This is a genomic window from Bradyrhizobium algeriense (assembly GCF_036924595.1).
GTDB lineage: Bacteria > Pseudomonadota > Alphaproteobacteria > Rhizobiales > Xanthobacteraceae > Bradyrhizobium > Bradyrhizobium algeriense.
In genome coordinates this window covers 2392708-2447092 of record NZ_JAZHRV010000001.1, presented here as the reverse complement: position 1 = coordinate 2447092, position 54385 = coordinate 2392708, and the positions used below count along the sequence as shown (strand labels likewise).

At 62.9% G+C, this 54385-nt stretch carries 59 protein-coding genes, 1 tRNA gene and 1 pseudogene (2 of these 61 running past the window's edge); 21 read left to right on the top strand and 40 right to left on the bottom strand.

Annotated elements, in window-relative coordinates; genetic code table 11:
* Positions 1–589, top strand: partial view of a GNAT family N-acetyltransferase gene (locus tag V1286_RS11935; protein ID WP_334479754.1) — the 3' end only. It extends 650 nt beyond the left edge of the window; the window shows 589 of its 1239 coding nt (coding positions 651–1239); its start codon lies off the left edge, out of view; the stop codon is at positions 587–589.
* Between the two features lie 49 nt (positions 590–638).
* The gene (locus tag V1286_RS11930; protein ID WP_334479753.1) at positions 639–1061 is read left to right on the top strand and encodes an HIT domain-containing protein; all 423 of its coding nucleotides are present in this window, start codon (positions 639–641) and stop codon (positions 1059–1061) included.
* 177 nt (positions 1062–1238) lie between these two features.
* Here the strand turns inward: V1286_RS11930 and tsaA are convergent, their stop codons facing one another.
* The 5 genes and pseudogenes from tsaA to V1286_RS11905 form a co-directional block, all read right to left on the bottom strand.
* Complete coding sequence (gene tsaA / locus V1286_RS11925; RefSeq protein ID WP_334479752.1) at positions 1239–1730, bottom strand: tRNA (N6-threonylcarbamoyladenosine(37)-N6)-methyltransferase TrmO; 492 nt, start codon at positions 1728–1730, stop codon at positions 1239–1241.
* A gap of 17 nt (positions 1731–1747) precedes the next feature.
* Positions 1748–2719 (bottom strand): Bug family tripartite tricarboxylate transporter substrate binding protein, encoded by a 972-nt coding sequence (locus V1286_RS11920; RefSeq protein WP_334479751.1) that lies wholly within the window; start codon positions 2717–2719, stop codon positions 1748–1750.
* A gap of 58 nt (positions 2720–2777) precedes the next feature.
* Positions 2778–3046 (bottom strand): annotated as a pseudogene (locus tag V1286_RS11915) (AzlD domain-containing protein).
* 169 nt (positions 3047–3215) lie between these two features.
* Positions 3216–3713 carry a protein-tyrosine phosphatase family protein gene (locus V1286_RS11910; protein WP_334479749.1) on the bottom strand — a complete coding sequence of 166 codons (498 nt, stop codon included), beginning with the start codon at positions 3711–3713 and terminating at the stop codon, positions 3216–3218.
* Between the two features lie 128 nt (positions 3714–3841).
* On the bottom strand, positions 3842–4807 hold the full coding sequence (locus tag V1286_RS11905; RefSeq protein ID WP_334479747.1) for a lytic transglycosylase domain-containing protein: 966 nt from the start codon (positions 4805–4807) through the stop codon (positions 3842–3844).
* 237 nt (positions 4808–5044) lie between these two features.
* Here V1286_RS11905 and V1286_RS11900 point away from each other — a divergent pair, with 237 nt between their 5' ends.
* Together V1286_RS11900 and V1286_RS11895 are read left to right on the top strand one after the other, a co-directional pair.
* A complete protein-coding gene (locus tag V1286_RS11900) occupies positions 5045–5401 on the top strand; it encodes a PilZ domain-containing protein (RefSeq protein ID WP_334479745.1) in 357 nt (118 codons plus the stop codon).
* A gap of 5 nt (positions 5402–5406) precedes the next feature.
* Positions 5407–5592: a DUF1737 domain-containing protein gene (locus tag V1286_RS11895; protein WP_417021131.1), complete on the top strand. Its 186-nt coding sequence runs from the start codon at positions 5407–5409 to the stop codon at positions 5590–5592.
* Between the two features lie 58 nt (positions 5593–5650).
* On the opposite strand, the gene clpA is transcribed toward V1286_RS11895, so the two are convergent.
* From clpA to V1286_RS11875, 4 genes are all read right to left on the bottom strand, one after another.
* Entirely contained in the window at positions 5651–8062 is a 2412-nt protein-coding gene (gene clpA / locus V1286_RS11890; RefSeq protein ID WP_334479744.1) for an ATP-dependent Clp protease ATP-binding subunit ClpA, read from the bottom strand.
* 265 nt (positions 8063–8327) lie between these two features.
* Complete coding sequence (clpS, locus tag V1286_RS11885; protein WP_108517882.1) at positions 8328–8660, bottom strand: ATP-dependent Clp protease adapter ClpS; 333 nt, start codon at positions 8658–8660, stop codon at positions 8328–8330.
* 697 nt (positions 8661–9357) lie between these two features.
* A complete protein-coding gene (locus V1286_RS38885) occupies positions 9358–9465 on the bottom strand; it encodes a DUF1194 domain-containing protein (protein WP_417021130.1) in 108 nt (35 codons plus the stop codon).
* Between the two features lie 733 nt (positions 9466–10198).
* On the bottom strand, positions 10199–10537 hold the full coding sequence (locus V1286_RS11875) for a phasin family protein (protein ID WP_108517955.1): 339 nt from the start codon (positions 10535–10537) through the stop codon (positions 10199–10201).
* A 400-nt stretch (positions 10538–10937) separates the two neighbouring features.
* On the opposite strand from V1286_RS11875, the gene V1286_RS11870 reads away from it, so the two are divergent.
* Positions 10938–12782, top strand: a complete 1845-nt coding sequence (locus V1286_RS11870) for a serine hydrolase (protein WP_334479743.1) — start codon at positions 10938–10940, stop codon at positions 12780–12782.
* Positions 12783–13038: 256 nt separating this feature from the next.
* Here V1286_RS11870 and V1286_RS11865 read toward each other — a convergent pair whose 3' ends face one another.
* The 4 genes from V1286_RS11865 to V1286_RS11850 form a co-directional block, all read right to left on the bottom strand.
* Complete coding sequence (locus V1286_RS11865; RefSeq protein ID WP_334479741.1) at positions 13039–13764, bottom strand: DnaJ domain-containing protein; 726 nt, start codon at positions 13762–13764, stop codon at positions 13039–13041.
* A gap of 67 nt (positions 13765–13831) precedes the next feature.
* Positions 13832–14596, bottom strand: a complete 765-nt coding sequence (locus tag V1286_RS11860; RefSeq protein ID WP_334479740.1) for a vWA domain-containing protein — start codon at positions 14594–14596, stop codon at positions 13832–13834.
* A 127-nt stretch (positions 14597–14723) separates the two neighbouring features.
* A complete protein-coding gene (locus V1286_RS11855; RefSeq protein WP_334479738.1) occupies positions 14724–15623 on the bottom strand; it encodes an alpha/beta fold hydrolase in 900 nt (299 codons plus the stop codon).
* A 319-nt stretch (positions 15624–15942) separates the two neighbouring features.
* Complete coding sequence (locus V1286_RS11850) at positions 15943–16728, bottom strand: helix-turn-helix transcriptional regulator (protein ID WP_334479737.1); 786 nt, start codon at positions 16726–16728, stop codon at positions 15943–15945.
* Between the two features lie 106 nt (positions 16729–16834).
* Here V1286_RS11850 and V1286_RS11845 point away from each other — a divergent pair, with 106 nt between their 5' ends.
* On the top strand, positions 16835–17917 hold the full coding sequence (locus V1286_RS11845; protein WP_334479735.1) for a zinc-binding alcohol dehydrogenase family protein: 1083 nt from the start codon (positions 16835–16837) through the stop codon (positions 17915–17917).
* A 35-nt stretch (positions 17918–17952) separates the two neighbouring features.
* Here V1286_RS11845 and V1286_RS11840 read toward each other — a convergent pair whose 3' ends face one another.
* Positions 17953–18888, bottom strand: coding sequence for a division plane positioning ATPase MipZ (locus V1286_RS11840; protein WP_334479733.1), 936 nt, complete (start codon positions 18886–18888; stop codon positions 17953–17955).
* A gap of 272 nt (positions 18889–19160) precedes the next feature.
* Here V1286_RS11840 and panC point away from each other — a divergent pair, with 272 nt between their 5' ends.
* Positions 19161–20012: a pantoate--beta-alanine ligase gene (panC, locus tag V1286_RS11835; RefSeq protein WP_334479732.1), complete on the top strand. Its 852-nt coding sequence runs from the start codon at positions 19161–19163 to the stop codon at positions 20010–20012.
* Positions 20013–20026: 14 nt separating this feature from the next.
* Here panC and V1286_RS11830 read toward each other — a convergent pair whose 3' ends face one another.
* The 4 genes from V1286_RS11830 to V1286_RS11815 all read right to left on the bottom strand — a co-directional run bounded on the left by V1286_RS11830 (position 20027) and on the right by V1286_RS11815 (position 22764).
* The gene (locus V1286_RS11830) at positions 20027–20467 is read right to left on the bottom strand and encodes a DUF1489 family protein (protein ID WP_334438834.1); all 441 of its coding nucleotides are present in this window, start codon (positions 20465–20467) and stop codon (positions 20027–20029) included.
* A 40-nt stretch (positions 20468–20507) separates the two neighbouring features.
* The gene (locus V1286_RS11825; protein ID WP_334479731.1) at positions 20508–21473 is read right to left on the bottom strand and encodes a hypothetical protein; all 966 of its coding nucleotides are present in this window, start codon (positions 21471–21473) and stop codon (positions 20508–20510) included.
* A gap of 152 nt (positions 21474–21625) precedes the next feature.
* Positions 21626–21829 (bottom strand): hypothetical protein, encoded by a 204-nt coding sequence (locus V1286_RS11820; RefSeq protein ID WP_108517906.1) that lies wholly within the window; start codon positions 21827–21829, stop codon positions 21626–21628.
* A 278-nt stretch (positions 21830–22107) separates the two neighbouring features.
* Entirely contained in the window at positions 22108–22764 is a 657-nt protein-coding gene (locus V1286_RS11815) for a glutathione S-transferase family protein (protein WP_334479729.1), read from the bottom strand.
* Between the two features lie 100 nt (positions 22765–22864).
* Here V1286_RS11815 and V1286_RS11810 point away from each other — a divergent pair, with 100 nt between their 5' ends.
* The gene (locus tag V1286_RS11810; RefSeq protein ID WP_334479728.1) at positions 22865–23542 is read left to right on the top strand and encodes a DUF599 domain-containing protein; all 678 of its coding nucleotides are present in this window, start codon (positions 22865–22867) and stop codon (positions 23540–23542) included.
* A 25-nt stretch (positions 23543–23567) separates the two neighbouring features.
* Here the strand turns inward: V1286_RS11810 and V1286_RS11805 are convergent, their stop codons facing one another.
* The 4 genes from V1286_RS11805 to mgtE form a co-directional block, all read right to left on the bottom strand.
* Positions 23568–24458: a hypothetical protein gene (locus tag V1286_RS11805; protein WP_334479727.1), complete on the bottom strand. Its 891-nt coding sequence runs from the start codon at positions 24456–24458 to the stop codon at positions 23568–23570.
* Positions 24455–25273 carry an aldo/keto reductase gene (locus tag V1286_RS11800; protein ID WP_108517914.1) on the bottom strand — a complete coding sequence of 273 codons (819 nt, stop codon included), beginning with the start codon at positions 25271–25273 and terminating at the stop codon, positions 24455–24457. Before V1286_RS11800 ends, V1286_RS11805 begins: the two co-directional genes overlap by 4 nt.
* 126 nt (positions 25274–25399) lie before the next feature.
* Entirely contained in the window at positions 25400–25747 is a 348-nt protein-coding gene (locus V1286_RS11795; protein WP_334479725.1) for a helix-turn-helix domain-containing protein, read from the bottom strand.
* Between the two features lie 65 nt (positions 25748–25812).
* A complete protein-coding gene (mgtE, locus tag V1286_RS11790) occupies positions 25813–27246 on the bottom strand; it encodes a magnesium transporter (RefSeq protein ID WP_334479724.1) in 1434 nt (477 codons plus the stop codon).
* Positions 27247–27351: 105 nt separating this feature from the next.
* Between mgtE and V1286_RS11785 the strand changes: the two genes are divergently transcribed.
* Both V1286_RS11785 and V1286_RS11780 read left to right on the top strand, forming a co-directional pair.
* A complete protein-coding gene (locus V1286_RS11785) occupies positions 27352–28146 on the top strand; it encodes a polysaccharide deacetylase family protein (RefSeq protein WP_417021129.1) in 795 nt (264 codons plus the stop codon).
* A 211-nt stretch (positions 28147–28357) separates the two neighbouring features.
* Positions 28358–29641 (top strand): polysaccharide deacetylase family protein, encoded by a 1284-nt coding sequence (locus V1286_RS11780; RefSeq protein WP_417021128.1) that lies wholly within the window; start codon positions 28358–28360, stop codon positions 29639–29641.
* Between the two features lie 87 nt (positions 29642–29728).
* Here the strand turns inward: V1286_RS11780 and V1286_RS11775 are convergent, their stop codons facing one another.
* A complete protein-coding gene (locus V1286_RS11775) occupies positions 29729–30103 on the bottom strand; it encodes a hypothetical protein (RefSeq protein ID WP_108517959.1) in 375 nt (124 codons plus the stop codon).
* A 489-nt stretch (positions 30104–30592) separates the two neighbouring features.
* The gene (locus V1286_RS11770; RefSeq protein ID WP_145963661.1) at positions 30593–31018 is read right to left on the bottom strand and encodes a hypothetical protein; all 426 of its coding nucleotides are present in this window, start codon (positions 31016–31018) and stop codon (positions 30593–30595) included.
* 259 nt (positions 31019–31277) lie between these two features.
* Between V1286_RS11770 and V1286_RS11765 the strand changes: the two genes are divergently transcribed.
* Positions 31278–32108 carry a hypothetical protein gene (locus V1286_RS11765; RefSeq protein WP_334479721.1) on the top strand — a complete coding sequence of 277 codons (831 nt, stop codon included), beginning with the start codon at positions 31278–31280 and terminating at the stop codon, positions 32106–32108.
* A 292-nt stretch (positions 32109–32400) separates the two neighbouring features.
* Complete coding sequence (locus tag V1286_RS11760; RefSeq protein ID WP_334479720.1) at positions 32401–33030, top strand: DUF1326 domain-containing protein; 630 nt, start codon at positions 32401–32403, stop codon at positions 33028–33030.
* A gap of 90 nt (positions 33031–33120) precedes the next feature.
* Here the strand turns inward: V1286_RS11760 and V1286_RS11755 are convergent.
* Positions 33121–33205: transfer RNA gene (locus tag V1286_RS11755), tRNA-Leu, on the bottom strand.
* Between the two features lie 97 nt (positions 33206–33302).
* Positions 33303–33545 (bottom strand): FliM/FliN family flagellar motor switch protein, encoded by a 243-nt coding sequence (locus V1286_RS11750; RefSeq protein WP_066505938.1) that lies wholly within the window; start codon positions 33543–33545, stop codon positions 33303–33305.
* A gap of 64 nt (positions 33546–33609) precedes the next feature.
* On the opposite strand from V1286_RS11750, the gene lipB reads away from it, so the two are divergent.
* Together lipB and V1286_RS11740 are read left to right on the top strand one after the other, a co-directional pair.
* Complete coding sequence (gene lipB, locus V1286_RS11745; protein WP_334479718.1) at positions 33610–34338, top strand: lipoyl(octanoyl) transferase LipB; 729 nt, start codon at positions 33610–33612, stop codon at positions 34336–34338.
* Between the two features lie 83 nt (positions 34339–34421).
* Positions 34422–34721: a hypothetical protein gene (locus V1286_RS11740; RefSeq protein ID WP_334479717.1), complete on the top strand. Its 300-nt coding sequence runs from the start codon at positions 34422–34424 to the stop codon at positions 34719–34721.
* Between the two features lie 17 nt (positions 34722–34738).
* Here V1286_RS11740 and V1286_RS11735 read toward each other — a convergent pair whose 3' ends face one another.
* The gene (locus V1286_RS11735) at positions 34739–35611 is read right to left on the bottom strand and encodes a LysR family transcriptional regulator (protein WP_334479716.1); all 873 of its coding nucleotides are present in this window, start codon (positions 35609–35611) and stop codon (positions 34739–34741) included.
* A gap of 113 nt (positions 35612–35724) precedes the next feature.
* On the opposite strand from V1286_RS11735, the gene V1286_RS11730 reads away from it, so the two are divergent.
* The gene (locus V1286_RS11730) at positions 35725–36126 is read left to right on the top strand and encodes a tautomerase family protein (RefSeq protein ID WP_334479714.1); all 402 of its coding nucleotides are present in this window, start codon (positions 35725–35727) and stop codon (positions 36124–36126) included.
* Positions 36127–36177: 51 nt separating this feature from the next.
* Here V1286_RS11730 and V1286_RS11725 read toward each other — a convergent pair whose 3' ends face one another.
* Positions 36178–36606, bottom strand: coding sequence for a tautomerase family protein (locus V1286_RS11725; RefSeq protein WP_334479712.1), 429 nt, complete (start codon positions 36604–36606; stop codon positions 36178–36180).
* 118 nt (positions 36607–36724) lie between these two features.
* Between V1286_RS11725 and V1286_RS11720 the strand changes: the two genes are divergently transcribed.
* Together V1286_RS11720 and V1286_RS11715 are read left to right on the top strand one after the other, a co-directional pair.
* Complete coding sequence (locus V1286_RS11720; RefSeq protein WP_334479710.1) at positions 36725–37579, top strand: LysR family transcriptional regulator; 855 nt, start codon at positions 36725–36727, stop codon at positions 37577–37579.
* A 100-nt stretch (positions 37580–37679) separates the two neighbouring features.
* On the top strand, positions 37680–39200 hold the full coding sequence (locus V1286_RS11715) for a PAS domain-containing sensor histidine kinase (protein WP_334479709.1): 1521 nt from the start codon (positions 37680–37682) through the stop codon (positions 39198–39200).
* A 5-nt stretch (positions 39201–39205) separates the two neighbouring features.
* On the opposite strand, the gene V1286_RS11710 is transcribed toward V1286_RS11715, so the two are convergent.
* The 4 genes from V1286_RS11710 to V1286_RS11695 are packed head-to-tail and all read right to left on the bottom strand — an operon-like array spanning position 39206 to position 42319.
* Complete coding sequence (locus V1286_RS11710; protein WP_334479707.1) at positions 39206–39625, bottom strand: hypothetical protein; 420 nt, start codon at positions 39623–39625, stop codon at positions 39206–39208.
* A 10-nt stretch (positions 39626–39635) separates the two neighbouring features.
* Positions 39636–41072, bottom strand: a complete 1437-nt coding sequence (locus V1286_RS11705) for a TIGR01777 family oxidoreductase (RefSeq protein WP_334479706.1) — start codon at positions 41070–41072, stop codon at positions 39636–39638.
* Positions 41069–41734 (bottom strand): DUF4166 domain-containing protein, encoded by a 666-nt coding sequence (locus V1286_RS11700; protein WP_334479704.1) that lies wholly within the window; start codon positions 41732–41734, stop codon positions 41069–41071. The genes V1286_RS11705 and V1286_RS11700 overlap by 4 nt, the downstream gene beginning before the upstream one ends.
* 27 nt (positions 41735–41761) lie before the next feature.
* Positions 41762–42319, bottom strand: coding sequence for a GbsR/MarR family transcriptional regulator (locus V1286_RS11695; RefSeq protein WP_334479702.1), 558 nt, complete (start codon positions 42317–42319; stop codon positions 41762–41764).
* Between the two features lie 336 nt (positions 42320–42655).
* Between V1286_RS11695 and V1286_RS11690 the strand changes: the two genes are divergently transcribed.
* The gene (locus V1286_RS11690; protein ID WP_334479700.1) at positions 42656–44518 is read left to right on the top strand and encodes a diguanylate cyclase domain-containing protein; all 1863 of its coding nucleotides are present in this window, start codon (positions 42656–42658) and stop codon (positions 44516–44518) included.
* 147 nt (positions 44519–44665) lie between these two features.
* Here V1286_RS11690 and V1286_RS11685 read toward each other — a convergent pair whose 3' ends face one another.
* Positions 44666–44884: a hypothetical protein gene (locus tag V1286_RS11685; RefSeq protein WP_334479699.1), complete on the bottom strand. Its 219-nt coding sequence runs from the start codon at positions 44882–44884 to the stop codon at positions 44666–44668.
* Between the two features lie 35 nt (positions 44885–44919).
* Positions 44920–46296, bottom strand: coding sequence for an OpgC domain-containing protein (locus V1286_RS11680; RefSeq protein WP_334479698.1), 1377 nt, complete (start codon positions 46294–46296; stop codon positions 44920–44922).
* Between the two features lie 604 nt (positions 46297–46900).
* Here V1286_RS11680 and V1286_RS11675 point away from each other — a divergent pair.
* Positions 46901–47563: a response regulator transcription factor gene (locus V1286_RS11675; protein WP_334479697.1), complete on the top strand. Its 663-nt coding sequence runs from the start codon at positions 46901–46903 to the stop codon at positions 47561–47563.
* Here V1286_RS11675 and V1286_RS11670 read toward each other — a convergent pair.
* Positions 47558–49678, bottom strand: a complete 2121-nt coding sequence (locus V1286_RS11670) for an MASE1 domain-containing protein (RefSeq protein ID WP_334479696.1) — start codon at positions 49676–49678, stop codon at positions 47558–47560. The two genes, V1286_RS11675 and V1286_RS11670, sit on opposite strands and share 6 nt — an antisense overlap.
* Positions 49679–50114: 436 nt before the next feature.
* Here V1286_RS11670 and V1286_RS11665 point away from each other — a divergent pair, with 436 nt between their 5' ends.
* Complete coding sequence (locus V1286_RS11665) at positions 50115–50243, top strand: hypothetical protein (RefSeq protein WP_334479695.1); 129 nt, start codon at positions 50115–50117, stop codon at positions 50241–50243.
* A 30-nt stretch (positions 50244–50273) separates the two neighbouring features.
* Here the strand turns inward: V1286_RS11665 and V1286_RS11660 are convergent, their stop codons facing one another.
* The 5 genes from V1286_RS11660 to V1286_RS11640 form a co-directional block, all read right to left on the bottom strand.
* Positions 50274–50417, bottom strand: coding sequence for a hypothetical protein (locus V1286_RS11660; protein ID WP_334479694.1), 144 nt, complete (start codon positions 50415–50417; stop codon positions 50274–50276).
* Positions 50418–50457: 40 nt separating this feature from the next.
* Positions 50458–50757 carry an acylphosphatase gene (locus tag V1286_RS11655; RefSeq protein WP_334479693.1) on the bottom strand — a complete coding sequence of 100 codons (300 nt, stop codon included), beginning with the start codon at positions 50755–50757 and terminating at the stop codon, positions 50458–50460.
* The gene (locus V1286_RS11650) at positions 50754–51623 is read right to left on the bottom strand and encodes an isocitrate lyase/PEP mutase family protein (RefSeq protein WP_334479691.1); all 870 of its coding nucleotides are present in this window, start codon (positions 51621–51623) and stop codon (positions 50754–50756) included. Before V1286_RS11650 ends, V1286_RS11655 begins: the two co-directional genes overlap by 4 nt.
* A 138-nt stretch (positions 51624–51761) precedes the next feature.
* Entirely contained in the window at positions 51762–53777 is a 2016-nt protein-coding gene (locus tag V1286_RS11645) for an acetyl/propionyl/methylcrotonyl-CoA carboxylase subunit alpha (RefSeq protein ID WP_334479690.1), read from the bottom strand.
* A 136-nt stretch (positions 53778–53913) separates the two neighbouring features.
* A complete protein-coding gene (locus V1286_RS11640) occupies positions 53914–54123 on the bottom strand; it encodes a hypothetical protein (RefSeq protein ID WP_334479689.1) in 210 nt (69 codons plus the stop codon).
* Positions 54124–54235: 112 nt separating this feature from the next.
* Here V1286_RS11640 and V1286_RS11635 point away from each other — a divergent pair, with 112 nt between their 5' ends.
* Positions 54236–54385, top strand: the 5' portion of a protein-coding gene (locus tag V1286_RS11635; protein WP_334479688.1) for an RNA polymerase sigma factor region1.1 domain-containing protein. 27 nt of this gene lie beyond the right edge of the window; the window shows 150 of its 177 coding nt (coding positions 1–150); it begins with the start codon at positions 54236–54238; its stop codon lies off the right edge, out of view.

The window sequence follows — 54385 nt, the reverse complement described above, 5'->3', positions numbered from 1 at the left end:
GAACTCGCGTCACCGCAAGGCGATCAAGCGCGAACGGCGCGAGGCCACCGCCGCCGGGATCACGATCCACCATCTGACCGGCAGCGACATCACCGAGGACGCCTGGGACGCGTTCTTCGCGTTCTACATGGAGACCGGCTCGCGCAAATGGGGCCGGCCGTATCTGACCCGAAAATTCTTCTCGCTGATCGGCGAGACCATGAGCCGCGACGTGCTGCTGGTGATGGCCAAGCGCAACGGCCGCTGGATCGCCGGCGCGATCAACTTCATCGGCTCCGACACGCTGTTCGGCCGCAACTGGGGCGCCGTCGAGCATCACCCGTTCCTGCATTTCGAGGTCTGCTACTATCAGGCGATCGATTTTGCGATCCAGCGCGGCCTCAGGATCGTGGAGGCTGGCGCGCAGGGCGAACACAAGCTGGCGCGCGGCTACCTGCCGCAAACCACCTATTCCGCGCACTTCATCGCCGACCCCGACTTGCGCCGGGCGATTGCCGACTATCTGAAGCGCGAGCGCGCCTACGTGGCGGCGGCCGGACGCGAACTGACCGAGGCCGGCCCGTTCCGCAAGGCCGCCGACGACGCTTGACCTGTTCGGCGACCGACACGAAATTGAACCAAACCCTGAGGGAACAACCATGCCCGCCTATGACACCAACAACCCCTTCGCAAAAATCCTGCGCGGCGAGTTTCCCTGCCACAAGGTCTATGAAGACGACCACGTGCTGGCGTTCCTCGACATCATGCCGCGTTCGCCGGGCCATACGCTGGTGATACCGAAGGTCGCCGCCCGCAACATCCTCGACATCACGCCCGACGATTACGCCCACGTCGCGCGCGCCGTCCACAAGATCGCCGCCGCCGCCATGAAGGCCTTCAAGGCCGACGGCATCACCGTGCAGCAATTCAACGAGCCCGCCGGCGGGCAAGTCGTGTTCCACCTGCACATGCACGTCATGCCGCGCCACGACGGCGTCGCGCTATTGCCGCCCGCGAGCCGCAAGGAAGATGTGAAAGTGCTGGAGGACAATGCGACCAAGCTGATGGCGGCGCTGGGGTGATCTCATCCTCCCCTGGAGGGGTCCGAGACGAGCGGAGCTCGCTCGTGGATCGACGCGCGTGCAACGCGTGGCGAGGTGGGGTGACGGTCTCTCCACATGCACACTGTCGGACGTGGATGGACCGTCACCCCACCCCGCCGCTTCGCGGCGACCCGCCCCCTCGAGGGGCGGGTGAAGCTACTCCGTCTCGAAATCGCCTGCCTGCGGTTGCGCGAGCGGCGTGAATTCGCAGCGGTCGGGCTTGACGTCCAAGAGCGGCGTTTCGTCGAGGCAGTCGAGGCCGCGCACCAGGATGACGTTGCCCTCAATCTTGACGAACTTCACGATGGATGTGCCGATCGGATTCGGCCGCACCGGTGAGCGCAGCGAGAAGGTGCCGCGGGTTTTCTGGTTGTTCTTCGGGCTCTGCAGCACCAGATCGCGGCGCGACTGATGCAGCCAGTAGATCACTTCGAGATTTTCATAGAAGTCGACGCCCTTGATCGCGGGCACCCATGGCTCGAAAATTTCGAGCCGGCAGACCGGGCCGTCATGGCGGCCCTGCCGCGGCGTCTCCAGCCGCGATTTCCAGGGCGTGCGGATGCGGCCGACAAACACCAGCCCGGCGTCGCGGGCCGGCGGCATGTCGACGGTGATTTCGCCCTCGCGAACTTCGCTTTCTCGAACCATGTCCTGATCCAGATGTCCTAATCCAGTGAGATGTTGAGGGCTTTTATCACACCCGCCCACCGCGCGCGGTCGGTCGCGACGAATTTATCGATCTCGGCCTGGCTTTTGGGCTGCAGCGGCGGGAAGCCGACCTTGTCGAGCGAAGCGCGGAACGTGTCATCGCTCAGCGCCTTGTTCAAACTGGCAGTGAGTTTCTGCGCGATGTCATCAGACAATTTGGCCGGCGCGGAGACGCCATACCAGACGCTGACGCCGTAGTCCGGATAGCCGCTCTCGGCCATGGTCGGCACATCGGGCAGATCAGGGATACGCTTCGCGGAAGAGACCGCCAGCGCGCGCAGCAATCCGCCCTTCACCGGCGGCAGCGCGGTGCCGAGCGTGTCGAACATCAACTGGATATTGCCAGATATCAGATCGGTCAGCGCAGGTCCTGCGCCCTTGTAGGCGACGTGGACCATGTCGACGCCGGCCATCTGCTTGAACATCTCGCCGGCGAGATGAATGGTGCCGCCGGTGCCGGCCGATCCGAAATTGAGTTTTCCCGGGTTCTGCTTGGCATAGGCCACGAACTCCGCGACCGTCTTGGCCGGCACGGACGGATGGACCTCCATCACGACAGGCAGATCGGTGACCAGCGCCAGCAGGCGGAAATCCCTGACGGGATCATAGGGCAGCTTCTTGTAGAGCATCGGATTGAGCACGAAGATCGACGCCGCGGTGAAGAACAGCGTGTAGCCGTCGGGCTCGGAACGCGCCGCGGCTTCGGCGCCGATCGCGCCCTGCGCGCCGGCCTTGTTCTCGACCACGACAGGCTGTTTCAGGTCGCGGCCGAGATATTCGCCGACCATGCGGCCGAGCACGTCGGTCGGGCCGCCCGCGGCATAGGGCACGATCAGCTTGATCGGACGTACCGGATATTCCGCAGCATGGGCTAGTGGCGCGGCGCAGACGAGAGCGCTCACTAGCGCCGACAATTTCAGCCAGTTCATTTCGTTTCCTCGGCGTTTCTTATGCGGCGGACAGTAGCGGATTATCCGCCGCCTGCAATCAACCGAGCCACCATTTCCCGGCCAGCAACACGATCTCGCCGCAGACCACGCCGGCAAAGATCGAGCGTCGCGTTAGCATGAAGATCGCAAAGCCCCCGCCGCAACCGCGCTGTAGCGCAGCCAGTCCGGCACGCCGGCCAGCGCGCCCGGCGGCTGCACCAGGATCTGGGCGATGACGCCGGCGAGGATCGCGGTCGCCACCGCCCTCACCCACACCAGAACTTCCGACCCCTCGTCGACGCCGGCGCCGAACTACAGCCCGGCCATCCGCCAGACCTCGTTGGGCAGGAAGCCTGCGAGCACCAGAACCAGCAGCGCGTGCGGGCTGCCAAAAAACTCGCTCGCGCGCCCGCAAGCCGAGGGATGGATTGCTCCGTCGCTGGCGCTCCCTTGCGCAAACGCTTTGCATTTGTCGCAGTCAAAGGCGAGATCGAGTCTACTGTCTCTCGTACGTTTTGCCAAAGGCCATAATCCAGTCGCGCTGCTCATCGGTATCCGGCACCGTCAGGCCGCGCGCGGCTTTGATCCGCGCGAGCGCATCATTGGCCTCGATTCCTGAGCAGATCAGCGCACATGCCGCGATCATGGATGACCTGCCGATCCCTGCACGACAATGAATCGCTACGGAGCGGCCGTTAGCAATGCCGCTGGCTATAGAACTCGCGATCTGCAACACGTCGGCCCCGTTTTCAGCCACGCCGCGGTCTGGAATCGGAAAGGACAGAAATTCGATCCCGCTCGATCGGCAAAGCTCGGCTTCGCGTAGCAATCCAAGCTCGGACACCTCATCACGTTCGAGAAGGCTTACGACCATATTCAGGCCGGAAGCCTTCCACTCGCCGATCTCCGTCTCCAGCCAATCATCGGCGCGGGGGCGAGCGGAAATCGCTATCCGCCCGGCCGCAGATAACTCAATCCAATGTAATCGGGACATCCTGAAAGCTTCGAACAGCGCAAATGACTTTGCAAGTCCCTGGTCCGGATGAGCACAGCGATATCCGGAATAACTCTAACGCTACCCCGGATATCGCTACGCTCATCCGGCTACGATCCTACGATCCCTCACCCCGGCACGCCCCTGTTGCGCAGCACGAAGCACGCGCCGCCCGCTTTGCGGATGCGGTTGCAGAGATCGTCGGCGGCGGGCCGCGTGTCGGCGCCGATCCGGACCTGGTAGAAGGCACGCGTGCCGCGGCTGCGCATCACCGATGAGAGCAGGCTCGGATCCTGGTCGCCGATCACGGCGCTGAGCCGCTTGATGGCACGGGCGTACATCGCGAGCGCCTTGTCGCGGCTGAAGCCGGCGGCTAGCTGCACGCCCCACACTTTGGCGGCACCGAGCGTGATGCGGTTCTCGAGTTCGGTGATGAAGGGACTGGGCGCCTGCTTCAACAGCGCCATCAAGTCGCGACAGCTCGACGTCGGTATCCGCTCCGGCGTCCTGCCGCCCTTCTGCGCACTTGCCCAATCCTCGACGGTGGAGCCCGTGATGGCGATAACGTAGCTGCGCGTCTCCTGCGGCATCCCGCCGGTACCTGCGAGCCACTCCTGAACTCGGCGCGGGCCGGCGTTATACGCCGCGGCCGCCAATCCGAGATTGCCGAACTGGTCGCGCAGCTCGGCCAGGAACTCCGCCGATTTGGGCAGCGCCTGCACGGGACTGAACGGATCGAGCAGGCCGCGCTCGCTCGCGGTGCCCGGCATGAACTGCGCAATCCCCTGCGCGCGCTGGCCGCTGCGCGTCACCGGCCCGATCGCGTCGGAGCGGAAGCGGCTCTCCTGCCAGATCACGCGGGCGAAAAACTCCAGCGGCAGGCTCGAGGCTTTCGCGGCCGACTCGATCATCAGGCACATCGCCTCGCGCGTGTCGCTCTCCCGCGTTCCGTCAGCCGGCTTCGGGGCCGGTATCGCGCGTGGCTCGACGCTTGACTGGTTAGCCTCATCCGCGTCCTCGGCGCAGGCAGGCGCAACCGAGGACAAAAGCGACACCGTGCAGCACAGGGCGCGAAGAAATCGGGCTCTTTGCATGGCAGTTGCAATCCGAGAGCGCGCAGGGCGGTGAAAAACGTTAATCAAAACGATCACGGCTGGCAGGTGGATCCGCGGTTCCAGCGCAGCACGCGGCCTTTTTTGCGCTGCAATTGTCCCGAAATCGGCGCCATCGGAACCGCCGTTAATTTACGTTAATGCCGCATTTTGCGTCAGCCGGTCTTTTACGCGGCACAAAGCCGGGTAAAAGTCTCCCTCTTTGTTGGGAGACATTCAATGCGGGACCGGCGCGAGAGCGTGCGCGACAAGGTGATGTATGGCGGCGTCGCCGAGATCGGTGAACACGGCGCGACGCGCGAATGCATCGTCCGCAACATCTCCGACAACGGCGCGACCATCGAATTCAGCAATGACCTCCAATTGCCGAAAGAGCAGCTCTCGCTGCGCATCGCACGCAAGGGCCGCTCCTTCCTTGCCAAGGTGGTCTGGTGGCGCGACAATTTCGTCGGCGTCGCCTTCAAGGCGGAAAGCCCGGCCGAGCCGGTCTCCGATCTCGGGGAGCGGCTGCGCAGAAGCGAGATCAAGAAGCTGCAGCTGCAGCGCCAGATCGACGAATTGCTCGGCGAGCGCTGAGCGCCATGTCTTCAAAACCGCCAGATGGCCTGCCCGTCTATCGGCTCCTGACCGGCAAGGACGATGCTTCGTTCTGCCGACGCGTTTCGGAGGCAATTGAGCTCGGCTACGTGCTGTATGGCTCGCCTTCCCTGACATTCAACGGTGAATACGTCGTGGCCGGCCAAGCGCTGGTCTGGCCGGGCAGTTAGGCATCAAAAAGCCGGCGGTCTTGCGACACGCCGGCTCTTCGTTTTGGATTGCGGCCGCTTACACCTTGACCAGCGGGCCCTTTGAGGCCGGTCCCTTGGACCCGCCGCCGCCGTTGGGGCCGCCCGGTTTCGGCTTGCGCCTGCGGGCGCCGGGCAACTTTTCCGGCTTCGGCGTGACCGGTCCCTCGACGAACTCGAAGCCGATCTTGTCCTTGGCTTCCGCGCTCGCCTCATCCTTGACCAGCACGACGCGGACGTGGCCGCCGCCCTTGAGGTGACCGAACAGCACCTCGTCCGCCAACGGCTTCTTGATGTGCTCCTGGATCACGCGCGCCATCGGACGCGCACCCATCTGCTCGTCGTAACCATGTTCGATCAGCCAGGCTTTGGCGGTCTCCGACAACTCGATGGTGACGTCGCGGTCGGCAAGCTGCGCCTCGAGCTGGAGGACGAACTTCTCCACCACCATGCCGATGACATCGGCATTGAGATGGGCGAACGAAACGATCGCATCCAGCCGGTTGCGGAATTCCGGTGCGAACTGGCGGTTGATCGCTTCGTGGTCGTCGCCTTCCCGCTTGTTGCGCGTGAAGCCGAAAGCCTGGCGCGCGAGGTCGGCGGCGCCCGCGTTCGTGGTCATGATCAGGATCACGTTGCGGAAATTGACCTGCTTGCCGTTATGGTCGGTGAGCCGGCCGTGATCCATGATCTGCAGCAGCACGTTGTAGAGATCCGGATGCGCCTTCTCGATTTCGTCGAGCAGCACCACGCAATGCGGGTGCTGGTCCACGCCGTCGGTCAGCAGGCCGCCCTGGTCGAAGCCGACATAACCGGGAGGCGCGCCGATCAGGCGCGACACCGTGTGCCGCTCCATGTATTCGGACATGTCGAAGCGAAGCAGCTCGACGCCGAGCGAGGCCGCAAGCTGTTTGGCGACTTCGGTCTTGCCGACGCCGGTCGGACCGGAGAACAGATAGGAGCCGATCGGCTTCTCCGGCTCGCGCAGGCCGGCGCGCGCCAGTTTGATCGACGCCGACAGCGACTCGATCGCCTTGTCCTGACCGAACACCACGCGCTTGAGCGTCTGCTCGAGATGCTTCAGCACCTCGGCATCGTTCTTTGACACGCTCTTGGGCGGAATCCGCGCCATGGTCGCGATCGTGGTCTCGATCTCCTTGATGCCGATGGTCTTCTTGCGCTTGTTCTCGGCCACCAGCATCTGCGCCGCGCCGGACTCATCGATCACGTCGATCGCCTTGTCCGGCAGCTTGCGGTCGTGGATGTAGCGCGAGGAGAGCTGCACGGCCGCCTCGATCGCCTCATTGGTGTATCTCAGCCGGTGGTAATCCTCGAAATAGGGCTTCAGACCCTTCAGGATCGCGATCGCGTCTTCCACCGTCGGCTCGTTGATGTCGATCTTCTGGAACCGGCGCACCAGCGCGCGGTCCTTCTCGAAATGCTGGCGGTATTCCTTGTACGTCGTGGAACCCATGCAGCGGATCGTGCCGGAGGCGAGCGCCGGCTTGAGCAAATTGGATGCGTCCATCGCGCCGCCGGAGGTGGCGCCGGCGCCGATCACGGTGTGGATTTCATCGATGAACAGGATGGCGTTCGGATGCGCCTCCAGCTCCTTCAGCACCTGCTTCAACCGCTCCTCGAAATCGCCGCGGTAGCGGGTGCCTGCGAGCAGCGTGCCCATGTCGAGCGAGAACACGGTGGCCGCCGCCAGCACTTCCGGTACTTCGGAATCGACGATGCGCTTGGCGAGCCCTTCCGCGATCGCGGTCTTGCCGACGCCGGCCTCGCCCACGAACAGCGGGTTGTTCTTCTGCCGGCGGCACAGCACCTGGATCGCGCGGTTGATCTCGGAATTGCGCCCGATCACCGGATCGATCTTGCCGTCACGCGCCTTCTTGTTGAGGTTGACGCAATAGGTCTCGAGCGCCTCGCCCTTCTTCTTGGCGTCCTCGGTGCCCTTGGTCTCGGTTTCCTCGTCGACGCCGCGCACGGGGCGCGCTTCGGAGACGCCCGGCCGCTTGGCGATGCCGTGGCTGATATAGTTGACCGCGTCGTACCGCGTCATGTCCTGCTCCTGCAGGAAGTAGGCGGCGTGACTTTCGCGCTCCGCGAAAATCGCGATCAGCACGTTGGCGCCCGTCACCTCTTCGCGTCCTGAGGACTGGACATGAATCACCGCGCGCTGGATCACGCGCTGGAAGCCCGCGGTCGGCTTGGCGTCGTCGGCGCCGTCGGTCACCAGATTTTCGAATTCGGTTTCGAGATAGTTGACGAGACTCGTGCGCAGCTTGTCGAGATCGACGCTGCAGGCGCGCATCACCGCCGCCGCATCCGAGTCATCGATCAGCGACAGCAGAAGGTGTTCGAGCGTCGCGTATTGATGATGCCGCTCGTTTGCAATCGCCAGCGCACGATGCAGGGATTGTTCAAGGCTTTGGGAAAAAGTTGGCATTCTCGTCCTCTGTGGCCCCAGGTCATCATGATCGCCATTACCCGGTCAGGCAACAACAACCTTCGTCTTCCCCTGTCATATAGTTACCTACGATCGTGGCGAAAGACCGGTTCCGCAAACGTGGTTTTCCTCTAAATTCGCGCCACCACGCCTCACGGCACGCAACCCTCCCCCGAAAATCTACCGGGAATACGATCGGCTTTCGTCAACGCCGATGATGCAAGACCCGTTCCTTCTCTCCGGCCGGATCGAGAGCCGTGCGCGGCTATTTCTTTTCCATCACGCATTGCAGGGGATGCTGGTGCTTGCGCGCAAAATCCATCACCTGCGTGACCTTGGTCTCGGCAATCTCGTAGGTGAACACGCCGCACTCGCCGATCCCGTGATGATGCACATGGAGCATGATCTTGGTGGCCGCTTCGGCGTCCTTCTGGAAGAATTTCTCCAGCACATGAACGACGAACTCCATCGGCGTGTAGTCGTCGTTCAGAATCAGGACACGATACAGGTTCGGACGCTTGGTCTTCGGCTTGACCTTGGTGATGACCGACGTCGACGGCCCACTGGTTCCGGGATTGCGGTTCTCGTCATTGCTCATTCGGGGAGCAGAAGCAGCTGACTTTGCCGGCACGGACGGACAAGCTTTGAAGGTTGATTGCAACATGGCCCAGGCGTTCGAAATAAAAAGGGGTGACCGGAGAGCGCATCCTGACCTGCCCCGCGATCGGCTCCGGCGTGAGCCATCGCAAAGCACCCAGCAATGCATTTTTTTCCAGATCGCCGCTCCCGGTCCGACCCATTGGCCGGATCGGCACCTGGAATATGGGTCTGCCGCCGGACCGCCGCAAGCGCACTCATGCTGCCCTGACGCGACCCGCGACCGACCCGATTCCCGGCTCGGCTATCCGGACCAAGGTTAACCGTTTCTGCCGGATTTGACAAAGGACGGCGGCGGCCCGTTTAGCCGCCGTTGAGGATGGCGCTTTTGGCGGCCGGCTTGGCAATGCAGCGGCTTTGACCCGTCGTTGGCGGAACCGGTCTGATGCCCTCGCCTGTGATTTTTGATTTTGCCGCTCTGAAGGCCAAGGCTAACTGAAGACCAAGGCTAACTCGCATGCCCCGAACGGCTGCGCCCCAGCCGATCGGGATCGCCCGATGGTGGCAATCGCTTACCGCAGGCGTGCCGCTCAATGCACGGGCGGAGGACTCATTGGCGACGGCATCCGCGGACTCCGGCCCCACCCGCCACGGAATGATGATCCTCTGGTCGCTCGATGCCGATCATTCGAAATACGTTATGGCCACCCTGCGTTCGGGCCGGTTTTCAGCGCCTGCAAAAACTCCTTGGAAACGATGGCCTGCGCATAGCCCTCGCGCTGAACGGCAAGTTCATCCATGTCCATTGAATAGGAGACATCTATCACGAGTTCGACGTCAACGGACCGGGCGACGTCTTTGGCGTCGGCACATGACGCAGAGCGCCGAGCCGAAATCGCCAACGGTCGAAGGTCCATCGCATACGAGCGCCAGCAGCGCGCTTTCGCAATGAACTTGAGGATTACACGTCACGATACGTGGAGTGCGGGTTGCGGTGGACGCGATGGCGCCCGCGCGCGCGAGGCGTTGCAGGGCGGCCTCAAGCTTGGTCTTGGGGCTGTGAGCGATCGATCCGCGCAGGACGAGCGGCGTTGTTGCGTACGGCAAAAGCGTGTGGTTCTGGCACCCGTGGCTGGTGTCAAGCTGGCGGAGGCTAATCGAATCCAACCGGGTTCGTCGGGTCGTCAATCCGGCAGCGACGGAGGCAAAAGGAATTCGTCTCCGGGAAGAGCGCGCCATAAGCCGTCAAACCATTGCGCAGGGAAGGCCGGATGCTCTCCGCTGGACCTGTATGCTCGTGTGCGCACTTCTTTGTGCATATTGCACACGAGACCGCGGGTGCAGCGCGCACCCGGTCTTCCCTGCGCCCTCTCACGATGGAGAGGGGTATGAAATCACCCACAGCTCGGGCGCTTCGCGCCGCGAGAGCGAGGATTCATGTGCCCTGCTCTTCCAAGGATCGCGATGCAATGCCGCACGAAAAAACCCGGCCGTCGCGGCCGGGCTCATTCATTGTCGAAGTATCAGGTCGCGAACGAATTAGTGCGCGGCCGGGGTGAACTTCGCGACCAGGCCTTCGTAGGGCTTGAAGGTCTGCTTGGCGAGATCGGTATAGAGCCCCGCGATCTTCTGCGACTCCGCAACGAAGGTCTCGTAGGAAGAGCGCGCGAATTCGGTCTGCGCTTCGAGCGCCTTGTCCAGCGACTTCACGCCGGAAAGCTTTTCAACGTACGACTTGGTGTCTTCGAACGACTTTTTGGCGTAGTCGCCATAGGCAGTCGCGATCGCCTGAACGCCGCTCTGCAGATTGCTCGCGGAAGCGGCAACCGATTCGAGATGCTCTTTGCCGTAGTTCTGAATGTCTTCAACTTTGACCATCATGGAGTCCTTTCCCAGACTGCAGGTATAAACCGGTTGCCGGGAGGTCCCGGCCCCCTGACGTCATCCCTGTATGTGCACCGCACAATAAAGTCAAGAAATATTGTGCGACGCACAATTGCGGCGAATTAGCGCAAAAACCCGGGGTCTTAAGCAACGGTTAATTAATCTTTTGGAAACCCGCTCCGCCTAACCTGATTCCTGGACTTGTTCGTCTTCCGACAGGCCGCATGAAAGCTGTTTGTGAACAGCATCTTAGCTAGAACAGCGACCTGATCGGCCAAGCCGACCGCGCTTGATGGCCGGATCGGTACTTCGAACGGGGGAATATCAGTGGCTGTTGGGCACAATTTTGCCTCACGCGCCGGTGATCAAGACAGAAATTGGGACGGGGAAGTAAATGCTTCGTACAACCTTGGCTTCCTCGCGCGCTTTGCGCGTGTGCGCCCTCGGGCTCATTACCTTCACGACCGCGATCTTGATCTCGAGCGAGAGCGCCGAGGCCCGCCGCTACAAGCATCGCCGACACCACCACGTCGTGCGCGAAAGCTACAGCCCGCAGTTCTCCTCCATCATCGTCGACGGCAATTCCGGCGCGGTGCTCAGTTCCAACAATCCCGATGGTATCCGGCGCCCGGCGTCGCTGACCAAGATCATGACGCTTTATCTGCTGTTCGAGCGCCTCGACGCCGGCAAGATGAAGCTGGACACCGAGATGGAAGTCTCCGAGCACGCCTCCGAACAGGCGCCGACCAAGCTCGGTCTAAAGCCCGGCCAGACGCTCAAGGTCGAGGACGCCATCAAGGGCCTGGTGACGCGCTCCGCCAACGACGCCGCCGTCGTGATCGCGGAAGCCATTGCCGGTGATGAAACCGAATTCGCCAGGCTGATGACGCGCAAGGCGCGGGCGCTCGGCATGAGCAAGACCACCTATCGCAACGCTTCCGGCCTGCCCAACGACGAACAGCTGACCACGGCGCGCGATCAGGCCACGCTCGGCCGCGCCATCCAGGACCGCTTCCCGCGCTACTACCGTTATTTCGCGACCACCGTGTTTGCCTATCGCGGCCAGTCGATCCGCAACCACAATCGCCTGCTCGGCAATGTCGAAGGCGTCGATGGCATCAAGACCGGTTACACCCGCGCCTCCGGCTTCAACCTCGTCAGCTCGATGCGCCGTGGCAACCGCCACCTCATCGGCGTGGTGCTGGGCGGCCGCAGCGGCGGTTCGCGTGACGCCACCATGCGCAACCTGCTGGCCGAGAACCTGGAGAAAGGCGCGACCAAGCGTACTGTTGCCGCCATCACCGAGCGCAATCCCGCCGACGGCACCGTCGATGTGGCTGAAGCCGAGACCGCTTCGCGTCCAGCCGAAACGGCTCAGTCCGGCAGTGCCCTCGCCGCCGAACCGGGGCTCGCAGCCATGCCCCTGACCCGCTCGATCGCGCCGGCGAAGCCGTCGCTGATGGCGGCAGCCGCCGCTGCCCTGCCCGCCAAGGTCGAGCAGAACAAATTCGAGCCGCAAGCCAAGCCCGAACCCGCACCATTGACCAGCGGTGTCATTCAGTCCCAGTCGATATCGGCGATCCCGGGCTCGGCTGAGCCGATGAAGCCGGTCAAGGTCAAGACGGTTCAGGTCAAGGCCGGGCCCATGAAACTGGCAGCCGCCGGCCCCTCGCAGCCGGCAGCCCCGCCGATCACCAGCGCTATCCTTGCCCGCCCCGAAGTCGCCGAGACCTCCAGCGCTGTCGTAGCAAACGCCGCCGAGGCCAGGGCCGAAGCCGCCAGGGAAGCCCTCAGGGCTGCCATGCCGCCGCAGCCAGCCAACCACGGCACCGGAAACGGCGTGCTCGGGGTGCTGCCCGCTTCCGCCTTGGCGCACACGCCCTCGCAGGCTTCACACGCGCAGACGCTCGCCTATGCCGATCCGGCGCCCCGCGCCCAGCCGCAGACCGCACAACAGAACGACGCCGTCAAGCCGGCCGCGCCGGCGGTGGTTCGCACCGGCTGGATCGTCCAGGTCGGCGCACTCGAAAGCGAAAGCGAAGCCAAGCAGCGGATCGACCTCGCCCGCACCAAGGCCAGCGCCCTGCTCAGCAAAGCCGATCCCTTCACCGAACCGGTCGTTTCCAAGGACCGCACGCTGTTCCGCGCCCGCTTCGCCGGTCTCGATCGCGATTCTGCCGAAGCGGTATGCCGCACGCTCAAGCGCGCCGACATTTCCTGCATGACCGTTCGCAACTGATCCGAAACTTCCCGTTGAAGCTCGCAAAGCCGGCGCCGCAAGCGCCGGCTTTGTTGTTTTCCAAACACAATCGCTGCGGCCCTCACGCGATTACGCCTGATGCGGCCGACGAAAACTTCTCGTCAAGAATTTGCGGTTAGGTTTCCCTGCAAGGGACGATCGACCACGCCGGACAACGGCGGGCGATATGGGGCGTCAGTCAGAGACACGGAAGCAATTCTCGGTTTGTAGCGTCGGTGGCGTGAGCCGGAGTTAGCTAGAGATGCGTGCGAAGAAGAATATCCTTGGCTTCGTTTACCCGGGCAGCGAGGTACGTCGAGCCCCCCTGGTCGGGATGCAGTTTCTTCATCAGGGCGCGGTGCGCCCGGCTGATGTCGTCACGCCCCGCCCCCGGCTGCAGGCCAAGGATCTGATAGGCCTCCTCATCCGTCATTTTTCCAGTCGCCGCCGCGCGGCGCTGCCCCCCTGCCGTATCGCCTTGCGCGTTCTGACGCCAGGCGGGAAACCGGCGGTCAAGATAGCTTTCAAGTAAGGCGACGCTCTCGGCGTCGAAGGCCGGGATCATCGCAATCAACTGCGGCAGGTCGAATTCGCCGAGCGAGCGCCCGGTATTCGGTCCGTCCACGATCCGGCCCGACAATTCGCCGCTGTCGTGATCGAGGCTCATATCGAGAAACTGCGAGCGGACGCGCGAGGCCTGCCCCGAAGAGCGTTGCGCGCCGCCGCCGAAGATCCCGCCGATATTGCTGAAACTGCCCGGCCCGAATGGCGACCAGCCGAGCAGGCCCGCGCCGAAGATGCCGAGCGGGATGGCAACCGCGAGTTCGCCGCGCAGCCCGGTGAAGGCCGCGACAGCCAGCGCCACCACGCCGCCCACAATCTTGATCCCGCGCGCGAGCACGACCGGGTTGGCTGCACGAAACATCTGCAGCAGCAGGTATAGAAGGACAACGGCGACGACGCCGGCAATCAGGGTTGGCATGGCTCTAATATAGCGGCATCGGCGCCGAAAAGCATGGCGTTCGGCCCGGCGGCAACCAAAGTCGTAATCACTTGATCTGGCCGATCAGCGCGGCCGCCCCACTTGCGGTTTTCGACAGCGCCAGCAGCGCTTCGCGCCCGCCGGCGGCATAGGCTGCGACGGCGCGCAGGAGCTCGCGCAACTGCGCCGCGGCGCCGGGATCGAACCTGCACCATGCGCCGCCGGTGAGCCGCGCAATCTCGCGGAACGCCTGCTCGGCTGTGGCGTCGTGGCCTTCCTGGAACATGAAAACGGGGACCTTGAGCAGGCCGAGCTCGCCGGCCTTGGCGCAGAGATCATCGACCTCTTCCTCCATGGCGTCGCCGACGAACACCACGGCGCGCACGCCGGACGCCACCGCCTCGCGGCGCGCCTCCGACAGCACCTTGCCGATCTGGGTGTTGCCGCCCTGGCAATCGATCTTGCCCATCAACCTTGCCAGTCGCGCGGAATCGGAGATCCAGCCGGTGGCGCGGCATTCGTTGAAGCCGCGGTAATAGACCAGCCTGATATCGAGGCTGCCGAGCGAAGCCGCCTCGCGGAACATGTCGGCCTGCAGCGCGCAGGCCATGTCCCAGGTCGGCTGCCGGCTCATGGTGGCGTCGAGCGCAAACACCAGCCTGCCCCTGGCGCCCGGTCGGTGCGGCGACATCGCGCGCGCTTTCGCCACGAAGGCTGCGATGTCTTCCGATGCCGACGGCTTGCTCTCCGGCAGCGAGCCGCCTTTACGTGCCTCGGCCTTTGCCGAAGCAACGTCGCCTGCCGATTTCGGCTTGATGGGTTCGCCGGCCATGAGCGCTCGCAGGGTAAGCAGCAAGCTCTATGTGGGACCGCGCCCGGCGGCGGTCAATGCGGCGGACGTCAATGTGCCGGACGATGCCGCAACGGCACGACGACCGTCGGTTGCCTGGTTTATGCGCCTAGTTCGTGACCGACTTGTTCTTTGGCGCCGGATTGCTGGCCAGCGGGACGGACAGCGGCACCGGTCCGGGGCTGCTGGTCAGGATGTCGGGCACCTTGGTCGGCACGGGCTTCAACGCGCCGCTCTTGTCGGATTCTTCGAGGAACTTGTCGAGCATCGACTCGATCGAAGATTTGGCGGCGTCAGGTCCGGTGTCCCGCATGTCGTTATGCTGGAAGCCGGTGTTCACGACCGTGATGCCGGCCTGCTCGCACTGCTCGTCATCAGGCACGACGCCGGGGTCCGGCTTGAAATGCGTGTCCTGGGAACGGAACGAGAGGATCTTGAACTTGCCTTCGGTCAGGAACGGCACGCGCAGATTATCCAGCGTCACGACCTTCTTGATCTCGTCGGGATACTGCTTGGCGAAATACATCGTGATGTCGCCGCCCATCGAATGGCCGACCATCGTCACCTTCTCATAGTCGGCGTTGGGCTGAGCCTTCTTCATTTCGTGGATGGCGAAATGGATGTTGGCGACGCCGCGCTGAATCTGCGGCAGACGGCCGACATAGAGCTCGCCGACCTTGGTCACCATCGGCGGGTCGGTCGGCAGATCGTGCTGCGGGCTGATCGCGAGGTAGCCGCGCCAGGCAAAGACGTTTGCAAGGAACGAATATTCGGTGTGCTTGACCGTATTGCCGTGGTTAAGGATCGCAACCGGCAGCTTGATCAAGCCGGCGTTGGCCTGCATTTCCTTGTCGCGGCGGACGGCGACATTGACGGCGACAAGACGATTGTCGCGATCGGGATCGTGGAATGCGATGGTCTCATGCCGGATCGCCCACTTGCTCGCGGTAAAATACGCGACAGCGACCAGCACGGAGAGTGAAAGCAGAACGAGAATTCCACGTTTCATATTCGTCTTCGTCCTCGCGCCCCGTTAAGGGCCATCCCTGTTTTGAGACTCTCTCGGTCCCTTGTTGATGATATATGTCACGATGGCGTGACATAAAGGCCAAATGTTGTGTGTTGACCGCCTGATCATTGTGCGATGCACCTATCCATTGTGCAAGCGGCTCAATCCCGACAAATTTGACCCGTTCTTCCTTACGACGTCTCCCATCAAGCTTTGGTTCGAGGGCTAGATAAAAGTCTAGTGAAAACGAGCTAATGCAGAACTGGTTCCCGGGAACAATCGCCCGCAGGTGCGACAATACCGGCAGCGTCTCAAAGATTTAGACCGTGGTGTAGATAACGAGCTTCAAGGCCGGGTCGTCATTGGCCTGGAAGCTCGCATACTCCAGTTTGAGCCGGCCCTTCTTGGGATGGGTCAAGGATTTCCGTCCTGCCGCGACGCCGCTGACGTCGTGGGCCTCCCACCAGCCTGCGAATTCGGGACAGCCTTCGCGCAGCCGCGCCAACAGGTCGCGGAAGGCGGGATCGCCGGCCCACAGGTCATGCGTCGCGCGAAACTGGGCGACGATGCGTCGGGCCTCATCCGTCCATGACGCGCCGAACAACCGCCGCGTCGCGGGGTTTGTCAGCACCGACAGCAGGCTGTTGCGATCGGCTTCCGCCAGCCGGCTGAACGCAAAGATTTCCTCCGCAGCCGCATTCCAGGCGAGAATGTCCCAGCGTCGTCCGGTGACATAGGCCGGCAAATTGAGCTGTTCGACCGTGCGCCGGATCGCCGGCGGAACAGTCTCGCGGACGAAGGGGCGCCGGTCGGCATTTTGCGTCAGCTCCGTCAGATGCCGGTGTTCGGCCTTGGTCAATCGCAATGCGCGCGCCAATGCGTCGATGGTCGCGGACGAAGGGCTGACGGATCGCCCCTGCTCGAGGCGGACGTACCAGTCGACGCCGATGCCGGCGAGTTCGGCCACCTCCTCCCGGCGCAGGCCGGGCGTGCGCCGCCGCCGGCCCACCGGCAGGCCGACCGCCTTCGGCATCAGCTTCTGCCGCCGCGACCGCAGGAAGTCGCCAAGTTCGCTTTGCCTCGAATTCGTGCCTGATGCCGCCATGCGCGCCGTGCCTCAAAAGGGGTCTAATAATCCTAGGATAATACCAGGTCTTGTTGGGTCCATGAAGGCTCGCGAGAATGCGGCTTCATCGAAATGAGGAGGCCCCATGAAAGCTGCCGTGCTGAATGCGTTCGGATCGCCGCTTGCGATCGAGAACGTCCCCGACCCGCTTCTTGGCACCGGCGAGGTCATTGTCGACGTCGTGGCGAGCCGCGTGTTGGCCTACGCCAACGAGGTTCTCAGCGGGGAGCGAAAATACCTCCTGGAACTGCCTGTGGTGCCCGGCCCCGGCGCGATCGGCCGCATCCGCGCCACCGGCCCCGATGCGACCCGGCTTCGTCCCGGCGATTGGGTCTATTGCGATCCGACGGTGCGCTCCCGTGACAATGCGCTATCGCCCGACATCGCCCTGCAGGGCCTCACCGCCGGCAGCGAGGGAGGCCTGCGCCTGCAACGGTATTTCCACGACGGCGCCTGGGCCGAACAAATGCGGCTGCCAACGGAAAACGCGGTTCCGATCGGCGACATCGACGAGAAGGATGCAGGCCGCTGGTGCGCGCTCGGCACGCTGCTCGTGCCCTATGGCGGGTTCCTCGCCGTGCAACTGCAAGCCGGAGAGATCGCGCTGGTCAACGGCGCCACCGGCAGTTTCGGCAGCGCCGCGGTCGCCGTCGCACTTGCCATGGGCGCGCAATGCGTGATTGCGACCGGGCGGAACGAGCAGGCGCTGACCGAACTGACGCGGCGGTTCGGCGCCCGCGTCCGAACCGTGCCGATGCACGGCGATGAGGCCGACGATCGCGCCCGCATCCTGCAGGCGGCGCCCGGTCCGATCGACTGCGTGCTCGACATCCTCCCGCCCGTAGCCAGCGCCATGCAGGTGCGGACCGCCGTCCTGGCGGTGCGGCCGCACGGACGGGTGGTGCTGATGGGCGGTGTCGGCATGCAAGGCGGCGCAGGCCTTGACCTGCCCTACCCGTGGATGATGCGAAACGGCATCACGCTCCGCGGGCAATGGATGTACCCGCCGCATGCGGCCACCCTGATGGCCGGCCTGATCCGCGCGGGCCTGGTCGACCTCGATCATTTCGAGATTGCGGCCTTCGGTCTCGACCGCGCCAACGAGGCGGTCGCGCATGCTGCCGCCCACAGCGGTCCGTTCAGGATGACGGTGATCCAGCCGCGATAGGGCCGGCAAGTGACAAGTAGACAGCTTGTTGGAGGTCAGGCGCTGATGATGTCGCCGATGATGTCATGGACTTCGAGCGGCTTGTCGACCTGGGTGAACCATTCGGCGCGGTTGGCGGCGCGGCGGCGGCCGCGCTCGTCGAGCGGCAGCTTCAACTGGCGCAACAGGCTGGTCACTTCTTCGCGCGCCGTGACATGGCCCATGCTGGGGCGCGTGCCGAGGGTGGCCTCGTCGATGTCGTCCAGCGCCGTCAGTCCGCGCGGGAAGAATTCGCGGTAGACCACCCGCTCGGCAAACCCGTCGATCGAACGGAAGCCGAGCCGCAGCGAAAGGTCCTTCAGGCTGTCGGCGACCAGCTGCTTGTTCCGCGAGCCGATCATCGACAGGCGGTTGCGCACCACGATCCAGTCGGTGGTGGCGCCGTCGATCTGGCGGCGCTTGCGCCTGACGTCGCGCACCATCTCCGCATAATGGCTCTCGCCGGTCACCGAATAGGTTGCGGGATCGACGGTACCGAGCACGTCGAAATCGAGAAAGCTGTCGTTGATGGGCGTCACCAGCGTGTCGGCCATCGAATGCGCCAGACGCATCAGATAGGAGTCGGAACCCGGCGTATCGATGACGATGAAATCGAAGGCACGCTCGATGGCGCTCACCGCCTCCATGAACTGCTGGAACTCGGAATTTTCATTGTCAGCGATCTGCATCGTCTCGCCGAGCTTGACGCAGTAGTGCACGGGAATTTCGAGATCGAGGCCGGTGCGGCGCGCCCACGCGCTCCGGTTGGCGATGTAGCGGGTAAAACTCCGCTGGCGGCAGTCGAGATCGATGGTGGCGACACGCTGTCCGGCCTTCAACAGGGCAACGGCGATATGCAGGGCAGAGGTGGATTTTCCCGACCCGCCCTTCTCGTTGCCGAGCACGACGACATGCGCCGAACCGAATTGACCCTGACTCGCCTGAACCAACATGATTCAACCCCCCGTCGATATCTTCAAGTCACGCGCGGCTGCGCGTCAAGTGAAATGCGCGACGACGCATTCAATTCACTCGCGGCGTGTCTTTAATGATGAATCCCGACGGTTGCGATGTCGCTTCCGGACTCGCGTTAGCTGCCGCAGGCGCGCCATACCCAAGCAAACTTGGCGGCAATGCTCTGGCCTTATAAGGTCGACGCGCCCGCCGAAAGGCTCAGGGCCTTCGGCCCCTCACCCCATCAGAAGCTGCAAGAGATCGAGGCCAGATGTCGCGAAGTCCCATGGTCGTCCGTACCGTTCCCGCATTGCGCCGCGCCGTCGAGGCCTTGCGCACCCGAAAGGCCGCCGTCGCGCTGGTGCCGACCATGGGAGCGCTCCATGACGGGCATGTGTCGCTGGTGCGGCTCGCCAAGCGCCGCGCACAGAAAGTGGTCGTATCGATCTTCGTCAACCCGACGCAGTTCGCGCCGACGGAGGATTTCGGTTCGTACCCGCGCACCTGGAAGGCCGACCTCGCCAAGCTCACCGCCGAGAAGGTCGACCTGATCTGGAATCCCGACGTCAAGGCGATGTACCCGGACGGCTTCGCCACCCGTATCGTGCCGGAGGGTCCGGCCACCGCCGGCCTTGAGGATCGTTTCCGGCCGCATTTCTTCGGCGGCGTCGCCACCGTGGTCGGCAAGCTGTTCACGCAAGTCCGGCCGGACGTGGCGATCTTCGGCGAGAAGGATTTTCAGCAATTGCGGGTGGTGACGCGGATGGCCGCCGATCTCGACCTCGGCGTCAAGGTGATCGGCTCGCGCACCGTGCGGGAACGCGACGGGCTGGCGATGTCCTCGCGCAACGTCTACCTCTCGCCGGAGGAACGGCGGACGGCGCCGACGCTCTATCGCGCCATGAAGGAAAGCGCCAAGCGGCTGAAGGCCGGCGAGGATCTAGCGGCCGCGATGGAAGCCGGCCGCGAGCTGATCAGCGCCGCCGGCTTCGCGCTGGACTATTTCGAGGCCCGGCATGCCGAGACGCTGGCGCCGATCACCTCGGTGAAGGACGGGCCGGTGCGAATCCTCGTCGCCGCAAAACTCGGCACGACGCGCCTGATCGACAATATCGGGATCTAAGGGTGGGAGTTCGGTCAGAGCAGGCCCAGATCGCGCAATTCGCGCCGCATCGGTTCCGGCATCGCCGCCACGCTGGCGGCTGAGGATTTGGTGAGGTCCGGTGGCGCGGCATCCTCGGCGAGGTAGCGCCAGCCCTGGAACGGGCGCATCGGTCGCGGCGAAACCGCAAACACCTTGGGCTGCATCACAAGGCGGCACCGCCCGATACCGTCCTTGTCGCGGAACGGCTCGATCGCAATGATCTTTTCGCGCGCGGCGATTTCGCCCTTGATCACCCAATAGAGCGAGCCGCCGGCGAGGATTTCCGCGTCGCGTTTCGGCGTCATCCGTGTGATGTGGACGTGACGAAGCGGCAGGCCCTTTTTCTTGGCGGTCGCCATGCGTTCGGCAACCCAGCCCTTGAGTTCCTTGACTGACTCGCAGCCGACGGCAAGCTTGATGAGATGAAGCGGCATGATCCCGCCGATGTAGCGGCCTGCGCGCGCTTTGGAAAGATCACTCGTTGTTATCAGCTGCGGGCGCCGAACCCGACGGCGCGAGCTGGACCGGCGCCGCCGAGGACGGCCGCTTCGGCGCCGGCGGCGGCTTCTTGGCGGCGGTCTGCGCCGGCGGCGATGGCGCCGCGGCCGAACGCGGCGCGGCAGGTGACGCCGGCGCAGCCGCGGCTGACGACGGCTTCGGCGCGGCCCCCAGCGGCGGCTCGGGCGTCATGATGTTGACCGGCGGGGTGGACGCCGAGGTCGGGAATTCCGCGTTGGTGGGCTTGCCCGTGGGGACCGACGGCGGCAGCGCCGCGATCATGCCCGTCGCGGCCTGCGGCGTGTTCCACGTCGCCGCATGGCGCATGACCAGGCTTTCATAGACGCGGTCTTCCATGTTGGCCGCAATCTGGCGCGTCTCGGTCAGCGAGCGGAAGGCGCGGCAGGACGATGGCATACAGCGGTCCCGCACCGTCAGCACATAGGCCATCAACCCGTAACGGTCGCGCTCGACGGCGCGGCGCAGCGCCAGCAGATCGGAGCCGGCGCCCTTGTTCGCTGTGGCGACATCTCCGAGCGAGGTCAGCAGCGTAATCTGCGAGGCGGCGTAGGTCACGGCCGCAGCCACCGACTCGGCCGAACCGAACAGCGCCTTCTCGCACGCGGCGAGGACGGCATCGCCGGCCAGTTCATCAATGCAGGAAAGCTGCGGCAATGGCGCGGTCGCCGTCTGAACCGGACGCGTCTCCGTCGACTGAACCACGTTTGGCGTGCCGAAGCCGCGGAAGGTCACGGCCCCGGCGGTCCCGACCGCGAGCAGCGTGATGAGCGCCAGCACGCCGTTGGCCACGGATCTCTCCGAGCGCAGCAGCGTGATCAGAACGATGATCCCGACAAAGCAGGCCGTGACCAGCGTCAGGTACAACGGAAGGTTCGGCGAGTGCCAGATGTAATCCAGCGAAGCAGCCCAGGCCCAGTCCATGCGCGGTGTCCCTCAACGCAGCATCAAACGCAATCGAAAGACGAATGCGGCATTGCTGCATTCGCTTTTCGGCAGAATGTTTCCGCGAACGAGGCCTTTTGACGGCAACCAAAGGTGGAACTTCGTCAGCCGACTACTTGCACACAACTGTTTCAGGAAATTGCGAGCTGGCTTTCCTTGGCGACCCGTTCGAAAGCTTCGGTCGAGCTTTTGATGCGATACTGACAATCGTCGCCGTCGGTCGGCAACAGCCGGATCACCTCATAGGTGCCACTGGCGGCCGGACGGGCAACATTGCTGGCAGTAAAATAGACAGTCTCTCCAACGGAGTACTTATGCTTCAACGCCCTCTCCATCACGCAAGAACGCCGGCCGCGCTCACGGTCCCGCTAGCTTTCGGCCGACTTGAGAACCCTATGGCAACCTAGCACAGCCGGTCGCCCAAAAGCCAGCAACATCGAGGCATGGCAAATGCGCAAATTCTGCATGTTTTTCAGGACGATAAGCGGTAATTTTGGCGGTTCCCGGGAATCCGCCTGCCTAATATTCAGGCCGTCTTTCCCAATACAGGACAGAATGCCGCGAGCTGCGGCGAGTCCTGGCACCCCGCCCGGCCACGTGCCCGCACCCGAAATCAGACCGTTTCGAACCGTTCGATGACAAGCGTTTCAGCAAGGCCGGCGCGGGTCCATTCCTGGAATGCCGGCAAGGACATCATCGCATCGAAATAGTGCCGCGCCTCGCCCCTCACCTCGATCGCATAGGTGCGGAAGCGATGCACCACCGGCGCGAACATCGCATCCGCGCCGCCAAATGCGCCGAACAGGAACGGTCCTTCCTTGCCGTAACGGCTGTGGCAATCGGCCCAGATCTCCTGAACGCGCGCCACATTGGCACGTGCGTCATCCGACAGATCGACCGCGCCGACCGGACGGTGCAGGTTCATGCCGCATTCATTGCGCAGCGGCATGAATCCCGAATGCATTTCCGCCGAAATCGAGCGCGCATGCGCCCGGCGCGCGCGGTCTTCCGGCCACAGCGTCGCTTGCGGGAATTTCTCGGCGAGATATTCGATGATCGAAAGCGAGTCCCACACCGTGACGTCGCCATCGATCAGCGTCGGCACCTTGCCCGCGCGGGAAAAGCTCAGGATCCGGTCCTTGTCCGCCTTGTCGTCGGTGTAGAGCGGGATGAACACTTCCTCGAACGGGATGTCATTGGCGCGCAGCGCCAGCCATGGCCGCATCGACCATGACGAATAATTCTTGTTGCCGATGACCAGTTTCAACATTTGCGGGGAAATCCTGTTGCGACCGGCATCTTGCCATAGTGCGCCGCACGCATTCAACCTGTACATCACGATTGCCTGCCACCATCGGGGATCTCGCCACATGGGCGCCTATTGGGTCGATATCGCCGCCGTCGCGTTCTTCGTCGTGGAATGGCTGGCCTACGGCTTCACGCTCGAGCACACGGCTTACGGCCGCGACAGCCTGTCGGCGCGCATGAACCGCTTTCGCGAGGTCTGGGTGCGGAACATGCTCGACCGCGAGGCGCGCATGGTCGACATGCAGATCATGGCCTCGCTGCAGAACGGCACCGCCTTCTTCGCCTCCACCAGCCTGATCGCGATCGGCGGCGGGCTCGCATTGTTGCGGGCGACCAACGATGCGCTGGCCGTGCTGCGTGAACTGCCGGTCGACCTCACCCCCTCGCCTGCGCTGTGGGAAATCAAATGCGTCGGCCTGATCCTGATCTTCATCTACGCCTTCTTCAAATTCGCCTGGTCGTACCGCCTGTTCAACTATGTCGCGATCCTGCTCGGCGCGATGCCGCCGTCGTCACAGCGCGACACGGCGGAAGCCGAAGCCCATGTGATGCGCACGACGCGCCTGTTCGAGGCGGCGGGGCGGCATTTCAACCGCGGCCAGCGCGCGTTCTTCTTCGCGCTCGGCTATCTCGGCTGGTTCGTCAGCCCCTGGATATTGCTGGCGACAACCGCGCTGGTCGTCATCGTGACCTGGCGGCGGCAATTTGCATCGAACGCGTGGCGGGCGATGGGGAATTAGCGCGCTCCAGGGCGCGTCAAACAAATCAGGATGCAGAAAAATCCTGCGGCGTGAAGCTGAGGTCGAGCACTTTCCATTCGCCGTAGCGGTCGGCCGGCAGCATCGCGTAAGGCTGGCAGGCCTGCAGCGCGCGGATCGCGCCCTGCATCAGCAACGGTCCCTTCATCGAGGCACTGGCTTCGATCAGGATCGGTTCGGCGGCGAGCCTGCCGTCCGGTGTCATCAACACGCGCAGCTTGACCTTGACGTCGTCGGCGCCCGACAGCGAGGCCGGCAGTTTCGAGCAGGTCTTGAGGTGCCGCCGGAATGCCGCGATCAGCGTGCTCGAGATATCGGCAGCCTCGGTCGCCGGCGCATCAAAATTGTCGTCGCCCTTGTTGCGCCCTTGCGCGGGAGCCGGCGGCGCCGGTGAGAGGTCGGGCGGCAGGCCGAGCAGCACCTGATACTTGATCGAGATATCCGGCTCGGGCGGCTTGTAGGCCGGCGCCGCCGGTTGTGATGGCGACGGCGTCGCGGGCGGCGTGTCGAGCGCGGCCTGCTTCTGCGGCCGCGCGGCAGGCGCAGACGGTGCGGCCGGCGGGGGTGCCGTGGCAGCGGCAGGCTTGTCGAGCAAGGAGAAATCAGGCTGTGGCGACGGCGCCGGTTCCGGCTTGTTTTCGGCAGGCGGCTCGTCGGGAGGCGCTTGCTTCTCGGCAAGCTCTTGCGGGGTCACGATCTCGACCGGGATCTGCTCGGCGGTCACTGCGCCGAACGGATGCACCTCGGAAAACAGCAACACCAGCGTCAGCAGCGACACATGCGCGATCGCCGACGCCGTGAGGTCAGTAGATATGAACCGCCGCAGCTCCATCGCATCAAAACGATGTTCGATATTCCCCTGGCCGCCAGCATAGCGTCGGGCGGCGCAGCTCCTCAATCCCATTTCGGCGCGAAACCGAAATCCGTGAGCCTGCCGCCGGCGCTGCCCATGGCGGAAATCTGCTGCATGTCCTCTTCCGACAGCTCGAAATCGAAGATCTCGATGTTCTCCGAGAGCCGCTCGAGTTTCGACGTTCGCGGGATGGCCGCTACGCCCTGCTGCACCAGCCAGCGCAGGCAGATTTGCGCCGCCGTCTTGCGATAGCGGTCGCCGATCCGCTGCAAGGCGCGGTCACTCTTGATGCGGCCCCTGGCGACCGGACTATACGCCACCAGCGCCATGCCGTGGCGCGCGCAGGCCTCCCTCACCTTGGTTTGGTCAAGATAGGGATGGTACTCGACCTGGTCGCACAGCAGCGGTTGCGGACATAAAGCCACCGCCTCCTCGATCAGGGCCACGGTGAAATTGGAGACGCCGATATGCCGCGCGAGCCCCTGCTGCCTGACCCGCGCCAGCGCGCCGAGCGTCTCCACCAGCGGCACCTGCGGGTTCGGCCAGTGCAGCAGCAGCAGGTCGACCTCGGTCAGGCGCAGCCGCACCAGGCTTTCCTTGGCCGAACGCTCCAGATCGTGGGGCGCGAAATGCGAGGGCCAGATCTTGGTGGTGAGGAAGACCTGATCGCGCTTGACGCCGGCAAGGCGCAGGCCCTCGCCGACCTCGCGTTCGTTGTCGTACATCTGCGCGGTGTCGATGTGGCGATAGCCGAGCCGCAATGCCTGCTCGACGAGACGCGCGCAGGCGCGTCCACGCAATTCCCAGGTGCCCAGCCCGATCGCCGGGATTTTTGCGCCATTGGCTTCGACAAACAGCATCGGTTGTATCCGCGGACCGGCCCCATTATGGGCTGTGGAAACGGCCATGCCAACAGATAGGGTTTTCGAGCGAGGTCCTGCGCGGGATGGATGCGGTTGCGGGAAGAAAACGCGTCAAACCGCGAACTAGACGGGCTCCGGTTCCGTGGCAAGCGCTGCGAAAACGGTTTCCGGCGAATGGGCGATCACGGCGAGCAACGCCCGCGCCGGCCCTCGGGGCACACGCTTGCCCTGCTCCCAATTCCGGATGGTTTCGACGGGCACGCCGAGCCGTGCCGCGAATTCGATCTGCGTCAGCTGCGCGCGACGGCGAAGATCCCGCACGGCTGGCAGCGTGCCCGTTTCGCCCGGCGTTGCGTCAGGCATGACGGGCATTGCAAGCGCGGGCTCGGGCATCTCCGGCGCAAGCGGGAACTCCTGCCCGTCCCGCAGTTCGACGATCCGTCCATCCGCTTTCAGCCGCAAGCGCTGCATGTCGACCTCGTGAGCCAACATCATCGGGCAAGCGCGTTAAGGCCCGATTAACGATAAATGAGGCGCTACCTGAGCCCGAACCACAGCGTGGCAATACCGAGAAACGAGAAGAAGCCGACCACGTCGGTAATCGTCGTGACGAAGGTTCCCGACGCCACCGCGGGGTCGGCGCGCACCCGTTCCAGCACCATCGGGATCAGGATGCCGCCAAGCGCGCCGGCCACCAGGTTGCAGATGATCGCAAGCCCGATCACGATGCCGAGCCCCGGGATCTTGAACCACGCCACCGCGGCGACGCCCGTGATCACGGCAAAGGCGAGCCCGTTGACGAGGCCGACCATGGCTTCGCGCATAACCACGCGCAACGCGTTCTTGGAACCGAGTTCGCGGGTGGCCAGCGCCCGCACCGCCACGGTCATGGTCTGGGTCGCGGCGTTACCGCCCTGGCTCGCCACGATCGGCGCCAGCACAGCGAGCGCCACCATCTTTTCGAGCTGGCCTTCGAACAGGCCGAGCACGGAGGACGCCAGAAACGCGGTCGCCAGATTGACCAGCAGCCAGTTGAAGCGGGCGCGCGCGATGGTCCAGACGCTGTCGGACAGTTCTTCGTCGCTGGTGACGCCGCCGAGCGCCTTCAGGTCTTCGTCGGCCTCTTCCTCGATGACGTCAACGACGTCGTCGATAGTGATGACGCCGACCAGGCGGTTGGTGGTATCGACCACGGGGGCCGCGACCAGATTGTACTTGCCGAACATCCGCGCGACTTCTTCCTGGTCGTCCAGCACGGAGACGCGGCGGCGGTCTTCATCGATCAGGTCGGCGATCTGCACCGGTCGCCGCGCCCGCAGCAGCGTGTCGAGCGAGACCGCACCCTGCCAGTGCTTTTCGGAATCCACCGCGTAGATCTCGTAAAACCGGTCCGGCAGATCGGGCGTGTCGCGCATGTAGTCGATCGCCTGGCCAACGGTCCAGTCCGGCGGCACCGCGATGAACTCCGACTGCATCCGCCGGCCTGCGGAATTCTCCGGATAAAGCAGGCTCCGCTCCAGCGCGACGCGCTCGGACGGCGGCAGCTTTTCGAGGATCTCCGCCTTGTCCTCCTGGTCGAGCCCTTCGAGCAGTTGGACGGCGTCGTCGGATTCCAGTTCGCGAACGCCCTCCGCGACCGTCTCCGGCTCGAGTTCCTCGAGGATTTCCTCGCGGACGGAATCATCGACCTCGTTCAGCGCCGAGAAGTCGAAATCGGTGCCGGTCAGTTCGACCAGCGTGACGCGGTCCTCGGCTTCAAGGGCCCCGATCAAATCACCGAGATCGGCCTCGTGAAGTTCCGCCACCACCTCGCACAATAGCGGCCGGTCGGCGGCGTGGATGGCGCGCGTGATTTCTTCGACAAACTCATGGCGGAGCTGCCCCTCCTCGTCTCGCATCGGCAGATGGTCGAGCACGGAGCCTTGCGCAGATCGCGCCTCGGCTTGGGCAACGTCGATATTCTCGGCCATGCCACGCCTCGCCGGTTTGACAGATTGAGGGAACTTGTCTGAGTTACGCCGCACGCTTACCTAATCGGCAACACCCAGCGCAATGCCAAATATGCCCGACCGCAAATGACCCGAAATTTAAGCGCCGCGCTGTGCTCGGCGGTCGCTGCATTGATGACCTTCGTTACGGCGGCAGAGGCCGCCGATTGCAGCCGCAAAGATGCGCTCGGCACCTCGCGCGTTCTCGCGGTGGACGCCGCTACCTACCCGCGCGTGGGCCTCAAGAGCTTTCCACAGACCCTTCCATTGGAAGATCACGAGGTCGTGCTGACCTTCGACGACGGACCGTGGCCCGGCACGACGCCGAAAGTGCTGGCGGCGCTGGCGCATGAATGCGTGCACGCCACCTTCTTCCTGATTGGGAAACCAGCCTCCGAACATCCCAACCTGGTGCGAAGATTGGCGGCCGAGGGTCATACGATCGCGCACCACACCTGGACCCACCACAATCTGAAATACATGAAGCCGGAGGCGGCCATCGGCGAGATCGACAAGGGCATCGCGGCGGTCGAGACGGCGCTGCACGGAATGGCCACCACGACCTCGAGCACGCCGTTCTTTCGCTTTCCTTTTTTTGATATGACGCCCGCGACGCTGGACGTCCTGCAAAAGCGCGGCATCGCCGTGTTCGGCGCCGACCTCTGGGCCAGCGACTGGATGCCGATGACGCCGGCACAGCAGTTGAAGCTGCTCACCGAGCGGCTGCAAGTCGCCCGCAAGGGCATCATCCTGCTGCACGATCCCAAGGCGCAGACCGCTGCCATGCTGCCGGCCTTCCTGCGCTACCTCCGCGACAACCATTACCGCGTGGTCCATCTGGTCCCGGCAGGTGCTAAAACCGTGTCCGGCAAAGCACATTAGATCACGATCTATTCGGCTGACGCGGTTCTGCGGTCCGGATCACGCCCCCGAAGCCAAATTAGGTGTAGAACTCAGGTGATTAAGGCGGCATTCATGGCGCCAGATGTAAGCCGTTGCGTGCTCTTGGTGCGTGTTCTTGGAATGAAGCCGGGGTTCTATGATCACTAGCGTATTTGGGGAGCTTCTGCGGCGTCCTTGGACCGCCATGTGCGTGGGCCTGTTGACCTCTGTCACTGCGCAAACTGCGTCGGCCGCCGGTTGCCCAGGTCATCCCGACGCCATCGGCACGTCACGCACCATCGTGGTCGATCCGCGCGCCCATCCCATCATCGGCACCATGCAATATGGCAAGACGCTGCCGCTCGAAGACCATGAGGTGGTGCTGACCTTCGATGATGGTCCGCTGCCGAAATACTCTAACCAGATCCTCGACATTCTCGCCGCCCATTGCGCCAAGGCGACCTTCTTCCTGGTCGGAAGCCAGGCGCACGCCAATCCCGAAGGCGTGCGCAGGGTGCGTGACGCCGGCCACACGGTGGCCACCCACACCCAGAACCATCCGGGCGGCATGGATCGCCTGCCACTCGACCGCTCCAAACAAGAGATCGAACAGGGCATCGCATCGGTGACCGCGGCGCTGGCCGACGGCACCGCGCCCGCGCCGTTCCTGCGCATTCCCGGCCTGCGCACCAACGACGGGATCGAGCAATTTGCACGCTCCAAAGGACTTCAGGTCTGGAGCGCCGATTTTCCCGCCGACGACTGGCGCGACGTGTCCGCCGCGCGCGTCTATGAGCTCGCGATCAAGCGACTGGAGGCCAAAGGGAAAGGCATCCTGCTGCTGCACGACATTCAGGCGCGCACGGTCACGGCGCTGCCGAGAATTCTGCACGAATTGAAAGTGCGCGGCTATCGCATCGTGCACGTGGTGCCGGCGACGCCTGATCGGCCAGCAACGCCGACCGAGCCGCAGCAATGGCAGTTGCATCCGCCGTCGGAGATGGTGGCGATATCGCGCTGGCCGAAGGTTCCGAAATTCGCTCTTGCCGGCCCGGCAGCACTCCCCGTCCCGGCGTTGTCCGATCTCGATTGGCACACGACCGATCTCGGCGGACGCGCAGCGCGGCGCGGACGCGGCGTCCCCTTGCCTCCCGCAGCCTTGTGGCCGCGGCAAACGACGCTGCCGACGGCCGGCACGCTGGCTGCGCTGCCGGTTCCGGCGGCGAGCCTTTTCAAAATCCCGGAATCAGCGCGCATGACCCTGCTGGCCTCGTCCGCGCGCCGGGCGGCGACTGCGCAAGCCCGCTCAACGGAAGTCTCCTCCGCAAAGCTCGCCGGCAAATCTCGCCGCCACGCCCGCGCGGCCACGGCCCCGCCACCGGCGTCCACCGGAGAGGCCGCTCCGCGAAGCGCCGGCGCGACCGCCTCCAAGCCGGCGGCGCAAGCCAAACGGAATGGACGATCGGTTCGGGTCGCCGGCTTGAAGAAGCGCTGATCGGCCGGTTCTGATCGAATGGATCAGGACCGCCGCTTGATCATTTGTTTCGATGCGTTTTCCTGAGCCCGCAATCAGCACAAAGGCTCAATTCGTCACGATCTTGGCGATGCAGAGCAGGATGACGATGGCGAGGAACAGCAGGTCGATATAGGCCTTGATCTCGCCGGCATGGCGCAGTGCGGCGACGTCGGTGATCACCTGCTTGCGCGTCGACGTCGAATTCGGCCCCTCGCCCAGCGCCGCCACCAGGCGGCGAGCTTCCAGCTCCAGCCGCTCGATGCGCTGGAAGAAGTGAAACGACCGCAGCGCCGACGCCGCATGCATGCCGGCATAGACCAGCACGAGAACCGCGACGACCACGCGGTGCTGGTACTTTTCGAGGAAATTCAGAGCGAAATACACCAGCGCCAGAAACACGAAGTTGGAGAGGAATCGATAGGCATAGCTCATAAACAGCATGAAGATGCTCCGGGTGGTCTTGGTAGGTGTCGAACTTCCTGGAAGCGCCGAACGGCCGCGGAGCCGGCAGCAATCGGCAGCCGGCGGGCCCGCTCAGTTTACGCGAACGGTGCGACTGTAGGGGCAACAACCCGCACCCCGCCGCAAAGGATTCGTGCGGCCGTGGCATTGCGGACACGCAAACAGCTCGCACAACCGATGGTATCAGGCCAAAACTGCAACGTTGTGGTGCGCCCGGAGGCGCACCGGATCACCCAAGTATACCAAGCTGCAACCAACGGGTGCCTGATCAGCCGCTGTTGCCACCACCGCGTGGCTGCATGGCTATTCCGACTGTCGGATGCTGCAAAAGAGGACCCGCCATTTGCGGCGGGCGAGTCTAGGGAGGAGGCTACAAACTAAGCTGATTCGCGGCACCAGCCTGTACCGCAATTCACACACGCTATTCGAAAAACAGACCGGATCGATGTTTCGGATATCTTGCGGCGACTATACTTTGCCTTCGATCATCTTGAGTTTGACGGTTTCACAGGTCTTCCGAACTTGCTCGGTAAAGATCGCGCATTCTTCGATGCGCTTGAAGATCTTTTTGGCTTCCTCACGATACGAGGCTGCGGTATCGCGCATGAAGGCAATGGCATTGTGCACTTCGGAGGTCATAGCCTCGCATTTCTTCGCCGCGCTGATCAGCTCCGCACCCATGGCTTCGATTTCCCTGGCGGCGGCTTCATAATCGCGGACCACGGCCTCGGCAGTGAGCGCGCCGACGCGCGTAACGCCCTCTTCATGTTCGACGTAGTCTGGCATCGGCCCCGACGGGGCCGCCCTGATCGCAGGAAGACTCCCTACGACATCTTCTTCAAGCTTGGCTAAATCCAGCGGCGCAGTTCTGTGAAGTCGTTCGATACTCGCCATAGGCCGTTCTCCATCACTCGATGAACAACCCCCAGCCTGCAACCATAGCGACCGATTCGTGGCGAAATCCTGCATCAAAGAAAGCAATGAGAAGGCGGGCGTGTGAAATGCAGGCACCATGGCAGGCACCATGGAATGGCGCCAAGGCGCGTCAATTAATGCGCGCTTAACAGTTTTGCATCATTGATTGACGATCCAGCGCAACACCCTTCAAGCCGCAAGAATTGCGGGCCGCACTCAACCTCTTTAGGAGGATCGATTGAGGACGCTTCTTATTTGCGCGCTGGCTACCACCCTGGTCGGTTGCAGTAGCCAACAATCAACACAGCCATCATGCGTTGGCCTGAACCCGTTCGCCTGCCTGACCGCGGTTCAGGTGCCGATTGAACCTGAACCATATGACAGCGGTTCTGCTGCAGCGAAACCAGCGACCGCCGTCGCCTGGCGCGGCGACGGGCCGCCCCGATCTGACGCCGAGCACGCCGTCCGTCGAACACCCAGGCCAATCAAGGTCGCGGCGAAAGCCGCGCCTGCCGTTCCCATACCGCGTCGTTCTCCGCAAACGGACCCGCAGACCACGGGCAATGCCGTTGCTTCCGAAGCTGCTCGCGCTTCCGAAGCGACTCGCGCTTCCGAAGCTGCGCGCGCAAGCGCCACCGATCCGCATTCAACGACCGAGGTTCCGCAGACCCGAACGACACAGGAGCAGGTGGCGGCCGCCTCAGCGGTCGCGGAACGAATGACGGTCCCGACATTGGATGCGTCGCTGGACGCGCTCGTGGCCGTCCTCGTGGCGGGTCCCGACGTCAAGTCGGTCTCCGACCTCGCCGGCAAGACAATCGCGATCGACGATAGATATTCCGAGCAGTCGATCAGCCGAGTCAGAACCGCAATGGCGGCGGCGGGCGCGCTCGAAGTCCAGCTGAGCAAAGGTCAAACCACCGCGATCAATCGGCTGGTCGGCAAGGAAGTTGCGGCCGCGGTCGTAGGCCTGGTCTCTGCCAACGCCGCGGATAGCTTTCCCGAGCTCCCGCGATACAGGACCTTTCAAGTCCCGCTCGCAGCTCGATCGAGCCCGGCCAAGCCGTGACGGGTTTGTCCCTCAAAGCTTCTGCACCCGCAACAAAGTGCGGGCCACGGAGCCAAAAAACCAACAAAAACAAAGCTGGTTTTTTGAGGTGGTGCGCTCGGAGCGAGGCACCTTTGAAATCCGAAGAAGAAGGAGGTCTGCCGGCGCTGGCAACGTCCATATTGCCTTCCTCGGCGTGTATTTCGATCGTGGAATCGACTTGCGGTACTTCCCCGCGCAGCGTAATTTTCAACTACACGTAGCTCATTCGAAAGCAAGCAATCTATCGGGTTCAGCCTAGCGGGAGAGAGCGATGGCGGACGTCCCATGGCACCTTTCCGGTGACTATTTCGAGAATTGCAGTTGCAGCATCGTGTGTCCCTGCCTCGTGTCGGCGGCCCCCCCGTTGACCGCGCGACCGACCGAGGGCTTCTGTAACGTACCGCTGATCTTCCACATCGAAAGCGGTCGCTATGGCGACATCGTGCTCGATGAACTCAACGTCCTGATTATCCTCCACGCACCTGGGGTCATGGCAGACGGAGATTGGTCGGTGGCCGCCTATATCGATCAGCGCGCCAACGATGAGCAGACCGAGGCTTTAGCTGCGATCTTCACCGGCGCCGCCGGTGGTCCGATGGCCGCGTTCACACCGCTGATCAGCAAGAACCTGGGGGTGCGCAAGGTCCCCATCACATTCCGAATCGACGGCAAGACGCGGTCCGCGGAAATCCCGGATATTCTGCACATGTCGGTCGATCCATTGCCGACTATGCATCCGAGCGGGGAAATGTGGGCGAACATCGGCCATCCGGTTAGCCCTGACAACATGGTGTTGGCAGTCGGCGCCCCCGGCAACACGTTCAACGATCATGGCATGCGCTGGGATAATTCCGGCAAGAACGGCCTCTATGCGCCGATCCGCTGGTCGAACCAGGCCTGATGCAACTCCTGATACCGGCCCTGCGACACGGCACGGACGGCATGGACATGACCGGGTTCCGCATCATCCCGGCCGAACGGCTTGTGCTTATGGTGCGCTCGGAGGGACTCGAACCCCCACGATTTTACTCACTGCCACCTCAAGGCAGCGCGTCTACCAATTCCGCCACGAGCGCTTGGGATACCGGCTGGAAGGACTAGCGTCCGCCGGATCAACGGCGCCGATGTAACAAATCAGGGATGGGGGGACAAGGAAGTTTTGCGCTCCGATAACTACCTGACATCAGGGGATTTCGGCAGCATTTGCTTGACTTCGACCGCGATGCGGTTGCGATCCACCAGCACCACGCCGGAAGCCACCGGAAGGTTGTTGGCGAGGATCTTGACCTCGTCCGCCTCGGTGGCGTCCAGTTCGATGATGGCGCCGCGGGAAAGCCGCATCACCTGGTGGATGGGCATGGTCGTGGTGCCGAGCACCACCATGAGATCGACGCTGACTTTATCGAGGGTGGCCACTTCGAAACCGCCAAAAGGGGGACTAAATTGGTGTAGTTCCACCTGACCACGTTAAGGTTAGCCAATGGTTAATGACCGCCAAAGCCTTGATTTGACGACGTTCGCGCTAGTCCAGGGCGGCGGCGAGGTCGAATGGCGGATTTCGGCTACTCCTGTGCCCTACCCCGAGGCCGTGGCTGCGATGGAATCACGCGCGGCCGATATCGCCGACCAAAAGGCGGCCGAACTGGTCTGGCTGCTGGAGCATCCCCCGCTCTACACCTCCGGCACCAGCGGCAAGGAAGGCGACCTGCTCGACCCGCGCTTCCCGCTCTTCAGCACCGGCCGCGGCGGACAGCTCACCTATCATGGCCCCGGCCAGCGGGTGGCCTATGTGATGCTCGACCTCAAGCGCCGCCGGCCGGACGTGCGCGCCTATGTGGCGGGCCTTGAAGAATGGATCATCCGCACGCTCGACGCCTTCAATGTGCGCGGCGAGCGCCGCGAGGATCGCGTCGGCGTCTGGGTCAGGCGGCCGGACAAGGGCACAGGCTACGAGGACAAGATCGCCGCGATCGGCGTGCGGCTGCGGCGCTGGGTGTCGTTCCACGGCATCGCCATCAATGTCGAGCCGGACCTTTCGCATTTTTCCGCGATCGTGCCCTGCGGCGTCGCCGATCCGCGCTACGGCGTCACCTCGCTGGTAGATCTCGGCCTGCCCGTGACGATGGAAGACGTCGACGTCGCGCTTCGGCAGGCGTTTGAAGATGTGTTCGGCGCAACAGCTGCGCGCCTGCCGGAAGCAACCGCCTGAGACGTCCCCCGCCCAGCTGAGGGGCTTCCACTCCCGCGAGCGGAGCCACATATCCAGAATCAGCGGTGACAGAGGAGGTCGCGATGACGACGCACAGACTTCCCTTCGAGAACCGGTGGACCAACAACGCGAACGCGCTGCAATGGAATTGTGAACTTGACCATCTGGGCGTGGCGAACGTACGGGCCTTGTTTGTAGATCACGAAACGCGGCATCCCAACCGGCGCAACGTCGTGCAGGACGTCCCAGTCGGCTTTGTCCGGGACTGGCTGGCGTTCCAGGATCGGCGCGCGGCGCGGCAACAACTGCTTTGGCGCACGACCGTGATTGCACTCACCCTTGTCGCAGCCACCGCGGCAGTGCTGGGCGTGCTAAGGACGTGACACACGCCCACTGACGTTCACGCCGCAGCCTTGAGGAAATCGACGAAAGCCCGAACCCGCGGGATGTTCTGTCGACCGGGCAGGATCAGGGCCGTGATCGGTTGCGGGTCGGGATCGTGGCAGTGCGATAGTACCGGCACCAGCCTGCCATCCTTCAAGGCCGCTTCACCCAGAAAGTCGCCGAACCGCACGAGGCCGGCGCCCGCCAGCGCGAGGTCCAGAAGGAAGTCGGCGCTGTCGGAGCGGATCGATCCCTTCACCGGCATCATGACCCGCTTGCCTTGCTCGGCCATCGGCCATTGCGCGAGGCGCGAGAAGCCAGAGAGTTGCATGCAATTGTGGCGCGCAAGATCGGCAGCCTGCGCAGGCACGCCGTGGCGCTCCAGATATCGCGGGCTGCCGGCGATGATGCGTCCGACTTCGCCGAGGCGAACCGCGATCAACTCGCTATCCCCGAGCGGCCCTACCCTGATCGTAACGTCGACCTGGTCGGCGATCGGATCGATGCGGTGATCGCTCACCGAAAGATCCACCGTAATGTCCGGAAACTGGTCCATGAATGGCGGCAGCAGCCGCGCGAGCCGGTGTCTTGCGAACGCGGTGCCGCTGTTGATCCGCAGATGCCCGCGCGGCCGACCATAGACCGAGGCGACGTCGGCTTCGGCGGCCTCGACCGCAGCCAGGATGCCTCGGGCGTGAACGAGGAAGGTTTCGCCTTCCTGGGTCAGCACCAGCCGCCGCGTCGTCCGATGCAGAAGCTTGGCCCCGATGCGGCGCTCCAGCCGCGTCACGATGCGGGAGACGCCCGAGGCGGTCAGCTCGACCTCGGTGCCTACGGCCGCAAAACTCCCCAAATCAACCGTCCGGACAAAGACCGCGAGGTCTGACATTGGGTGCATCAGCATATTCAGGACTTTTAGGCATGAGTGCTTATCAAAAGCGAGATTTATCTCCATTCCTGGCACGAATAGGACGGAGGTCCCAGAAATCCGGAGACCTTCCCATGCCCCTCGCCCGCCTATCCGTTCCGGCCCATCTGTCGCCGGCCCAAATTCGCGTCCTTGCCGACGCCGTGCACGAGGGTCTTGTCGAGACCTGTAGCGTGCCACCCAAGGACCGGTTTCAGCTCGTCTCGACCTATGCGCGGGAGATGATGTTCATCGACCCGACCTTCCCTGATGTCGCGCGCACGCCGGACGCATCGATCATCGAGATTCTGTTTCTCGAGGGGCGCACGATGGATCAGAAACGAAACCTGTTTCGGTGGATTGCCGATCGGGCCGTCCGCACCGGATTTTCCGGTGACGACATCATGATCGTGCTCACTGAAAATGCGCCGGTGGATTGGTCGCTAGGTCGCGGCCTTGCATTCGGCGACCACCATGCACCGATGGTCTCCCGTTGACAGCGCATGCGCGGACGGCCCTACAGGCGCCGCCCGCACGTCAGGCTATCTTCACGCCGCAGCCTTCTGCGGCGCGACCTCTAGCTTGCCGGCGATATAGCGGCGTTCCTGAGTGAGGCCGCCGAAGCCGTAGGCATCGCCCTTGACCTCGTCGACATGGGCATAGCTTTCCTCATGCAGCGGCCCGAGCAGTTCGCCCATGCGCTGGAACAGCGCGGCGAGATAGGCGGCCTTCTCGTCCTTGGTGTTGGTGCCCTCGCTGACATGAACGTCGAGCCAGAAGCTGGCGAGGCTCTGCTCGGCGAGCGACTTTCCGCCGGCGAACCAGTCGGCGGCATCGACCGATTTCACGATGATGGCGGTGACCTTGGGATCCTTGCGCAGGATTCGCGCGGTGAGATCGCTGACGGCGGATGCAATCTCGGCCTTCAACGACGGCGCCTTGCGAACACTGGAATAGGTGACGGTGATGAGCGGCATGGTCGTTCTCCTTCGATAAGGCGCGCTGGCATTGCGCCCCTCGATATCTAGACCCACCGCCATCATTTTGGTATCTTATCTCTGTTCATAGCAGTGATAACCATTATTGATGAATAGCATGAGCACGCTGGATATCGATACCGTTCAGGCGTTCCTGCTGGTCGCCGAACTGCAGAGCTTTACCCGCGCCGCCGAGGCACTGGGCACGACGCAAGCCGCCGTCAGCATGAAGCTGCAGCGGCTTGAGAGCGTGGTCGGCAAGCGGCTGGTCGAGCGCTCGCCGCGGGCGGTCGCGCTGACAGCCGCGGGTGCTGCGTTCCTGCCCCACGCCCGCGCGCTGATCGAGGCGCATGACCGCGCGCTGTCGGGCGAGGCGCCCGCACGCCAGCAATTGTCGCTCGGAATCTCCGATCACGCCGCAGGACCGGAACTGGTGCCGCTGCTCGAACGGCTGCACGCGGTGTCGTCGCAACTGGCGCTTTCGGTGACGATCGGCTTTTCGCGCCAGATGCTGGATGCCTACGATGCCGGCGAACTCGACGCCGTGGTGGTGCGCCAGGAAGGCAGCCGCCGCGGCGGCGAGAAGCTGACGGAGGACGCCTTCGGCTGGTTCGCCGCAAAACGCCTGGTCTGGCGCCGCGGCGAGACGCTGCCTCTCGCCACGCTGGCGCCGCCCTGCGGCGTGCGCGCGCTCGCCATCCGCGCCCTCGACAAGGCCGGCATCGCCTGGAGCGAGCGCTTTGTCGGCGGTGGCGTCACCGCCGTGGTCGCAGCCGCATTGGCCGGCCTTGCGGTCGCGCCGCTGGCCCGGCGGATCGCGCCGCCGGGCCTGGTCGATATCGGGCCGGCCGAGGGGCTGCCGCGGCTTTCTTCCTCGAAGGTGATGCTGCACTCGAAGGTCAGCGACCCCGCCAAGCTCGCGGCATTGCGGACGCTGGCGGCGACGTTCAGGAGTGTGGTTACCCCGGCGTAACGGAACGTTTCGCCGGCGTAACGACCGTTTCGTTAAAAAGCCGATTTTTAGGGAACCAATCGGCACGTTGTGCGTTTGCGCCTCTTAAACGGGCAGTCGGATGTTCAAGAAAGATCAGCAACGGCAAAGGGATCTATTTGAATCCGAACGTAACTTCCGACTCCTGGTTGAAGGCGTTGCCGACTACGCGCTCTATATGCTGGATCCGGACGGCGTAGTGACGAGCTGGAATAGCGGCGGCCAGCGGATCAAGGGCTATCCGGCCGACGAAATTATTGGGCAGCATTTCTCCCGCTTCTACACCGAAGTCGACCGCGCGAACGGCAAGCCGCTCCGCGCCTTGCGCATCGCCCGGGAACAGGGCCGCTACGAGGAGGAAGGCTGGCGCGTCCGCAAGGACGGCACCTTCTTCTGGGCCAGCGTCATCATCGATCCCATCCACGAGGACGGCCACTTCGTCGGCTTCGCCAAGATCACCCGGGACATTACCGAGCGCCGCGAGACCCAGCTCAAGCTTGAACAGATGCATCAGCAGCTCGCGGAATCGCAGAAGCTCGACGCGCTCGGCCAGTTGACAGGCGGCGTGGCGCACGATTTCAACAATCTCCTGATGGTCATCAGCGGCAGTCTTCACACGCTGAGGAAAGCGGTGGGCGACGATCCCAAATGCCAGCGGGCGATATCGGCGATCGAAGGGGCGACCAAGCGCGGCGCCTCCCTCACCAGCCAGTTGCTGACATTCGCACGGCGGCAGAGCGTCAACCCGCAAGCCGTTGATGTCGCCGAGCGCATCGATGCGGTGCGCGAAGTGCTCGATGCAGCCATCGGCAGCTCGGCGGCGTTGCAATTCGACATCGACCGGGACGTCTGGCTGGTCATGGTCGACGTCGCCGAGTTCGAAACGGCGCTGATCAATCTCGTCGTCAACGCGCGCGACGCCATGGCCGGCGGCGTCATCACGATATCGGCGCACAACGTTACGCCCGGCGGCGAGGCCGGCACCGGCGGACAGGTCGCGATTTCGGTCGAGGACACCGGCGCCGGCATCGCGCCCGATATCCTCGGCAAGATCTTTGATCCCTTCTTCACCACCAAGCCGATCGGCAAGGGCACCGGTTTGGGACTGTCGCAGGTTCACGGCTTCGCGCATCAGGCCGGCGGAACCGTCAAGGTAGCGAGCGAGCTCGGCAAGGGCACCAGAATCACGATCCTGCTGCCGCGAAAGGAAACCGAGCCTGAGGCCGAGGACGTCAATGCGGCAGAGATCGGCGGCAGCGGCACCGTGCTGCTGGTCGAGGACAATCCGGAGGTCGCCTCCGTCAGCGCCGGCCTGCTCGAACAGCTCGGCTACACCGTCCGCAGGGTGGCGAATGCCGAAGCGGCCTTGCGCGAACTCGAACTCGACGGAATAGACCTCGTCTTCTCCGACATCGTGATGCCCGGCAAAATGGACGGCCTCGGCCTGGCGCGTCACCTGAAGGCTGTCAGGCCTCGACTGCCGATCCTGCTCGCCAGCGGCTACAGCGATGCCGCGCTGAGTGTGCGCGGCGATTTTCCCATTCTGCGCAAGCCCTACGAAATCCACGAACTCAGCCAGGCGATCGCGAAGCTGCCGCGGTGATGGGACTAGCCAGGCTCTCGGCCCGCAGGATTGACCACGATGCGCCAATAGGTCATCCCGGCCACAAATCCGGCCAAAGCGAAAAATCCGGCGGCGGGCAAGAAAAACGATTGAAATAGGATAGCTTGGCTCAATGCCCCTATCGCGCCGCCAGCGAAGCCAAAAAACAATGCAGAGCGTATCCGAGATACCTCACTTATCCAGACAACAAGAGCGGCCGGAATTGCGGTCAGCAAGCAGGTGAAGACGAGGATTACAGGGAGCAAAATCAGACTTACGATGAAGTCCACCGTGGTGACCGTCATCGAGCGAGCGCCGGCCGCGATTACGAAGAGGAACAGCGCGAGCGCGTAGATCGCAGCAGCCGCTGTTCCGCATGCGGCGAGCCATCCTTTGATTGCGCGAGATCGGGTACCGGAGCGCATCTCGTCCCCCTCACAAGATCGCCTCGAATGCGCTGCGCAGCGTTTCGTGCCGGAATACGAAGCCGTTGCTGAGCGCCTTGTTCGGCAGCACGCGCTGGCCGCCCAACAGCAATTCATCGGCGAAATCGCCGCCGACCCGGCGCAGCAGCCCGCCGGGAATCCGGAAGATCGCGGGCCGGCGCAGCCGGCGGCCCAATTCCTCGGTGAACTTCGTATTGGTCACGGGGATCGGCGCGGTGGCGTTGATCGGCCCTGCCAGTTCAGGCGTTGCGATCACATGCGCGATCAGGCGGATCAGATCGTCGCGCTCGATCCAGGACATCCACTGCCTGCCCGAGCCCAGCGGCCCGCCGAGACCGAATTCGAACGGCGTCAGCATCCGCGTGATGAAGCCGCCATCGGTGCCGATCACGAGGCCGATCCGCAGACAGACCACGCGCACGCCATGCTCTTCTGCCGGACGCGCCGCGTTCTCCCAGGCGTCGCAGAGTTCGTGGCTGAAGCAGGCGTGCGATTTTGCCGACTCCGTCAGCACCTGATCCTGCCAGAGCCCGTACCAGCCAATGGCCGAACCGCTCACCAGCACGGCCGGCTTGCGTTCGAGCCGCGCGATCAGCTTGACGATGTTGCCGGTCATGTTGATCCGGGAGTCGAGGATTTTTCGGCGCTTGGCGTCGGTCCAGAGCCCGTTGCCGATCGGCTCGCCCGCGAGATTGACGATCGCGTCGATGCGGCTGTCCGCTGGAAGCTGGTCGAGGCTCGTGATCAGCGTGATCGGCGGCGGCAACATGTCGGCTTTTGCGGGGTTGCGCACCAGCGCGATGACCTGATGGCCCGCGCCGCTCAGGCCTGCCACCAAACGGCTGCCGATAAAGCCGGTGGCGCCGGTGACCAGCACCGTCTGCCGTGCGGGCAATTTTTCGACCAGGCTTGCCGCAGGCGCGCAGGTCATCCGCGCAAGGCGCTTCGCCGCGGTGAAATCGCGCAGGCCGCACAGCGCCGCGCCCACGGCTGCCGCCGCCGCAATCAGGCTGAGCCAACCGGTGTAAGCCGATTTGACGCCGCTCGGCTGCATCGCCCAATCGATCAGGACCGGCAGCAGCAGCACCAGGATGGCGCCGTAATTGATCGCGAGCAGCGTGTGATTGATGCGTTCGCTGGCCGGCAGTTTCCGGCTCATGTCCTCCTCGACGAAGTCCATCAGCGTGATGACGATTTCGGCAACGAGAACGGCGATGATCAGCATCGCAAGGATGCCGTGCACTTCGAGCCAGCCCAGCACCAGGAACAGCAGCGCATAGAGCATGTTGCGCAGGCTATGAAGCTGCAGCTCGTAGCGCTGCGAGGGACGCCATGCGAGCCGCTCGGTCAGCTCATGGTGATAGAACGTGTCGAACACGCCCATCACGACCTGAATGGCGATCAGGATCCAAAGCAGCGATGTCATGATGCGGCCTCCCGGAACTTTGCGGACTGGCGAATGAGCTTGCCGAAGCGCGGATGAACGATCTCCAGCGTGAAGCGGAACGTGCCGCCGCCGAGATCGGAATGGGTCACGGTGAGATCGCCGGGCGTGAACCGTGGCGGCAGCGGCAGCCTCAACGGCCCGATCTGCAGGGAATAGCCGACGCTGCGAAACACCAGGGCTTCGTGCTCGACGGATATGAGCAACGCCATGCTGATGCCGTAGCCGACATATTCTTCGAGCCCGGTCGGCCCGGCAAAGCGCTTGGCGGAATGGATGACCTGCGGAAAGCCATGGCTGCGCGCGCAGATGCGGGTCCAGATCTGGCCGCCGCTCGCCGCATCCTCGGTCACCGTCACGACCATCGGGACACCGGTCTCGGCGCCCGTCGGCAGCGGCCCGCCGATGACGCGCGCGAGCTGCGCCAGCCACCAGCCGGCGCGGCTGAAACTCGCCTCCTCGATCGTGCCGACATAGACGACGGTCTCGCCATCGGCAAAACGCTTCGAAAAGCGCCGCCAGATCGCCAGCGGCAGCCGGCCCCAATCCTCGTCGGGCAACAGATCGTGGAAGCGGTGGTCGTCGAGCAGGATAGTGTTCGAGGCAGGCGTTGCGGGAAACCTTGGTACTCTTGTGGACGCCATTACACGCTCCTGCCCTGCCCCTCAGCCCTACCTGGCTTTCCCCGCCGGCAAGAAACTGACGATCTTCTCGCCAAGCTTGATCAGCGCGACCAGCCTCGGCCGCGGCACGTTGAGCATTTGCATGTACCAGCGGTCGACCAGTTCGGTGAACGCCAGCATTTCCTTCAACCGCTTGCTTGCGACCGGGCTGATGGTCGGATCGTCAGCCGCGTCGGAGACGCAGGCGCGCAGCGCATCGACCGCGGGGTCGATCTCGCGTTCCTTGCGGCGGGCGGCGATCCGCGCCGCCACTTCCCAGATGTCGGTCTCCGCCTCGAAATGATCGCGGCGGTCGCCGAGGATCGGCACCCGGTGGATCAGATTCCAGGCCAGCAATTCCTTGATGGAGTTGGAGACGTTGGACCGCGCCATGCCGAGCGTCTCGGCGATATCCTCCGCCGTCATCGGCGCCTCGGCGAGATACAGCAGGCCGTGGATCTGGCTGACTGAGCGGTTGACGCCCCACTCGTCCCCCATGTCGCCCCAGTGCAGGATGAACCGCTCGACGACGGCCGGGAGTTTCTTTTTGTCGGTTGTTTCTGTCATGACAGAAATATCTGACGGAACTGCCCGGATGTCAAGTCCCGTGCGCAGCGCGCGACGCCGCGGTTCGGAAACCCGCTTCGCAAACGGCCGCCCTGCCTGGGGCGCCGTACCGGTTCCCGGAATGGAACCCGGACGAAATCGCGGCTCCGTTGTTTCCCGGACCGATCCGTTAACCCTTTGGCACCGGCCGCCTCTTAGATTCCTCTCGCGCGTTGCCGGCAACGAGGTCTGGCGCGGTCATCAAGGCGAGGAATGCCCCATCGAAATCCCCCGGACCCGGGCGGGCCGCTGCGGCGGGTACCATCGACGGCCGTGGTCATCACGTTTGCGCTTGTCATGACCGCCTGTGTCCTGGGCGTCATGGCCTGGAAGGCGCTCGACGCCAAGAAGGCGGCACTGGCGAGCGGCAGCTCCGACATCCAGAACCTCGTCCATTCGCTTTCCGAGCATGCCTCGCACACCATTCAGGCGGTCGATATCGCGATGGCGGGAATGGTGGACTTGCTGAAATACAGAAATCCTAAGCCGGACCGGTTCAACAGGTACCTGACTGAAACGGCGAAAACGCTGCCGCAACTGCGTGGAATCGGCGTCGCCGACGCCGATGGCAACTGGAGCTATTCGTCACTTCCGGAAACGCCGCGCCACAACGTCACGGACCGGAGTTATTTTGCCTATCATCGCGATGCGCCGGACAACTCGCTTCGGATCAGCGAGCCGTCGCAGTCACGTCTGGACGATCAATCCTCGATCGTTCTGTCCAAGCGCATCACCAGGCTCGATGGCAATTTCGGCGGCGTCGTCGTAGCAGCGATCGACAAGGAGTACTTCAACGGCTTCTACCGCACGCTTCATATCGGCACGGATGGCGGCATTACCCTGATCCGGAATGACGGCATCCTTCTGACCCGCTGGCCGCTGTCGGACATGGGTACGGACCTTTCCAGGACCAGCCTGTTCACAAAGCATCTCAAGCTGAGCCCGGTCGGATACTACAAGATCATCTCGCCGTTCGACGGCATCGCGAAATATTTCGGTTATGAGGCAACGCCGCACTACCCCATGGTAGTCACCGTCGCGATGTCGGAAGACTGGCTGCTCTCCGGCTGGCGGAAGGGGTTGCGGACCGACGTCATCGTTGCCGGCGTGCTGCTGTGCATGATCCTGATGCTGGCGGCGTTGCTTGCCCTGCAGTTCCGCTTCCGCAACAAGATCGAGCGCGCACTGCGCGAGCGCGAGGCGCACTATCGATTGCTGGCCAACAACATCGCCGACATCATCATCCTGATCGATGCCCGCAGCTTGCTCCGCTATGTTTCGCGCTCGGCCGAGCCGGTGCTGGGATTGCGCCCAAAGGATCTTATCGGCAAATCATGCTTTGATCTGGTGCATCGCGATGACAGGGAGAGCGTCAAATCGGCGACCGCACGGCTCAATGGAGTCGACAGCGTCAGCACAGTCGTGTTTCGACACTATCGCGGCGACGGGACGCTGGCGTGGGTGGAAAGCAAGTTCAAGCTGGCGTCGGAAACGGACGACCCCACGCGGACGGAATTTCTCTGCGTCATCCGCGACGTCACCGAACGCAAGCGGATGGAAGACGAACTGACCCAGCTCAACCGCCGCCTCACCCAGCTCGCTGCAACCGACGGACTGACCAACCTCACCAACCGCCGCACCTTCGACGGCTTCCTGCGGCGCGAATACGAAGCCTGCGAAGAGATTGCGGTGCTGCTGCTCGATATCGACAATTTCAAGGGATACAACGACACCTACGGACACCAGGCCGGCGACCGTTGCCTGCAGGCGGTTGCGAGAGCCATCGGCGATGCGACCGCCAATACGTCAGGCCTGTCCGCGCGCTATGGCGGCGAGGAATTCGCCGTCGTGTTGCCGAACACAACGGAAGACGCCGCCCTGAAGGTTGCCGAGAGCATCCGGCTGACCGTGCGAGCCCTGGGCATTCCGAACACAGCCTCCAGCCGCGGATACATCACCATCAGCGCGGGCGTCGCCGCCAGAAACCGCTCGACGCTCGACGAAGCAGCGTTAGTGGGGGAAGCCGACACCGCGCTCTATGAGGCCAAGCGTCTCGGCCGCAATCGCAGCATCCTGTATTCCTCCCTCGACCTGCAATATGTCGAGAGCGAATCCATCCAGCACGACGGTGAGTTCGCACCCGGCGAACGGACGCATTAGAAGTTTCCAACCGAGCGCCAGACCGAGCAGCTGTTCGAGTTGGCCGAGCGTATCGCCAGCCCGACTCAAATTAGGAAAGGAGCCCTCGCAGAGGGTGTCCGCTGATTTCAGCTGACATTCGCAGCATGGTGTTCGGTTTGTCGTGTACTAGGTCCGCTTGCGCACGGCAGTGGAAACGGTCTCGTGTGCACGCACCGGGGTGCAGGTCGTGACTACGAGCGCAAACCGGCTGCACTGCCAGTCAGCGCCGAGCGCGGCGCTGGTGGGTGATGTCAGGTTGACCGACAGTAATGCCGCTACGCAGGCAAACATCACCCACGCCGTGATCAGCACCGCTCCCTTGTGGGTCCTTGGGTGGGAAATCATGGCCTTGGCTCCTGTACAATGGCCCCCATGTGATTCTAATTCACATCCTGACCCACATTTTTCGCTGGTGGCCCGAAAGCGTGCGCGATTGCTGGCACTGGATCAGCGCCGCAGCCGGACTCGCGCACTGGAGCAAACAGCATCTTTATTCGATCACCTCGTCGGCACGAGGTGAGCAGCGTGGGTGGAATGTCAACGCCGAGCGCCTTGGCTGTCTTGAGATTGATGACCAGATCAAACTTGGTTGACTGCTCGACGGGCAGGTCGGCGGGCTTCGTGTGCGGCTGCTGCCCGCGTTTGCTCTTGATCGAGTTCAGCAGCGTCGCCGCCACGATCATCACCAGGACGCCACCAACACTGAGCGCGATCTGCATCATCAGCCCGTCCGAGATGTCGAGCAGCGCCAGGTGGCTGGCCAGCGTCAGCAGAACGCCGAGGCAGTAGATTGGCAGCGAGTTCTGGCCACAGAGAATGGCGCCACGCATCACCGCCGTCGTCAGCCCTCGCCAATCGCGAGGCATGAACCATACGATCAAAACCGCAAGGGCCAAAAAATGCAGCAGTCGCAACGGAGCGAGATTCGATTTGTCCATCGGGTAAAGCAGCGCCTGCGGGACCGGCGCTTCCAGCGGTTTGATGCTCCAGCTCAATGCGATGATGAGGCTGAACACCAGATAGAGAACGGCAGGCACGAGCACAGTGCGTGAGGTCACCCACGGTCGGAATCTCTTACCCTCGATGATCCACCACGCGCCGAGCACAAGCGGCAGCTGCCAGGCCAGCGGATTGAAGAACCAGTGGCTGTTCGGCCACGCCGGGATGGTCCAGCCGAAGACGTGCACCAGCATGTAAAGCAACAGCGACGCGCCGAGCGTTGCGTTCGGCACTCGCAGCAGCAGCCAGAGCAGCGGCGCGAACAAAAGGTGATAAAGCACGAAGAGCGGCAAGATGTCGGTGTTGACGGGGCGGTATTGCAGGATCGCCGCGTGCGCGAGCGTCACGCCCGGCTGTTCCAACAGAATGCGCGTATTGCTCTCGTCGGCAAGCCGGCCGCCGCCTGCGAGGTGAACCATGATGGCGCAGGCGAGCGTGAGCAGCAGAAATGCGACATAAATATCCCAGCTTCGCCACAGCGTTCGGCCGATCACGCCGGTCCAGCCCCCGCACCGCCGTGCTTTGCCGTAGGCCAGCGCGCAGGTCACACCCGAGACGAACATGAACACTTCCGCGGCATCGCTGAAGCCGTAGTTACGCAGCGTCAGCCAGCTCCCGATGTTGTTGGGGACATGGTCAAGAAAGATGCACCAGAGCGCGATGCCGCGGCAGGCATCAATGCGCAGATCGCGGCCGTAGCCGTTCGGCTCCGGCAGCGCGCCTGCCAATGGCTTCGGGGTGGCAGTTCGATCATGCATCTGGTTGCCCGTCCGGCGTGCGAGCACGCTTCAAGAGGGACCGAATTTGACAAAAAACATCGCCGCCGCACTGTCGGATCGTACCAACGCCGCAGTCTAGAGCTGCTTCACGCCGAACCCGGCGACGAAAGCTGCGATGACGATCATATGGCGGCGCTTGGTAGAACATCCTAGCGCGTGAGGCTATTGACGATCATCGTTCAACGGCACAGCACGTCAATCAGCCGGAGGTCCACACAGAGAGGTTCCTAGGTCCTATGATCAAGGTACCGTACAGATCTCGGCATCAATTGACATCCGTCAGACGCATCATGGACGTTCACCATTGCGCATGGACGAAGGAGACTCTGAGTCCCGCGAGTCTCGTCGTCCGCACTCGCTTTTTCGGTGTCCTACCGTGAGCTGATTACAATTGCAGCACACAACGGCATTCGGCTCCTACCTTGAGTGGCTGACGGTGGACCGCTGGTTGGGCCAAGGATGGGGGATGGATGGTTTCGGGAGCCAGTCTTCCAACAGCCTCTTCCTCGCCAAAGACCCGAAGGTGGGTGTATGATTTTCTTTTATTTGGATCTCCGTGCAATGGGATGACGGAGAGCTTTTCATGAAAGTTCTCATTGTCGACGACCATGCATTGATTCGCGAGGCGTTGCACGCTGTCCTGAAACAACTGAAGCAAGAAGCCGTCATATTTGAAGCTTCGAACAGCCGTCAGGCAATGCACATAGTCGAGGAACATCCCGACATCAGCCTCATTTTACTTGATATCAATTTGCCTGATCGAGATGGCTTCTCTGTCCTCCGCGAACTGCGAGACCGCTATCCGACCATTGCTATCATCATTCTTTCGTCCTCGGATGATCAAGACACAGTCAAGCGCGCTTTCAAACTTGGCGCTCTGGGTTTCATCCCGAAAACTACCAAACGAGAGGTCATGCTCAACGCCATTAAGTTAGTGTTCTCCGGCGGTATTTACATTCCCTCGGAAATTCTGGAGGAAGCAACGTCTCCGCGGCCTACAAATAAGCTAGCGACGCGCGACTCTCTTAAAGGTCTCGGGTTGACCGATCGGCAGATTGAAGTGCTTGCGCTCCTGATGAAGGGAAAAAGCAACAAGGTCATTGCCAAGACCCTCAATATGGCAGTGCCGACAGTGAAGAACCACATCACGGTCGTTCTCAAGGCGCTCGGCGTAACGAGCCGCACCGAGGCAGTAATAAAAGTAGGAAAAATGGGCTGGGAATCGTCGCCGAAATCTGAATCATAAAGCCGGCCCGGTATCTCTCCTATCGTCATGATCCATAAAGAGCTCTTGCATGACAGCGCGGAGCCGCATTGGGTCGACCGGCTTGTGCAGTAAAATGTATCCTCTATCCTTAGCGTCACGTAATGGTTCAGGTGCCGTATCGCCGCTGATGAGAATAGCTGGAATGGTTGAACCAAACGCCGCATTGATTTGTTCAATTGCTCGGATCCCGGTCTTTCCGCTCGCAAGATGATAATCCGAGATTATAAGATCGGGGCGTTGTTGGCGCTCAGCAAGTTGGATAAGTGCCGCTTCGTCGGATCCGGCGACAAGGACGGAGTATCCCCATCTGCCAAGCAATCCGCCTGTTCCCTCCTGCACTATTGGAGCATCGGCAATAACAAGAATTACCTTGCCTTCAACCGCAAAGGCTGCGGGGTGAGGTGAGTCGACGGGCTCGGTGGACGTGACGCATTCATCGGCCATCGGAACCAGGATTGCGAAGCGCGAACCTCGGCCCACAGTCGAAGCTAAGTCGATTTGATGGTCGAGAAGTAGGCGAAGCCTGTCGACAATAGCCAAGCCGAGCCCCAGGCCGCCGTACCGGTACTGTTCTGGGGCAGCAAGTTGAAAAAACTCCCCAAAGATATTCTGCTTCTGATCCTCAGGAATGCCGGGACCGCTATCCCATACTTCGATACGCAACATTTCACCGCGTCGACGACAGCCGACAATGATTCCGCCGCGCAATGTATAGCGCACAGCATTGGATACCAAATTTAGGAGTATGCGTTCGAGCAGCATGGCGTCGCTCCTCACCCATGAGTCACTTCGCCTAACGCGTAGACGCAAGCCCTTTGCTCGCGTTGCCTGATCAAACGTCCTCTCAATTTTCTGCAACAGGCGCGCGATCGGGAATTCAGTCAGTTTGGGTGTAAGGATCCCAGCATCGAGTCTGGACATATCCAGCAGCGAATTGAACATTTCATCCATTTCTTTGCGCGTTGCATCGACCAGTTCGATCGTCCTTGTCCTTTCCCCCGATCTGAGCGGCGTGCGCAGCTGTGCAATGAACAAGCCTAGTGCATGTAATGGCTGCCGCAAATCGTGGCTTGCCATGGCAAGAAAGCGCGATTTTGCTGCATTGGCGAGCTCAAGCTCTTGCGTACGCTCTGCGACCTTCCGTTCGAGTTCGATCTGCGCGCGGCGCAGACTTTTCTCCGCTTTCTTGCGCACCTCGACGTCGGCGCTCAGTAACAAGCTTGGAACGGTAATACTGATCAAGAACATCAACATCAGCAGGAATGAAACGTTGAGATCCGGGGTCGTGAAGGGGCCGCCGCCCGTGAACGTCCCCCAAATGGTGATGCCCGCAAGCACCAGCGCAACCGTTGCGGTGTCACGTGGACCGCGGCGCAGCGCCGCCCACAACAATGGCAGGATCACAAGAAAACCCAGTGGATCTCGACTCGGCGTTTGCTCGATCAGGGGGCTGAAAGCAATGAGTCCAACAGCCGCCGCTGTTGCGAGGACGCCGATCGTCTCCAAATATTCATTGCGATTGAAGGCATGGTAGTGGCTTGATGCCCAAAGCACGATAACGGGGGCAATGACCAGCGCGCCGGTCACATCTCCCAGCCACCATGTGACCCAGGCGTTCGTGAAATTGATCCGATCGATGTACCCGGCGGTAGCCAGGCTGGTCAGTCCAATGCTGGCGCTGATCGGCGTCGCGATCACGAAGCAAATCACAGCAAACTTCGCGACGGAATTTGGCCTCGAAAACGTATTGCATCCGCTCGACCATCGATTGACCAGGTATGCGCCAACAACCGCTTCAAGAGTGTTGCCGGTCGCAATCGCAATTGCGGTGGCAATCGAGCCGGCGGTGGTCGCATTGGCGATCACCGCTGCCGTGAAAATTGCGGGCCACGTCCGATATCCCCGCAACAGCACCGCCGCCAGGGCGACACCCGTCGGTGGCCAAATTGGCGTTGCACTGGGATGAATAGATGCGAGAGCAAGGCCGCCTTTTGCCAGGACGAAATAGATCACTCCAATTGCGACCAGACCGCCGGCATAGTTGATGGCTCGGCGGAAATTTATCTCCGGCGTTTGTGATCGTGGATCGGACATCGTCGACGCCTAGACTAGGCAGTTGCATCGTCCACCATGACTGACTTTCTGATCTCCTTGCTCAGATCGAATTGATCACCGCGGTCTGCTGACGCACCAAGAGATGGCGCGTGCGATGGAGCATCTCAACGCCGCCCCCACAACCGCCGGCGGCCACCGCAATTGTCCTGCATAATCGCAATTCGGGTTCGTTGAGGAAACTACCCATTTCGAGTTAGCAGAACGCGCGGCTGGTAGTACGCCTTTACCCCCGCGAAGTCTGAAAAGGTCATTTGCGTCGATTTTGGAATCCGCGTCATGTCCGCTTAGGCGGTTGTGCTAGCTAGTTCGTGGTGAAGCTACGACGGCATCTTCTGGCCGGCGGGTGAGCCAGCCCACATTCATGCAAAGCCCTCCGCGCTATCAATTACACGGGCGCCGACGCAGGAGGTCACAAATGACTGCTATCGCACGGGCGTTTTCACGCGTCATTATCACCATCAACGACAGCAAGATTCTCAAGCAGCTCGTGCGCGGCCGGCCTGTTCGTCTCCCTGCTGATGCTGACTTACCGGTCTCGATCTAAGCCCGGGCTTTTTCCAGCGCTTCCCGGGTCCTATCGCGGCGCCTGCGGTCGCCACGAGAGGTCATCGGACAGCACATAGATCGTGATCGCGGCCAGGCACATCACGACCCCGATCCAGAAGATCGGGGAATGATGGATCCGTCTCCAGTCACGTCCGGGGTGTTGCGGCGTCATTCAGTCACCTCGTGGGTGCGTATCAGCCTTGTCAGGGCGGTCAGATCGTCGGCAGCACGGAGAACCGCTCGCCTGCCTCCCGCAGGTTCAGCAGATCAGGATTGGCGGCTTCGTCCTGAACCGCCTGCACTCGTGCTGATGAAGGCCCGCGCCGGCATGCCGCGATCATGGCCGTAACGGCTGCCGCGGGGCCAGAGAACACCGCCTCGACGCCGCCGTCCCGGCGATTGCGCACCCAGCCTTCGAGATCACGCGACCGCGCCTCGTGTTCGACAAAGTAGCGGTAGCCGACGCCCTGCACCCGGCCCCTGATCGTGATGTGTCGGATGGTGTCGCTCATGGCTTGTTCAATCCGAGGAATGCGCCACTGCGCGCTTTCACGTCCGCCTCGCGCATCGCCCGGCCGGTCAATTCGGATGACGCCAGGCCCTTCAGGTTCTTCGGCGAGCCTCCCTCACGCAAAGCCTTGAGCGTTTCATAGACGGCCTGCGTGGCGGCGGCGAACGGCGCGTGGCCCTGCAGCGCGATCCGCACGCGCTGACTTTCGAGATAATCGAGCGCGGTCATGTCCTCGGCCGCGCCACCGAGCACGATCGGCAAGCTCGTTGCGGCTGAAACGGCTTCGAGCTCGCCGCGGTTCTTGATGCCGGTGAAGAACAGCGCATCGACACCAATGGCCTCGTATGCTTTTGCGCGCGCGATGGCGTCGTCGAGACCGGTTATGGATACGGCGCCGGTGCGGCCCATGACGACCAGCGAGGGGTCGCCGCGCCCGTCGAGCGCGGCCTTCATCTTGCCGACGCCTTCCTCCAGCGGGATCAGTTGCGTCTTGGCCTGGCCGAATGCCTGCGGCAACAGCGTATCCTCGATAGTGAGGCCGGCGGCGCCGGCAGCCTCGAGTTCCTGCACGGTGCGGCGGACGTTGAGCGCATTGCCGTAGCCGTGATCGGCATCGACAAGCACCGGCAAGGCTGCGGCACGGGACATCCGGCGCATCTGCTCGGCCAGCTCCGTTAGCGTGATCAGGGCAATGTCGGGATCGCCGAGGACAGCAAGCGAGGCCACCGAGCCGCCAAACATGCCGAGTTCGAAACCGAGGTCTTCTGCAATACGGATCGAGGTCGCGTCATAGACCGACCCCGGCCGGACGCAGCTGGAGCCGGTGAGAATGGAACGCAATTTCTCTCGGCGTTGACGGAAAGCCATGGTTGCCCTCGGTTCTATCCGCCGTCATTGGGAGCGCAGCGAAGCAATCCATAGCGCCACAAGCCGAACCATGGATTGCTTCGTCGCTTCGCTCCCTTGCACAAACGCTTCGCGTTTGTCGCAGGCATGACGGAAGCGTTACGCAAACTCCAATATCAACGCATCCACCGCCAGCGTCGCGCCGGCTGCAGCATGAATCTTCTTCACCGTGCCGTCGCGCTCGGCGCGCAGCACGTTCTGCATCTTCATCGCCTCGACCACGGCCAGCGTCTCGCCGGACTTGACCTCCTGCCCTTCGGCAACCGCAATCGACACCACGAGCCCGGGCATCGGACACAACAGCTTCTTGCCGGTGTCGGCCGCCGAGTTCACCGGCATCAGCCGGGCGGCGGCGGCCTCGCTTTCGGTGAAGACGTTGACCGCAACGTCAAAGCCCTGGTGCGCCAGGCGGATGCCGTTCGGAATCGCGCGCGCCTGCATCGCCACGACGTGGCCGTCGATGGTGCCATGCCAGACCGGTTCGCCCGGCGTCCACGTCGAGAGCAGATTGTGCGGATTGCCGGGCAGACCATCGGCGCCGATGAAGCGCACCGCGATGCCCTCGGCCTCGCGCGCCACATCGAGCGCGATTTCGTCGCGATCGAGCCACACCGCGCGGCGGCGTTCGCGCTGCACCAGCCGGCCGGTCAACTGTCCGGAAATCTGCCGCTTGCGCTCGCCAAGCACATGATCGATCGCAGCTCCCACGGCCGCCAGCCGCCGCGCGACCTCGCCTTCCGGCGGATGCGCGGAAAAGCCCTTCGGAAATTCCTCCGCGATGAAGCCTGTGGAAAGCTTGCCCTCGCGCCAGCGCGGATGGTTCATCAGCGCCGACAGGAACGGAATATTGTGCCTGATACCATCGACGTAAAACGCATCCAGCGCGGTTGACTGCGCCTCGATCGCAGCCGCCCGCGACGGCGCATGCGTGACGAGCTTGGCGATCATCGGATCGTAATGGATCGAGATTTCGCCGCCTTCCTGCACGCCGGTATCGTTACGGATGGTGACACCGTCCTGGCTCGCTTCGGCCGGCGGACGGTATTTCACCAGCCGGCCAATGGACGGCAGGAAGTTGCGGAACGGGTCCTCGGCATAGACGCGCGATTCAACCGCCCATCCCGTCAGCGTGACGTCTTTCTGCGCGATCGAAAGCTTCTCGCCGGCGGCGACGCGGATCATCTGCTCGACAAGGTCGATGCCGGTGACGAGCTCAGTGACGGGATGTTCGACCTGCAGGCGCGTGTTCATCTCCAGGAAGTAGAAGCTCTTGTCCTGGCCGGCGACGAATTCGACCGTGCCGGCGGAATCGTAGTTCACGGCCTTCGCCAGCGACACCGCCTGCTCGCCCATCCTGCGGCGGGTCGTCTCGTCGAGCAGCGGCGACGGCGCCTCCTCGATGACCTTCTGGTTGCGGCGCTGGATCGAACATTCGCGCTCGCCGAGATAGATCACGTTGCCATGCTTGTCGCCGAGCACCTGGATTTCGATGTGGCGGGGATCGACGATGAATTTCTCGATGAACACCCGATCGTCGCCGAACGAGGATTTGGCTTCGGCCTTGGCGAGGTTGAAGCCTTCGGCGACTTCCTTCTTCGAATGTGCGATCCGCATGCCCTTGCCGCCGCCGCCGGCAGAGGCCTTGATCATCACGGGATAGCCGATCTCGTCGGCGATCTTCACCGCGTGCTTTTCGTCTTCGATGACGCCGAGATGTCCCGGCACCGTCGAAACCTTGGCCTTGGCAGCTGCCTTCTTGGATTCGATCTTGTCGCCCATCGCGGCGATCGCGCCCGGGTTGGGGCCGATGAAGACGATGCCCGCCTTGGCAAGCGCGCGCGGAAATGCCTCGCGCTCGGACAGGAAGCCATAGCCGGGATGCGCGGCCTCTGCGCTGGTCTTGCGGCAGGCATCGACGATTCTGTCGATCAGCAGATAGCTCTCGGCCGCCGCCGGCGGGCCGATCAGCACGGCGTCGTCGGCCATTTCGACATGGAGCGCATCGCGGTCGGCTTCGGAATACACGGCCACCGTCTCGATCCCCATCCGGCGCGCAGTCTTGATGACCCGGCAGGCGATCTCGCCGCGATTTGCGATCAGAATTCTCTTGAACATGTTCTTCTTGCTTGAGCTTTGGGCGGGATCCTCCCCCGCAATGACATGCGGGAACGCGGGTAACACACCCCTCGTACAGCAAATATCGATGGAGGCAACGGTCTCGTATCGGCTTCGAATGCCGGCCGGCGGTAATTCACCCCGAATAAGAGCCGAACCGGCCTCGCGCATAGGCGCGGGATACCGCCTTCATCAGTTCGGCAGCCTCAGATTCCAGATATTCGTTGGCGACAATCAGCGCGCGCACCGTCGCCCGCAGATCGCCGCCGCAGGCTGAAATCGCTTGATCCACCGCGGTTTCCAGCTCGTCGTTCTCTTCGAATTTCGGCTGTGAAGAGGACGACATGGCAAATATTCCGTGTTGAGCGACGGCACCTATGTTCCTATTTTGTTCTCACGAAGTCAATGATGCTCTCATCCCCTTGATGTAGGAGCTACAATATCGGGAGGACGATCAAATGGATTTATCGGCGATCATCAGAAAAGCGATTGAAATCGGCGACCAGCATGGGTTCATCACATTTGACCAAATTGACGAGCTCGTGCCGTCATCTGCCGACAGGCCTGAGCCCGAAATCATTGAAGCTCTCTTCGAGGCCTTGAGCGCC

Excerpts from the sequence above, each read along its gene's own strand:
- V1286_RS11685 (WP_334479699.1), bottom strand. The coding sequence starts at position 44,884 with ATGATTTCCCACCCAAGGACCCACAAGGGAGCGGTGCTGATCACGGCG.
- V1286_RS11655 (WP_334479693.1), bottom strand. The coding sequence starts at position 50,757 with ATGAGCGACACCATCCGACACATCACGATCAGGGGCCGGGTGCAGGGC.
- V1286_RS11930 (WP_334479753.1), top strand. The coding sequence starts at position 639 with ATGCCCGCCTATGACACCAACAACCCCTTCGCAAAAATCCTGCGCGGC.
- tsaA (WP_334479752.1), bottom strand. The coding sequence starts at position 1,730 with ATGGTTCGAGAAAGCGAAGTTCGCGAGGGCGAAATCACCGTCGACATG.
- V1286_RS11650 (WP_334479691.1), bottom strand. The coding sequence starts at position 51,623 with ATGGCTTTCCGTCAACGCCGAGAGAAATTGCGTTCCATTCTCACCGGC.
- mgtE (WP_334479724.1), bottom strand. The coding sequence starts at position 27,246 with ATGGCCGAGAATATCGACGTTGCCCAAGCCGAGGCGCGATCTGCGCAA.
- V1286_RS11775 (WP_108517959.1), bottom strand. The coding sequence starts at position 30,103 with ATGCTGTTTATGAGCTATGCCTATCGATTCCTCTCCAACTTCGTGTTT.
- V1286_RS11795 (WP_334479725.1), bottom strand. The coding sequence starts at position 25,747 with ATGCAGCGCTTGCGGCTGAAAGCGGATGGACGGATCGTCGAACTGCGG.
- V1286_RS11815 (WP_334479729.1), bottom strand. The coding sequence starts at position 22,764 with ATGTTGAAACTGGTCATCGGCAACAAGAATTATTCGTCATGGTCGATG.
- V1286_RS11690 (WP_334479700.1), top strand. The coding sequence starts at position 42,656 with ATGACCGCCTGTGTCCTGGGCGTCATGGCCTGGAAGGCGCTCGACGCC.
- V1286_RS11875 (WP_108517955.1), bottom strand. The coding sequence starts at position 10,537 with ATGGTCAAAGTTGAAGACATTCAGAACTACGGCAAAGAGCATCTCGAA.
- V1286_RS11720 (WP_334479710.1), top strand. The coding sequence starts at position 36,725 with ATGAGCACGCTGGATATCGATACCGTTCAGGCGTTCCTGCTGGTCGCC.
- V1286_RS11640 (WP_334479689.1), bottom strand. The coding sequence starts at position 54,123 with ATGTCGTCCTCTTCACAGCCGAAATTCGAAGAGAACGACGAGCTGGAA.
- V1286_RS11725 (WP_334479712.1), bottom strand. The coding sequence starts at position 36,606 with ATGCCGCTCATCACCGTCACCTATTCCAGTGTTCGCAAGGCGCCGTCG.
- clpS (WP_108517882.1), bottom strand. The coding sequence starts at position 8,660 with ATGAGCAATGACGAGAACCGCAATCCCGGAACCAGTGGGCCGTCGACG.
- V1286_RS11825 (WP_334479731.1), bottom strand. The coding sequence starts at position 21,473 with ATGGACTGGGCCTGGGCTGCTTCGCTGGATTACATCTGGCACTCGCCG.
- V1286_RS11905 (WP_334479747.1), bottom strand. The coding sequence starts at position 4,807 with ATGCAAAGAGCCCGATTTCTTCGCGCCCTGTGCTGCACGGTGTCGCTT.
- V1286_RS11850 (WP_334479737.1), bottom strand. The coding sequence starts at position 16,728 with ATGGCGGCATCAGGCACGAATTCGAGGCAAAGCGAACTTGGCGACTTC.
- V1286_RS11735 (WP_334479716.1), bottom strand. The coding sequence starts at position 35,611 with ATGTCAGACCTCGCGGTCTTTGTCCGGACGGTTGATTTGGGGAGTTTT.
- V1286_RS11680 (WP_334479698.1), bottom strand. The coding sequence starts at position 46,296 with ATGCATGATCGAACTGCCACCCCGAAGCCATTGGCAGGCGCGCTGCCG.
- V1286_RS11715 (WP_334479709.1), top strand. The coding sequence starts at position 37,680 with ATGTTCAAGAAAGATCAGCAACGGCAAAGGGATCTATTTGAATCCGAA.
- panC (WP_334479732.1), top strand. The coding sequence starts at position 19,161 with ATGTCGCGAAGTCCCATGGTCGTCCGTACCGTTCCCGCATTGCGCCGC.
- V1286_RS11705 (WP_334479706.1), bottom strand. The coding sequence starts at position 41,072 with ATGACATCGCTGCTTTGGATCCTGATCGCCATTCAGGTCGTGATGGGC.
- V1286_RS11700 (WP_334479704.1), bottom strand. The coding sequence starts at position 41,734 with ATGGCGTCCACAAGAGTACCAAGGTTTCCCGCAACGCCTGCCTCGAAC.
- V1286_RS11865 (WP_334479741.1), bottom strand. The coding sequence starts at position 13,764 with ATGCCAACCCTGATTGCCGGCGTCGTCGCCGTTGTCCTTCTATACCTG.
- V1286_RS11660 (WP_334479694.1), bottom strand. The coding sequence starts at position 50,417 with ATGACGCCGCAACACCCCGGACGTGACTGGAGACGGATCCATCATTCC.
- lipB (WP_334479718.1), top strand. The coding sequence starts at position 33,610 with ATGGTTAATGACCGCCAAAGCCTTGATTTGACGACGTTCGCGCTAGTC.
- V1286_RS11900 (WP_334479745.1), top strand. The coding sequence starts at position 5,045 with ATGCGGGACCGGCGCGAGAGCGTGCGCGACAAGGTGATGTATGGCGGC.
- V1286_RS11800 (WP_108517914.1), bottom strand. The coding sequence starts at position 25,273 with ATGCTGTTTGTCGAAGCCAATGGCGCAAAAATCCCGGCGATCGGGCTG.
- V1286_RS38885 (WP_417021130.1), bottom strand. The coding sequence starts at position 9,465 with ATGGACATGGATGAACTTGCCGTTCAGCGCGAGGGCTATGCGCAGGCC.
- V1286_RS11810 (WP_334479728.1), top strand. The coding sequence starts at position 22,865 with ATGGGCGCCTATTGGGTCGATATCGCCGCCGTCGCGTTCTTCGTCGTG.
- clpA (WP_334479744.1), bottom strand. The coding sequence starts at position 8,062 with ATGCCAACTTTTTCCCAAAGCCTTGAACAATCCCTGCATCGTGCGCTG.
- V1286_RS11730 (WP_334479714.1), top strand. The coding sequence starts at position 35,725 with ATGCCCCTCGCCCGCCTATCCGTTCCGGCCCATCTGTCGCCGGCCCAA.
- V1286_RS11710 (WP_334479707.1), bottom strand. The coding sequence starts at position 39,625 with ATGCGCTCCGGTACCCGATCTCGCGCAATCAAAGGATGGCTCGCCGCA.
- V1286_RS11675 (WP_334479697.1), top strand. The coding sequence starts at position 46,901 with ATGAAAGTTCTCATTGTCGACGACCATGCATTGATTCGCGAGGCGTTG.
- V1286_RS11920 (WP_334479751.1), bottom strand. The coding sequence starts at position 2,719 with ATGAACTGGCTGAAATTGTCGGCGCTAGTGAGCGCTCTCGTCTGCGCC.
- V1286_RS11670 (WP_334479696.1), bottom strand. The coding sequence starts at position 49,678 with ATGTCCGATCCACGATCACAAACGCCGGAGATAAATTTCCGCCGAGCC.
- V1286_RS11910 (WP_334479749.1), bottom strand. The coding sequence starts at position 3,713 with ATGTCCCGATTACATTGGATTGAGTTATCTGCGGCCGGGCGGATAGCG.
- V1286_RS11695 (WP_334479702.1), bottom strand. The coding sequence starts at position 42,319 with ATGACAGAAACAACCGACAAAAAGAAACTCCCGGCCGTCGTCGAGCGG.
- V1286_RS11845 (WP_334479735.1), top strand. The coding sequence starts at position 16,835 with ATGAAAGCTGCCGTGCTGAATGCGTTCGGATCGCCGCTTGCGATCGAG.
- V1286_RS11830 (WP_334438834.1), bottom strand. The coding sequence starts at position 20,467 with ATGCCGCTTCATCTCATCAAGCTTGCCGTCGGCTGCGAGTCAGTCAAG.
- V1286_RS11860 (WP_334479740.1), bottom strand. The coding sequence starts at position 14,596 with ATGGCCGGCGAACCCATCAAGCCGAAATCGGCAGGCGACGTTGCTTCG.
- V1286_RS11855 (WP_334479738.1), bottom strand. The coding sequence starts at position 15,623 with ATGAAACGTGGAATTCTCGTTCTGCTTTCACTCTCCGTGCTGGTCGCT.
- V1286_RS11740 (WP_334479717.1), top strand. The coding sequence starts at position 34,422 with ATGACGACGCACAGACTTCCCTTCGAGAACCGGTGGACCAACAACGCG.
- V1286_RS11760 (WP_334479720.1), top strand. The coding sequence starts at position 32,401 with ATGGCGGACGTCCCATGGCACCTTTCCGGTGACTATTTCGAGAATTGC.
- V1286_RS11820 (WP_108517906.1), bottom strand. The coding sequence starts at position 21,829 with ATGGAGAGGGCGTTGAAGCATAAGTACTCCGTTGGAGAGACTGTCTAT.
- V1286_RS11895 (WP_417021131.1), top strand. The coding sequence starts at position 5,407 with ATGTCTTCAAAACCGCCAGATGGCCTGCCCGTCTATCGGCTCCTGACC.
- V1286_RS11785 (WP_417021129.1), top strand. The coding sequence starts at position 27,352 with ATGACCCGAAATTTAAGCGCCGCGCTGTGCTCGGCGGTCGCTGCATTG.
- V1286_RS11665 (WP_334479695.1), top strand. The coding sequence starts at position 50,115 with ATGACTGCTATCGCACGGGCGTTTTCACGCGTCATTATCACCATCAAC.
- V1286_RS11770 (WP_145963661.1), bottom strand. The coding sequence starts at position 31,018 with ATGGCGAGTATCGAACGACTTCACAGAACTGCGCCGCTGGATTTAGCC.
- V1286_RS11645 (WP_334479690.1), bottom strand. The coding sequence starts at position 53,777 with ATGTTCAAGAGAATTCTGATCGCAAATCGCGGCGAGATCGCCTGCCGG.
- V1286_RS11870 (WP_334479743.1), top strand. The coding sequence starts at position 10,938 with ATGCTTCGTACAACCTTGGCTTCCTCGCGCGCTTTGCGCGTGTGCGCC.
- V1286_RS11840 (WP_334479733.1), bottom strand. The coding sequence starts at position 18,888 with ATGTTGGTTCAGGCGAGTCAGGGTCAATTCGGTTCGGCGCATGTCGTC.